The 57,671-nt window shown below is 71.9% G+C and carries 46 protein-coding genes (1 of these 46 running past the window's edge); 16 read left to right on the top strand and 30 right to left on the bottom strand.

Going from position 1 to position 57,671, the window contains the following annotated elements:
- From O3W51_RS04260 to O3W51_RS04245, 4 genes are all read right to left on the bottom strand, one after another.
- Positions 1-1,361, bottom strand: partial view of an IucA/IucC family protein gene (locus O3W51_RS04260; RefSeq protein WP_269284049.1) — the 5' portion only. It extends 430 nt beyond the left edge of the window; only the first 1,361 of its 1,791 coding nucleotides appear in the window; it begins with the start codon at positions 1,359-1,361; the stop codon falls past the left edge of the window.
- A gap of 199 nt (positions 1,362-1,560) precedes the next feature.
- Positions 1,561-2,286, bottom strand: coding sequence for a GNAT family N-acetyltransferase (locus O3W51_RS04255; RefSeq protein ID WP_138357308.1), 726 nt, complete (start codon positions 2,284-2,286; stop codon positions 1,561-1,563).
- Complete coding sequence (locus O3W51_RS04250; RefSeq protein ID WP_198358096.1) at positions 2,283-4,202, bottom strand: IucA/IucC family protein; 1,920 nt, start codon at positions 4,200-4,202, stop codon at positions 2,283-2,285. Before O3W51_RS04250 ends, O3W51_RS04255 begins: the two co-directional genes overlap by 4 nt.
- Positions 4,203-4,276: 74 nt before the next feature.
- On the bottom strand, positions 4,277-5,827 hold the full coding sequence (locus O3W51_RS04245; protein ID WP_138357309.1) for a diaminobutyrate--2-oxoglutarate transaminase family protein: 1,551 nt from the start codon (positions 5,825-5,827) through the stop codon (positions 4,277-4,279).
- 163 nt (positions 5,828-5,990) lie between these two features.
- Here O3W51_RS04245 and O3W51_RS04240 point away from each other — a divergent pair, with 163 nt between their 5' ends.
- Positions 5,991-7,154: a trypsin-like serine peptidase gene (locus O3W51_RS04240; protein WP_138357310.1), complete on the top strand. Its 1,164-nt coding sequence runs from the start codon at positions 5,991-5,993 to the stop codon at positions 7,152-7,154.
- A gap of 86 nt (positions 7,155-7,240) precedes the next feature.
- On the opposite strand, the gene hflX is transcribed toward O3W51_RS04240, so the two are convergent.
- The 6 genes from hflX to miaA form a co-directional block, all read right to left on the bottom strand.
- Positions 7,241-8,746 (bottom strand): GTPase HflX, encoded by a 1,506-nt coding sequence (gene hflX, locus O3W51_RS04235; RefSeq protein ID WP_138357311.1) that lies wholly within the window; start codon positions 8,744-8,746, stop codon positions 7,241-7,243.
- 80 nt (positions 8,747-8,826) lie between these two features.
- On the bottom strand, positions 8,827-10,299 hold the full coding sequence (locus O3W51_RS04230; RefSeq protein WP_138357312.1) for a M1 family metallopeptidase: 1,473 nt from the start codon (positions 10,297-10,299) through the stop codon (positions 8,827-8,829).
- 150 nt (positions 10,300-10,449) lie between these two features.
- The gene (locus O3W51_RS04225) at positions 10,450-12,627 is read right to left on the bottom strand and encodes a RelA/SpoT family protein (protein ID WP_138357313.1); all 2,178 of its coding nucleotides are present in this window, start codon (positions 12,625-12,627) and stop codon (positions 10,450-10,452) included.
- Between the two features lie 230 nt (positions 12,628-12,857).
- On the bottom strand, positions 12,858-13,766 hold the full coding sequence (dapF, locus tag O3W51_RS04220; protein ID WP_138357314.1) for a diaminopimelate epimerase: 909 nt from the start codon (positions 13,764-13,766) through the stop codon (positions 12,858-12,860).
- Positions 13,767-13,826: 60 nt separating this feature from the next.
- Positions 13,827-14,285, bottom strand: coding sequence for a hypothetical protein (locus tag O3W51_RS04215; RefSeq protein ID WP_138357321.1), 459 nt, complete (start codon positions 14,283-14,285; stop codon positions 13,827-13,829).
- 105 nt (positions 14,286-14,390) lie between these two features.
- Positions 14,391-15,341 carry a tRNA (adenosine(37)-N6)-dimethylallyltransferase MiaA gene (gene miaA, locus O3W51_RS04210; protein ID WP_138357322.1) on the bottom strand — a complete coding sequence of 317 codons (951 nt, stop codon included), beginning with the start codon at positions 15,339-15,341 and terminating at the stop codon, positions 14,391-14,393.
- A 195-nt stretch (positions 15,342-15,536) separates the two neighbouring features.
- Here miaA and O3W51_RS04205 point away from each other — a divergent pair, with 195 nt between their 5' ends.
- Positions 15,537-15,773 carry a hypothetical protein gene (locus O3W51_RS04205; protein ID WP_138357315.1) on the top strand — a complete coding sequence of 79 codons (237 nt, stop codon included), beginning with the start codon at positions 15,537-15,539 and terminating at the stop codon, positions 15,771-15,773.
- A 22-nt stretch (positions 15,774-15,795) separates the two neighbouring features.
- Positions 15,796-16,035 carry an antitoxin gene (locus tag O3W51_RS04200; RefSeq protein WP_138357316.1) on the top strand — a complete coding sequence of 80 codons (240 nt, stop codon included), beginning with the start codon at positions 15,796-15,798 and terminating at the stop codon, positions 16,033-16,035.
- Between the two features lie 122 nt (positions 16,036-16,157).
- On the opposite strand, the gene O3W51_RS04195 is transcribed toward O3W51_RS04200, so the two are convergent.
- Together O3W51_RS04195 and miaB are read right to left on the bottom strand one after the other, a co-directional pair.
- On the bottom strand, positions 16,158-16,880 hold the full coding sequence (locus O3W51_RS04195; protein ID WP_164293578.1) for a class III extradiol dioxygenase subunit B-like domain-containing protein: 723 nt from the start codon (positions 16,878-16,880) through the stop codon (positions 16,158-16,160).
- A gap of 211 nt (positions 16,881-17,091) precedes the next feature.
- Positions 17,092-18,579 (bottom strand): tRNA (N6-isopentenyl adenosine(37)-C2)-methylthiotransferase MiaB, encoded by a 1,488-nt coding sequence (miaB, locus tag O3W51_RS04190; protein ID WP_164293692.1) that lies wholly within the window; start codon positions 18,577-18,579, stop codon positions 17,092-17,094.
- A 151-nt stretch (positions 18,580-18,730) separates the two neighbouring features.
- Here miaB and O3W51_RS04185 point away from each other — a divergent pair, with 151 nt between their 5' ends.
- Positions 18,731-19,714 carry a TAXI family TRAP transporter solute-binding subunit gene (locus O3W51_RS04185; RefSeq protein WP_138358549.1) on the top strand — a complete coding sequence of 328 codons (984 nt, stop codon included), beginning with the start codon at positions 18,731-18,733 and terminating at the stop codon, positions 19,712-19,714.
- 45 nt (positions 19,715-19,759) lie between these two features.
- Positions 19,760-21,766 carry a bifunctional serine/threonine-protein kinase/glutamate ABC transporter substrate-binding protein gene (locus O3W51_RS04180; protein ID WP_187145042.1) on the top strand — a complete coding sequence of 669 codons (2,007 nt, stop codon included), beginning with the start codon at positions 19,760-19,762 and terminating at the stop codon, positions 21,764-21,766.
- Positions 21,767-21,858: 92 nt separating this feature from the next.
- Here O3W51_RS04180 and O3W51_RS04175 read toward each other — a convergent pair whose 3' ends face one another.
- Both O3W51_RS04175 and O3W51_RS04170 read right to left on the bottom strand, forming a co-directional pair.
- A complete protein-coding gene (locus O3W51_RS04175) occupies positions 21,859-23,265 on the bottom strand; it encodes a sensor histidine kinase (RefSeq protein WP_138358551.1) in 1,407 nt (468 codons plus the stop codon).
- Positions 23,266-23,282: 17 nt separating this feature from the next.
- Complete coding sequence (locus O3W51_RS04170; RefSeq protein WP_138358553.1) at positions 23,283-24,017, bottom strand: response regulator transcription factor; 735 nt, start codon at positions 24,015-24,017, stop codon at positions 23,283-23,285.
- A 293-nt stretch (positions 24,018-24,310) separates the two neighbouring features.
- Here O3W51_RS04170 and O3W51_RS04165 point away from each other — a divergent pair, with 293 nt between their 5' ends.
- The 5 genes from O3W51_RS04165 (at position 24,311) to O3W51_RS04145 (ending at position 29,853) form a co-directional block, all read left to right on the top strand.
- Complete coding sequence (locus O3W51_RS04165) at positions 24,311-25,087, top strand: amino acid ABC transporter ATP-binding protein (RefSeq protein ID WP_138358555.1); 777 nt, start codon at positions 24,311-24,313, stop codon at positions 25,085-25,087.
- Between the two features lie 154 nt (positions 25,088-25,241).
- On the top strand, positions 25,242-26,165 hold the full coding sequence (locus O3W51_RS04160) for a glutamate ABC transporter substrate-binding protein (protein ID WP_138358557.1): 924 nt from the start codon (positions 25,242-25,244) through the stop codon (positions 26,163-26,165).
- Positions 26,166-26,372: 207 nt separating this feature from the next.
- Positions 26,373-27,020, top strand: coding sequence for an amino acid ABC transporter permease (locus O3W51_RS04155; protein WP_138358559.1), 648 nt, complete (start codon positions 26,373-26,375; stop codon positions 27,018-27,020).
- On the top strand, positions 27,017-27,868 hold the full coding sequence (locus O3W51_RS04150) for an amino acid ABC transporter permease (RefSeq protein ID WP_138358561.1): 852 nt from the start codon (positions 27,017-27,019) through the stop codon (positions 27,866-27,868). The genes O3W51_RS04155 and O3W51_RS04150 overlap by 4 nt, the downstream gene beginning before the upstream one ends.
- A 299-nt stretch (positions 27,869-28,167) precedes the next feature.
- Positions 28,168-29,853, top strand: coding sequence for an FAD-dependent monooxygenase (locus O3W51_RS04145; protein ID WP_269283843.1), 1,686 nt, complete (start codon positions 28,168-28,170; stop codon positions 29,851-29,853).
- A gap of 106 nt (positions 29,854-29,959) precedes the next feature.
- On the opposite strand, the gene recX is transcribed toward O3W51_RS04145, so the two are convergent.
- From recX to O3W51_RS04125, 4 genes are all read right to left on the bottom strand, one after another.
- A complete protein-coding gene (recX, locus tag O3W51_RS04140; RefSeq protein ID WP_138358565.1) occupies positions 29,960-30,529 on the bottom strand; it encodes a recombination regulator RecX in 570 nt (189 codons plus the stop codon).
- Positions 30,530-30,533: 4 nt separating this feature from the next.
- On the bottom strand, positions 30,534-31,652 hold the full coding sequence (gene recA, locus O3W51_RS04135; RefSeq protein WP_138358567.1) for a recombinase RecA: 1,119 nt from the start codon (positions 31,650-31,652) through the stop codon (positions 30,534-30,536).
- Positions 31,653-31,867: 215 nt separating this feature from the next.
- Positions 31,868-32,953 carry an AI-2E family transporter gene (locus tag O3W51_RS04130; protein WP_138358589.1) on the bottom strand — a complete coding sequence of 362 codons (1,086 nt, stop codon included), beginning with the start codon at positions 32,951-32,953 and terminating at the stop codon, positions 31,868-31,870.
- Between the two features lie 114 nt (positions 32,954-33,067).
- Positions 33,068-33,262, bottom strand: coding sequence for a DUF3046 domain-containing protein (locus O3W51_RS04125; protein WP_138358569.1), 195 nt, complete (start codon positions 33,260-33,262; stop codon positions 33,068-33,070).
- Positions 33,263-33,400: 138 nt separating this feature from the next.
- Between O3W51_RS04125 and O3W51_RS04120 the strand changes: the two genes are divergently transcribed.
- The 3 genes from O3W51_RS04120 to O3W51_RS04110 all read left to right on the top strand — a co-directional run bounded on the left by O3W51_RS04120 (position 33,401) and on the right by O3W51_RS04110 (position 36,381).
- Complete coding sequence (locus O3W51_RS04120; protein WP_269283839.1) at positions 33,401-33,964, top strand: potassium channel family protein; 564 nt, start codon at positions 33,401-33,403, stop codon at positions 33,962-33,964.
- Entirely contained in the window at positions 33,961-35,340 is a 1,380-nt protein-coding gene (locus O3W51_RS04115) for a chloride channel protein (RefSeq protein WP_198358078.1), read from the top strand. The genes O3W51_RS04120 and O3W51_RS04115 overlap by 4 nt, the downstream gene beginning before the upstream one ends.
- Before the next feature lie 126 nt (positions 35,341-35,466).
- Positions 35,467-36,381, top strand: a complete 915-nt coding sequence (locus tag O3W51_RS04110) for a hypothetical protein (RefSeq protein ID WP_198358077.1) — start codon at positions 35,467-35,469, stop codon at positions 36,379-36,381.
- Positions 36,382-36,417: 36 nt separating this feature from the next.
- Here the strand turns inward: O3W51_RS04110 and O3W51_RS04105 are convergent, their stop codons facing one another.
- The 3 genes from O3W51_RS04105 to O3W51_RS04095 form a co-directional block, all read right to left on the bottom strand.
- A complete protein-coding gene (locus tag O3W51_RS04105) occupies positions 36,418-36,729 on the bottom strand; it encodes an AzlD domain-containing protein (protein WP_138358577.1) in 312 nt (103 codons plus the stop codon).
- A complete protein-coding gene (locus O3W51_RS04100) occupies positions 36,726-37,478 on the bottom strand; it encodes an AzlC family ABC transporter permease (RefSeq protein WP_198358076.1) in 753 nt (250 codons plus the stop codon). The genes O3W51_RS04105 and O3W51_RS04100 overlap by 4 nt, the downstream gene beginning before the upstream one ends.
- Positions 37,479-37,575: 97 nt before the next feature.
- A complete protein-coding gene (locus O3W51_RS04095; protein ID WP_198358075.1) occupies positions 37,576-38,442 on the bottom strand; it encodes an AraC family transcriptional regulator in 867 nt (288 codons plus the stop codon).
- Between the two features lie 152 nt (positions 38,443-38,594).
- Here O3W51_RS04095 and O3W51_RS04090 point away from each other — a divergent pair, with 152 nt between their 5' ends.
- The 3 genes from O3W51_RS04090 to O3W51_RS04080 are packed head-to-tail and all read left to right on the top strand — an operon-like array spanning position 38,595 to position 44,948.
- Positions 38,595-43,310, top strand: a complete 4,716-nt coding sequence (locus O3W51_RS04090) for an Lhr family ATP-dependent helicase (protein WP_269283829.1) — start codon at positions 38,595-38,597, stop codon at positions 43,308-43,310.
- Positions 43,311-43,317: 7 nt separating this feature from the next.
- On the top strand, positions 43,318-44,118 hold the full coding sequence (locus O3W51_RS04085) for an Fpg/Nei family DNA glycosylase (RefSeq protein WP_198358073.1): 801 nt from the start codon (positions 43,318-43,320) through the stop codon (positions 44,116-44,118).
- Between the two features lie 32 nt (positions 44,119-44,150).
- On the top strand, positions 44,151-44,948 hold the full coding sequence (locus O3W51_RS04080) for an SDR family NAD(P)-dependent oxidoreductase (protein ID WP_138358587.1): 798 nt from the start codon (positions 44,151-44,153) through the stop codon (positions 44,946-44,948).
- A gap of 601 nt (positions 44,949-45,549) precedes the next feature.
- On the opposite strand, the gene O3W51_RS04070 is transcribed toward O3W51_RS04080, so the two are convergent.
- The 9 genes from O3W51_RS04070 to O3W51_RS04030 form a co-directional block, all read right to left on the bottom strand.
- Positions 45,550-46,020, bottom strand: a complete 471-nt coding sequence (locus O3W51_RS04070) for a Dps family protein (protein ID WP_138358950.1) — start codon at positions 46,018-46,020, stop codon at positions 45,550-45,552.
- 166 nt (positions 46,021-46,186) lie between these two features.
- Complete coding sequence (locus tag O3W51_RS04065; RefSeq protein ID WP_138358948.1) at positions 46,187-46,570, bottom strand: helix-turn-helix domain-containing protein; 384 nt, start codon at positions 46,568-46,570, stop codon at positions 46,187-46,189.
- 94 nt (positions 46,571-46,664) lie between these two features.
- Positions 46,665-47,225: a CinA family protein gene (locus O3W51_RS04060; protein WP_138358946.1), complete on the bottom strand. Its 561-nt coding sequence runs from the start codon at positions 47,223-47,225 to the stop codon at positions 46,665-46,667.
- Positions 47,222-48,001: a CDP-diacylglycerol--glycerol-3-phosphate 3-phosphatidyltransferase gene (gene pgsA, locus O3W51_RS04055; protein WP_443048239.1), complete on the bottom strand. Its 780-nt coding sequence runs from the start codon at positions 47,999-48,001 to the stop codon at positions 47,222-47,224. The genes O3W51_RS04060 and pgsA overlap by 4 nt, the downstream gene beginning before the upstream one ends.
- Positions 47,998-49,488, bottom strand: a complete 1,491-nt coding sequence (gene rimO, locus O3W51_RS04050) for a 30S ribosomal protein S12 methylthiotransferase RimO (RefSeq protein ID WP_138358942.1) — start codon at positions 49,486-49,488, stop codon at positions 47,998-48,000. The genes pgsA and rimO overlap by 4 nt, the downstream gene beginning before the upstream one ends.
- 48 nt (positions 49,489-49,536) lie before the next feature.
- Positions 49,537-50,328: a helix-turn-helix domain-containing protein gene (locus O3W51_RS04045; protein ID WP_138358940.1), complete on the bottom strand. Its 792-nt coding sequence runs from the start codon at positions 50,326-50,328 to the stop codon at positions 49,537-49,539.
- Between the two features lie 232 nt (positions 50,329-50,560).
- Positions 50,561-53,314, bottom strand: a complete 2,754-nt coding sequence (locus O3W51_RS04040) for an FtsK/SpoIIIE family DNA translocase (protein WP_269283819.1) — start codon at positions 53,312-53,314, stop codon at positions 50,561-50,563.
- Positions 53,315-53,428: 114 nt separating this feature from the next.
- Positions 53,429-54,109 carry a response regulator gene (locus O3W51_RS04035; RefSeq protein ID WP_138358936.1) on the bottom strand — a complete coding sequence of 227 codons (681 nt, stop codon included), beginning with the start codon at positions 54,107-54,109 and terminating at the stop codon, positions 53,429-53,431.
- 225 nt (positions 54,110-54,334) lie between these two features.
- Positions 54,335-57,671, bottom strand: a 3,337-nt coding sequence (locus O3W51_RS04030; protein WP_269283811.1) for a HAMP domain-containing protein, incomplete at its 5' end; no start/stop codon positions are given.

Below are 57,671 nucleotides of genomic sequence, written 5' to 3'. Positions count from 1 at the left end.
ATGTCGTGCTCGTCGAAGACGACGATGGCGTTCTCGCCGTGCGGGGAGAAGACCGTCCCGTACTGGTACAGGAAGTGCAGCAGCGGGGGCAGCAGGGCCGCGAACAGATGGCGCAGCCAGACGCGCGGCGCCAGCCCGGAGCGTTCGACGAGCTCGGCGGTGAAGGCGCGCCCTTCCGGGTCGGTGTGCAGCAGCGCCGCGAGCGTACGGGCCCGCTCGCCGGGGCCGAGCCGGCCGGTGAGCGGCTCGCGCCAGATACAGCCGAGGAGTTCGCGGTACTGGTAGGGCACGCCCGGGATCCGGTCGTACAGCGGGTGTTCGACGGTGATCGAGGCGACCTCGCCGAGCAGGATCACCCGGGTCTCGTCGCGCAGGAAGGGGTCGGCGTCCCGCAGACCGTGCACCCAGGCGGTGACCGCGGGGGCGGCGAGGGTGCGCTCGGTGGGCAGCCCGCGCCACACGAGGGTGTTGAGGACCGACAGCGGCAGCTTGACCGTGCGGCGGTCCGGGCGGCTGGTGTTGAGGAAGGTCCTGATCGACTGCTGGGGCAGCCGCAGGTCGTTGTCAGTGGCGAGGGGCAGGATGGAACCGTCGGCGAGATGAGCGGCGAAGAGGGGTGCGATCGTCTCCTCCCACTGCCAGGGGTGGACGGGCAGCAGGAGGTAGTCGGCGGGGTCGCGCCCCTGGTCGGTGATGGTGCGGGCGAAGCCGGCGCGTACGTCCGGGGGGAGTTCTTCGGCGTAGAGCCGGTCGGGGGTGTCCAGGGCGGCGACGCCCCGGTACTGGGCGAGGTCGCGGTGGACGGCGATCCAGGGAAGGCGGTGGTGCCGGCGGGCCTCAGGAGCCCATAAGGCGGAGTCGGCGGCGGAGAAGCCGAGCCGGCCCTTGTTGGCGACGAGCCAGGGGTGGCCGGTCTGGTGGCCTTCGAGGTCGGCGTAGTCCAGTGCGGCGAGCTCGGCGGCGGTGACGGCGGAGGCGTCGAGCCGGACATCGGCGGCCAGCGTCGCCAGGAGTTCGCGGATCAGATGCCCCGTGGTGTCGCCCGGCAGGTCCAGCACGGTGTCGTGTCCATGGGCGAGGAAGTGCAGCGGGTCGCCGGTGGGCGTGATGGAGCCGGCGTCCACGGACCAGCTGCCATAGGCACCGCGGCGGGCGCGGAACCGGTAGACGACGTCGTCGCGCAGCACCAGCCGGTAGGGCGACCAGCCGGTCCCGGAACGGGACCCGGTGCCGGTGCCGGTGCCGGTTCCGGTTCCGGTTCCGGTTCCGGTGTCGAGGGCGGCGTCGGCGTCGGCGTCGGGATCCGGCTCCGGGGTGATGACGGCTTCGTACGCGTACTCGGCGAGCATCTTGGCCAGCATGCGGCGGGCGGCGAGCTGCCAGCCGGTGCCTCGGAGCGGTGGCGGGATGGTCAAGGTCGGTGCTCCTCTGCGGGGGACAGCGCGGCGGCGGACAGGGGTCGGCGGAGGTCCCGAAGGGGCCCGGGAGATCAGAAAGGTCAGGGTGCGGTCAGGCGGTCAGGGTGCGGTCGGGCGGTCAGGCGGTCAGGCGGTCAGGCGGTCAGAGGAGATGTCTCACGGCACGGTCGCGGATCATCAGAGCCGCCCGTTTGCCGGGCAGCTCCACCTCGGCGGAGAACCGGAAGCCCCCGGCGAGGAAGGCGGCGACGGAGGGGGTGTTGCGCAGGTCGGGTTCCGCGATGACGCGCGCGCAGGCCGGCCGGTGGTCGAGCACGAGGTCGGCGACGGCTCGCAGCAGGGTGGTTCCCAGGCCGCAGGCCCGGTCGTCGACACCACCGATCAGCAGATGCACCCCGGTGTCATGGGGTCGGGAGGGGTAGTAGCGGGCGACGGAGTCGAGATCGGCCCGGTAGATCTCCCAGTAGCTCATGGGGGTGCCGTCCAGGACGCCGAGGCAGGGGACGCTGCGGCCGTCGCCGTCGAGCTGGCCGCGCAGATGCCGCTCGGTGATCCGCGGTTCTCCGGAGAGCTCCCAGAACTCGGCGACGGCCGGGTCGTTCATCCAGCCGGAGATCATCGGCAGATCGCGTTCGACGGTCGCGGGAACGAGCTGGAAGGTGCCCGCCCGGGTGGCCGTCGGCCCCCAGTCCGCGACCCCGCCGAGCAGACCGCCGTCCGCGCCCGGAGCCCCGGCGGACCGCGCCGGATCCGGCGCGTTGAAGAGGGCGAGGACCTCGTCGGACAGTGTCAGGTCCAGGGTGTCCTCGGTGTTGGAGTCGGCGGGCGGCAGCACGGCTCCCTCCTCTCCTGCGGTCGGACCGCTCAGGCGGCCAGCGGATTGCGGATCGTCACGTAGACGGACTGGGTGTCGACCGGGCCGACGAGTTCATCCATACCGTGCAGCCGGGTCAGCAGATTGGCTTTGCAGCGCAGTGTCGCGGCCCCGAGCAGCTGTTCCGGCAGACGGGAGCGGCCGGTGGCCGCCGCCAGGCCGAGGAACCGGCGGAAGGCGGCGAGGAGCAGGCGTTCGTCGGCCAGCCCCTGGCAGCCGAACGCGCCGATCAGGCCGAGGACGTTGTTGATGCCGAGGTAGTAGGCGAAGCGCTCGTCGGCGATGGCGTCCGCGACGAAGGTGTCGCTCTCCGCGCCGATCCCGGGCAGCCTGCGCTCCAGGGCGGCCCGGTGGGACTCCCGGAAGTAGTAGCCCTGGTTGTCCCGGTAGCGGCCGCCGAACGGCCAGCCGTCGGCGTCCAGCAGGACGAGGGTGTTCTGCTGGTGGGCCTCCAGGGCGATCCCCGCCTCTCCGTCCAGCCAGAGGACGGGACGGACGACGGCGTCCAGATAGCGCAGGAACCACTCGGTGGCGACGGCCGCGGCCGGGCGTCCGGTCCGGGCCGCGAGGCGGCCGGTGAGGTCGGCCAGGCGGGAGCGCAGGGCGGGCGTGGCCTGTCCCGGCCAGGGGCGCGGCGAGGTGAGGCCCGCCAGGCAGTGGGCCTGGTCGCCGGGGCCGAACGGGTTGTGCCGCAGCACCACGTCCAGGCCCTGGAGCGGCTCTCCGCCCGGCGCGTTCACCGCGAGCCACGCGGGGTCGCGGACGATGTCGAAGCCGGGGTGCGCGGCGCGCCACTGCTCGGCGAGTCCGCTGCGCAGCAGCCGGTGGACCTCGGTGCCGCGCCGGAGTTCCTTGCGGAGGTTCTCGCGGCGGGAGTTGGTGATGCGCAGCGCCAGCGAGAGCTTCAGCATCGCGGGGGCGCCGGACCGGTACACGGTCCGCACGGAGGAGGTGGGGTGCCAGGGATCGCCGAGCGGGCCGAGGTCACGCAGCTGACCCGTCTCGAAGAGTTCCCGCACCTCGGGCCGGTGCTGGACCTCGCGGGCCTGCCATGGGTGCAGGGGCAGGGCGGCGGCGCCGTCGGGGAGTTCGAGGCCGGGGCCTGCGAGGTCGGTGAGGAGCTGTTCGGCGGGAATGGCGCGGCCGCGTTCGGTCCAGGCCGAGTCGGTGGCGATCAGGGAGCGGTCGACGGCGAACCAGTGCAGCGGGAAGGAGCCGCGCAGTTCCGGCGAGTAGGCGCGGGACTCCGCCTCGGAGAGCCCCTCCCTGCCCTTGGGCGTGGGGTGCAGCGGGTGGCCGAGGAGGAGCGACTGCTCGGCTTCGAGGAACGGATCCGTGGCGGCGGGCGCCGCGGGCCGCTCCCGCCGGTCGGTGAGGAACAGGGCGGTACGGCGGGCGGAGTCGGCGACCCGGCCGATCAGGTCGCCGCCCTCGGCCGGATCCGTGCCGGCCTCGCGCGCCAGCAGCGCCGCCAGGCAGACGGCGGTCAGCGGCACCTGGTCGGCGAGGGCGAGCCGTACGGTGCCGAACCGGTGGTGCCCGGTCGCTGACCAGTGCCGGACCCGGACGTCGAAGCCGGTGCCGCTGGCGGGGAGCGGTACACGCAGCACGCCGTCCCGCGGCTCGGGGAGCGCGGTCTCGCGCACCCAGCAGCGCAGCAGGCTCTCGATCGACGCCGCGTCGGCCGCCGCGTAGGCGTCGGACGCTTCGAGGGGATCGGGCTCGCCCGGCAGCGGCAGGGCCGCCCGCCGCGACTGCGGCGGTACGAGGGCCGTGCTGTCCTGAACGGCCGTGCCGGTCTGGTGAGCCGGCCCGCCGTGGAGGGTCGGCCTGTCCTGCTGGGCCGCGCCGGCCTGGGCCGGCGTGCTGTCGGCGGCAGGGTCGGCGTTCGTGCCGGGGCATACGCTCATGCCGGTACTCCGTGTGTCGGTGGGGCCCGTCGGCCCGGAGGTCTGGGGGTACTCGGCCGTCGCCTGTGGGCTCGTCATGCGCGCTCCTCCACCGCTCCGGCGCCCGCGGACGCACCGGAGAATCCAGGACCGACGCGAGCGCCGGGAGTTCCCGCAGTCCCGGAACCCCCAGAAGTCCCAGGAGCTCCGGGAGCCCCGGGAGCCCCGGAAACCGCCCGCTCGGCCGCCGCGATCGAGTCCGCGAGCCGGTCGAGCACCGCCTCGGCCTGCTCGTCGGTGATGGTGAGCGGCGGGAGCAGCCGGACGACACTGCTGTGCCGGCCGCCGAGTTCGATGATGAGACCGCGCCGCAGCGCCTCCTGCTGCACGGCGGCGGCGAGCCGGGGCGCGGCGGGCAGCGACCCGTAATCGTCGGGTTCTGCCTCGGTGTCGACGAGTTCGAGGCCGATCATCAGACCGCGGCCCCGCACATCGCCGATGCACGGGTGGTGCGCGGCCAGTCCGCGCAGCCGGGCCGACATCCGGCTGCCGAGGGTGCCGGCCCGCACGTCCAGGCCGTGCTCACGGACGTACTTCAGGGTGACGGCGCCCGCCGCCATGGCGAGCTGGTTGCCCCGGAAGGTGCCCGCGTGGGCGCCGGGCCGCCAGGTGTCCAGCTCCTCCCGGTAGACGATGACGGCGAGCGGGAGGCTGCCGCCGATCGCCTTCGAGAGCACCATCACGTCCGGCACGATCCCGCTCTGCTCGACGGCCCAGAAGGTCCCGGTGCGTCCGACGCCCGTCTGTACCTCGTCGACGATCAACGGGATGCCGCGCCGGGCGGTGATCTCCCGCATCCGGCGCAGCCACGCCTCGGGCGCGGGGATCACCCCGCCCTCGCCCTGCACCACTTCGAGCAGCATCCCGGCGGGCGGCTGGACGCCGCCCTTGGGGTCGTCCAGCAGGCTGGCGGTCCACCGGGCGGACAGCTCCGCCCCGCGGTCGCCGCCGGTGCCGAACGGGCAGCGGTACTCGTACGGGTACGGGAGCCGCGTCACCCGCGCGTCGGCCTCGCCGACCGTGGCGCGCGCCGCGGTGTCCCCGGTCGCGGCCAGCGCGGCCGCGGTCATCCCGTGGTAGGCGCCGGTGAAGGCCAGCAGTCCGGCGTGGCCGGTGGCGTTGCGGACGAGCTTGATGGCCGCCTCGACCGCGTCCGTACCGGCCGGTCCGCAGAACTGCACCCGCCCGTGGGCGGCCAGTTCCGGCGGCAGCGTCTCGAACAGGGCGGTGGTGAAGGCGTCCTTCACCGGCGTGGCCAGATCGAGGACGTGCAGCGGGGCCCCGGAGTCCAGGACCGCGCGGATCGCCTCCAGGACGACCGGGTGGTTGTGCCCGAGCGCCAGCGTCCCCGCGCCGGACAGGCAGTCCAGATAGCGGCGGCCGTCGGCGCCCTCGACCGTCATCCCGCGGGCTCTGACCGGGACGACGGGCAGCGAGCGGGCGTAGGTGCGGGCCGCGGACTCACGCAGCGACTGCCGCCGCAGGATCCCCTCTCCCGCGACGAAGTCGTCTGCCGACGCGGCCAGTTGGTCCGGCCCGCTCTGGATGGCGGCCACGTGCTCACTCCTCCGGTCGACGTCCCCCATCCGCACTAACGACGCGCCCCTGGTCCGATCACGGTCGGCCGGGAGATCTTTCGGGGCGGAACCGCGGACCCAGCGCGAACCGTCCCTCACAGCACCCGGCATAGTGGGGGACCGCCCCTTCGCCGGGGTGAACTGCCGTTAGACGACCAGGGGGACACCACCCATGCCATCCATAAGCCGGCCACTGGCCGCCGCCGCGGTCGCGGCCCTGCTCGCGGTCTCGGCCACCGCCTGCGGGCCGTCCGACGACAAGGCGGATCCCAAGCCGAGCGCCCCGGTCACGAGCGCGGACGGCCCGAAGCTCCCCTCCGCCCTGCCCACCAGCCTCGGGGACCTCGAGAAGTGGAAGAAGGCGTACAAGGACGGAGCCTGGAAGAACTGGGACAAGGACCAGTGGCTGCGCAAGGCCTCCGACTTCATCAACCCGGTCATCGACGGTCTGTGGGACAACGACCGGATGAAGGGCGCGGAGCAGAACGACAAGAAGGTGCCCGACGACGTCGCGGCGGACAAGGGCAAGACGGACGCGGTGCCCGCGGTCAACAAGGCCAAGGCCGTTGACGCGCCGTACCACGAGAACGGCCCCGGCGACGGGAAGATCTTCTTCGACGGCCCCAAGGGCTCGATGGTCTGCTCCGGCACCGTGGTGCAGGACCCGGCGCACCCGGGCAAGTCCAACCTGGTGTGGACCGCGGGCCACTGTGTGCACGCGGGTGGCGCGGGCGGCTGGTACCGCAACGTCATCTTCGTCCCGTCGTACAACGACGCGGGCAGGACCGAGGCGCAGCTGAAGGGCGCCAAGCGCGACGAGCTCGCCCCGCTCGGCGTGTTCTGGGCCGACGGCGCGGCCACCTCCGACCAGTGGATCGCGAACGGCGCGGAGACCGGGGGCAAGGGCTCCCCGTACGACTTCGCGGTGCTGCACGTGACTCCGGACAAGGCGAGCGGCACCAAGTCGCTGGAGGAGAAGGTCGGTTCCGCCCTTCCGGTGTGGTTCAACGCTCCGTCCGTGACGAAGATGGGCAACATCGGCGCCTGGGGCTACCCGGCCGCGCCGCCCTTCGACGGCCAGCGGCTGTTCAACTGCACGGGCAAGGCCGGCCGGCTGTCGCTCTTCGCCGATCAGCCGACCGAGTACCGGCTCGGCTGCACGATGACCGGCGGTTCGTCCGGCGGCGGCTGGTACGCCAAGAACCCGGCGAACAATCAGGTGTCGCTGGTCAGCAACACCTCGATCGGCCCGGTCACGGCTACCTGGCTGGCGGGCCCGCACCTGGGCGCCGAGGCGAAGGCCGTGTACGACAAGGTGAGCAAGCAGTTCAAGTAACACCGGCGTCCAGCCGGTAGCAGGTCACACGGAAGGGCCCGCCCCCATCGGGGACGGGCCCTTCCGTCGGTGCTCCGGCGGACGGGTCAGTGCTTGGCGACGAGCGCGAAGGACGCGAACTCGGCGGCCAGGTCCTCGTGCACCCGTGCCTTGAGCAGCGTGCCCTCGCCGGTGTGCTCCTCGGAGAGCACCTCGCCGTCGGCGTGCGCCCGGGCGATGAGCGCGCCCTGGCTGTACGGCACGAGGACGTCGACCTCGACCTCGGGCCGCGGCAGCTCCTCGTCGAGCAGCGCGAGCAGCTCGTCGATGCCCTGGCCGGTGCGGGCGGACACCGCGATGGCGTGCTTCTCGTTCCGCAGCATGCGCTGCAGGACGAGCGGGTCGGCCAGGTCCGCCTTGTTGATGACGACGATCTCGCGCACCTTGAGCGCCTCGACCTCGCGGAAGACGTCCCGCACGGCGGCGAGCTGCTCCTCCGGGACCGGGTGCGAGCCGTCCACCACGTGCAGGATGAGGTCGGCTTCCGCGACCTCCTCCATGGTGGAGCGGAACGCCTCGACCAGGTGGTGCGGCAGGTGCCGGACGAACCCGACGGTGTCGGTCAGCGTGTACAGCCGGCCGCCGGGGGTCTCCGCCCGGCGCACGGTCGGGTCGAGGGTGGCGAACAGGGTGTTCTCCACCAGCACGCCCGCGCCGGTGAGCCGGTTGAGCAGCGAGGACTTGCCCGCGTTGGTGTAGCCGGCGATCGCGACGGAGGGCACCTTGTTGCGCTTGCGTTCCTGCCGCTTGAGGTCACGGCCGGTCTTCATCTCCGCGATCTCCCGGCGCATCTTCGCCATCTTCTCGCGGATACGGCGCCGGTCGGTCTCGATCTTGGTCTCACCGGGACCGCGGGTGGCCATACCCCCACCACCGCCGGCCCCGCCGCCGCTGGAGCCGCCACCGCCCATCTGGCGGGAGAGCGAGGCACCCCAGCCGCGCAGGCGCGGCAGCATGTACTGCATCTGTGCGAGCGAGACCTGGGCCTTGCCCTCACGGGACTTGGCGTGCTGGGCGAAGATGTCGAGGATCAGGGCGGTGCGGTCGACCACCTTGACCTTGACGACGTCTTCGAGCTGGATGAGCTGTCCGGGGCTGAGTTCACCGTCGCAGACGACCGTGTCGGCGCCTGTCTCCTGCACGATGTCCCGCAGCTCGCGCGCCTTGCCCGAGCCGATGTACGTGGCCGGGTCCGGCTTGTCACGGCGCTGGATCACGCCGTCGAGCACCAGGGCGCCCGCGGTCTCCGCGAGGGCGGCGAGCTCCGCGAGGGAGTTCTCCGCGTCGTGCACGGTTCCGGAGGTCCAGACACCGACGAGTACGACGCGCTCCAGACGGAGCTGCCGGTACTCGACCTCGGTGACGTCCTCCAGCTCGGTCGACAGACCCACGACGCGGCGCAGCGAGGCACGGTCGGAGCGTTCGAGCTGAGCACCGTCCCGCTCTTCGTCGATCTCGTGGCTCCAGGCGACGTCCTCTTCCATCAGGGCGTCTGCGCGAAGGCTCTCGGGGAGGCGCTGGCGGTCGTTTGAAGAGGAGGAAGAGGAGGTCATTGGATCCTTTGGTCGAGCGGCTGGGATGGGGACGGGCGTGTTGTCCGTCATAACGATGGTCGCACGCCCGCCGCCGGGGGTCACGCGGGTTTCGCCGCCGTCGCCGCACGGGCCCTGGCCGCGCCGGCGACCCAGTCGCCGTGACCGGGCATCGGCGGGGTGACGGTCCCGTACAGCCAGGCGTGCAGGAAGCCGCTGAGGTCCCGCTCAGCGACCTCGGAGGCGAGAGCGGTGAAGTCGGCCGTCGAGGCGTTCCCGTCCTGGTGACGGGCCACCCAGGCGCGCTCAAGGCGCTGGAAGGCGGGGGCGCCGATCTCCTGGCGCAGGGCGTACAGGGCGAGCGCCCCGCCGTCGTAGACGTTGTTCCGGAAGATGCCGAGCTTGCCCGGCTCGGGCACCTTCGGTTCGGCGGGCGGGCCGTCCGCCGCCCGTACCCGGTTGTCGCCCTCGTAGGCGGCGCGGACCTGCTGGTCGAGGCCGACGCCGTACTTCTGCGCGTTGTACAGCCACTGGTACCAGGTGGCGTGGCCCTCGTTGAGCCAGAGGTCCGACCAGGCCGCGGGGGTGACGCTGTCGCCGAACCACTGGTGGGCGAGCTCGTGCACCATCAGCGGGGCTGCCAGCGCCTCGGGGGCGAGCAGGACGCGGCGCTCGAAGAGCGAGAGGGTCTGGGTCTCCAGCTCGAAGCCGGTGGTGGTGTCGGCGCTGAGGATCCCGTACGTCTCGAACGGGTAGGGGCCGACCTGCTCCTCCATCCAGGAGATCTGCCCGGGGGTCATCGCGAGCCGGGCCTCCAGCCGGTCGCGGTCGGCGGCTCCGACGACGTCGCGCAGCACCAGCCCGTGCGGACCGGCGCGGTGCAGTACGGCGGAGCGGCCGATGGAGACCTGCGCGAGCTCGGTGGCCATCGGGCTCGCGGGACGGTACGTCCAGGTGAGAGCGGACGCGGGCGCGGCCTCGGGGACGGCGTCCGGGACGCCGTTGGTGATGACGGTGAGGTCCTTGGGGGCCGTGACGTGGAAGGTGAAGGCGGCCTTGTCCGAGGGATGGTCGTTGCACGGGAAGACGCTGTGGGCGGCATCGGCCTGGTTGGCCATCGCCAGTCCGTCGGCGGTCCGCACCCAGCCGGTGTTCGCGGCGCGCGGATCGCTGGTGTGCGTGACGGCGATCAGCAGCTCGCCGCCGTCCGGTACCGGCTCCTCGGGGGTGACGACGAGTTCCTCGCGCTCCCGGGTGTAGACCGCCGGATGCCCGTTGACCTGCACCGATGAGACCGTGCCGGCGGCGAAGTCCAGATGGAACCCGGTCAGTGGCGCCGTCGCGCGGGCCTTGATGCGGGTGACGGCGTCCAGCGGCCGGTCCTGGCCGTGATAGTCGAAGGAGAGGTCGTACGCGGCCACGTCGTAGCCGGGATTGCCGAGGTCGGGATAGAGCCGGTCGCCGAGACCCGACGTCGATACGGCGGGATCGCCGGGCAGGTCCGCCGCGGTCAGGGTCAGTACGGCGGCGAACGCCGCCAGCACGGCGCCGCTGCGCGGCGTGATGGGGATCATGCGCTACCGCTATCAGGGGGCGGCGGCCGGGGACGCGCGACGCGCAGCAGCACACCCGATCGGCCCTGGTCCGCCCGGCCGGTTGTCCGAACCCGACCGGACCCGACCGGCATGGAGCGGATCGGACCGGATCAGAGCGCGTCGCGCCCGTTACCGACGCGCGGCGGCCATCGCCCGCTGGGCCCGGTAGACGTCGTAGACGCCCGGCACCGATCGCATGGCGCGCATCAGGCTCGGCAGGGCTTCCGCGTCGGGCAGCTCGACGGTGTACGTGTGCCGCACCCGGTGTTCCTGCGGGGGTTCCACGGAGGCGGAGACGATGCCCACGCCCTGGCCCGCGATGGCCTCGGTGAGATCCGCGAGCAGCCGCGGCCGGCCGAGCGCCTCGGCCAGCAGGGTGGCGCGGAATCCGGCCCCGGCGGGGCGGCCGCCCCGCCACCGGACGGGAACCGGCTCCCGTCCCGCGCCGATCATCCGAACCGCGGTCGGGCACTCCTCGCGGTGCACGGCGACCGTGCCGCCGCGGATGACGAACCCGGTGACCTCGTCGGGCGGTACCGGCGTACAACAGCGCGCCAGCCGGACGGCCGCGCCCGCCAGGTCGGTGACGGCGACCGGTTCGTCCTCGGCCGCGGTGTCCGCGCTGTACGCGGGGCGTTCCGCGCGGGCGGCGGGCTCCTCGTCGGCGGGCGGCACCGGATGGAGTTCCAGCCAGCGGGTGACGGCGATCCGGGCCGCCGGTGTACGGACGTGCTCCAGCCAGTCGGCGGACGGGCCGGAGGCGCCGGTCTCGTCCAGCAGGATCTGCACGATGTCGCCGTCCCGCAGCTTGCTGCGCAGCGGTGCGAGACGGCCGTTGACGCGGGCGCCGACGCAGGCATGGCCGGCCTCGCCGTGCAGCGCGTAGGCGGCGTCCACACAACTGGCCCCTGCGGGTAGCCGGATGGTGCCGGTGGTGTCCCCGCCGTGCGCGGAGAAGACGGTGACCTCGCGGTCCTGGGCGAGGTCGGCGCGCAGCGCGGTCCAGAAGGTGTCGGGGTCGGGGGCGTCGCGCTGCCACTCCAGCAGGCGCGACAGCCAGCCCGGCTGGGTGGGGTCGACGCGTTCGCCATCGGCGGCCTGCGGGGGCTCGTCGACGGTGTGCGGATTGCCCAGCGCGATGACACCGGCCTCGGCGACCCGGTGCATCTGCCGTGTGCGGACCAGGACTTCGGCGATCCGGCCCTCTTCGTCGGCGACGGCGGTGTGCAGCGACTGGTACAGGTTGAACTTGGGCGCCGCGATGAAGTCCTTGAACTCCGCGATCACCGGGATGAAGCAGGTGTGCAGCTCACCGAGGACGGCGTAGCAGTCGGCGTCCTCCGCGACGAGCACCAGGATCCGGCCGAACTCGCAGCCGCCGAGCTCGTCCGCGCCGCGCTTGAGCAGCACCCGGTGGACGGAGACGGTGTGCCGCGGCCGGATGGCGACCTCGGCGGCGATCCCGGCCTCGCGCAGCACGGCCCGCACGGCGTCGGCGACGGCCGCCAGCGGGTCCGGGCGGACGGAGTTGGCGCGGATCATCGCGCGGGTCCTGGCGTACTCCTCGGGGTGGAGGATGGCGAAGACCAGGTCCTCCAGTTCGCTCTTGAGGGCCTGAACACCCAGCCGTTCGGCGAGCGGGATGAGCACGTCCCGGGTGACCTTCGCGATCCGCGCCTGCTTGTCGGGGCGCATCACCCCGAGGGTGCGCATGTTGTGCAGCCGGTCGGCAAGTTTGATCGACATGACGCGTACGTCGCTTCCGGTGGCGACCAGCATCTTGCGGAAGGTCTCGGGCTCGGCCGCGGCACCGTAGTCGACCCGTTCGAGCTTGGTGACGCCATCGACGAGATAGCAGACCTCCTCGCCGAACTCCTCCCGCACCTGATCGAGTGTCACTTCCGTGTCCTCGACGGTGTCGTGCAGCAGAGAGGCCGTCAGGGTCGTTGTCTCGGCGCCGAGTTCGGCGAGGATCAGCGTCACGGCGAGCGGATGCGTGATGTACGGCTCGCCGCTCTTGCGCATCTGGCCGCGGTGCGAGGACTCGGCGAGCAGATATGCGCGGCGCAGAGTCTCGATGCCGGCCGCGCCGACCCCCGGGTGGCGCAGCCGGTGGACTTTGGCAAGGTGCTCGATGGCGTCCGGCACGCGCTGGCCCCTGCCGCCGGCGGGCAGGCCCCACTCCCGGCCGCCGGGGCCGAGCAGTGCCGCCCGGCCGAGTCTGCGCAGGTCGATGCGGCGAAGTCCGCGCCTGCGGCCCTCATCGTCGGGGGCGGGGGCGGCATCCACTGCGTTGTCCGCGCTCATCGGGCACCTCCGGCAGCGTCAACCGGCGGCGGGCGCTCTCCACGGAGAATGGGGGCCGCGCCGGTGCTTGATGCTACCGAGCCCACCACGTGCGGCAGCCGCGCTCTCGTCCAGAGTGATCGCCATCACCCGTTCGAGGGAACAAGTGCGGGAAGTCAGTACGGGAGGCCAGTTCGGAAAGGGGGCTCAGGAGTCCGATTCCCGGCAGGGTTTCGGGCGGTGGCGGTCCGTCAGGCTGACGGTGCGTCCAGCCACTCCCGGTCGATGGTCCCCTCGGCGACGATGACGGCGGGGCCGGTCATCTCGATCTCGCCGTCGGCGCGCTCGGTGATCACCAGACGGCCGCCGGGGACGTCCACGGTGTAGGTGACGGGGCGTCCGGTGATGGCCGGGTCCGCGCCGTCGCGGCGGGCGGCGGCGACCATGACGGCGCAGGCGCCGGTGCCGCAGGAGCGGGTCTCGCCGGAGCCCCGCTCGTGGACGCGCATCGCCACATGCCGCTCACCGCGGTCGACGACGAATTCCACGTTCACGCCGGTCGGGTACGCGGCGGCGGGCGTGACGGTGGGCGCGGTGTACAGGTTTCCCGCGTCGTCCAGGCTGCCGACGAAGGCGACGGCGTGCGGATTGCCCATGTTGACGTTGCTCGCCAGCCAGCTGCGGCCGTCCACGGTGACGGTCACCTCGCCCGCGGGCAGGGCGGCCGCGCCCATGCCGACGGTGATCCCGCCCAGGGTGCCGTCCGCGTCCGTCTTGGCGATGTGCACCCGGCGGACGCCCGCGCGGGTGGCCACGGCCAGGTCACCGGGCCCGGTCAGCCCGGCGCGCTGCAGATACCGGGCGAAGACCCGGACGCCGTTGCCGCACATCTCGGCGATGCTGCCGTCGCTGTTGCGGTAGTCCATGAACCACTCGGCCTCGCCGGCCATGCCGGCGGCCTCCGGATGGGCCTCCGAGCGCACGACCCGCAGCAGCCCGTCGCCACCGATGCCCGCCCGGCGGTCGCACAGCCGCGCGACGGCCGCCGCGGACAGCTCGATGCGGCCGTCCGCGTCGGGGACGATGACGAAATCGTTCTCGGTGCCGTGGCCCTTGAGGAAGGACAGGCCCTGGTGCGTGGTGGGCTGCGTGGTGGTCACAAGGACAAGCGTAAGGCCACCGGCCCGGCACGCTCCGGTGCGGGGCGCTCGGCGGGCGGCTCAGCGCAGGCGGGCCACGCGCCAGATGGCGAGGACCGCCAGCAGGCCGCTGATCAGGGTGTAGGCGACGATGAAGCGCCAGTCCGCACGGCGGCCGGAGCCACGGGCGGGCAGTCCGGGCCAGGTGTAGCCGACCCGGCGGGCGGCCATGATGCCCCAGCCCGCGGAGCAGCAGCTGAGCAGCAGGCCGAGCATGGCCACGACCGCGCCGCCGTCACCGAACTCGAAGGCGAGCGGGAAGGCGAACATCAGGGAGCCACCGACACCGAGGGCGACGATCGGGGCGAGCTGCCAGATCCGCAGCCGCCGCTGCGGCCGCAGCTCCACCGGAACGAGTTCCGGCTCGATCATCGCCTCCGGGTCGATCAGCGACCCGGGTTCGAGCAGTTCGTCCGTCCCGAGCTGTGCCTCGGTCTCGGCATGACGGTCGGGTGAGGAGTCTCGGGGACCGGCTTCCATCGCCACGCGCCCTCCCCCTTCTCCGACGCCGTAACTCGTTGCTCGATGATGGCACGGCCGCGTGGCCGTCTCCTCACGCTGAGGCGTCCCGATGCCATCACGTGATCAGGCTGTAACCGCAGCTTCGACCAACGTCAGCGCCTGATCGGTGAGTTCCGGGCCCCGGGCGGAGAGCCAGTGAACCCGCTGATCGCGGCGGAACCACGAGTCCTGGCGCCGGGCGAAGCGCTTGGTGGCCCTGACGGTCTCGGCGCGCGCCTCGTCGTCGGTGCACTCCCCCACGAGCGAGGCGAGTACCTGCTGGTAGCCCAGCGCCCGTGAGGCGGTGCGGCCGTCCCGCAGCCCCACCGCGGCCAGCTCCCTTACCTCGTCCACCAGTCCGGCGTCCCACATCCGGTCGACGCGCAGCGCGATGCGCTCGTCGAGCTCGGGCCGCGGCACGTCGACGCCGATCTGGACGGTGCCGTAGATGGAGTCGGGGCCCGGCAGATTGGCCGTGAACGGCCGGCCGGTGATCTCCACCACCTCCAGCGCCCGGACGATCCGCCGGCCGTTGCTGGGCAGGATCGCCCGGCCCGCCTCGGGGTCGACCGCGGCCAGCCGGGCGTGCAGCGCCGCGGAGCCCTGCTCGGCGAGCTCCGCCTCCAGCCTGGCCCGGACGGCGGCGTCGGTGCCGGGGAACTCCAGCGCGTCGATGGCGCCGCGCACGTACAGCCCGGAGCCGCCGACCAGTACGGGGGTCCGCCCGGCCGCGTGCAGCCGGTCGATCTCGGCGCGGGCGAGCCGCTGGTACTCGGCGACGCTCGCGGCCTCGGTGACGTCCCAGATGTCCAGCAGGTGGTGCGGCACGCCGTGGCGCTCGTCGGTGGTGAGCTTGGCGGTGCCGATGTCCATGCCCCGGTAGAGCTGCATGGAGTCGGCGTTGACGACCTCACCGTTCAGGGCCTGGGCCAGGGCTACGCCCAGATCGGACTTGCCGGCCGCGGTGGGGCCGACGACGGCGATGACAAGATCTTTACTCGGAAGTACGGGGGGTCGCTCCCCGGGAGTGTGCAGCACGTGTCCAGTCTCCCAAACCTCCGGGCCCCCTCACGATCGAGGGACGTGACGCAGCGCTGCCGGACTCGTTGCCTCTGGAGAGATTCCGCAGGCCGGATTCCGGGTTCTCCGGACCGGCCGGACCCGAGCGGTGCAACGAGGCGCCCCGGGCAACGCGGATTTTCGACCTCACGAGTATGGTCTGGAGTAGAAATGGGAGTTTTCGGATGGTTTCGGCGTCAGTCGGCCGACCCGTCAACCGAAGCGGCGGAAGCCGTCACTCTGACGGCGGAGCCGGAGGGCGTCGAGGCGGTCGCTGAGCCCGCCGAGGCGGCGGAGCCGGCCGGGGACGCGGAGCCCGCGGGCGCGGCGGAGCCCGTCGGCATCCCGAAGCAGCAGTCCACAGCGGACGCCGCCGACAGCGAGGCCGGTGAGGGCGCCCGCGCGTAGCCGCCCCGAAGGAAGGTGCCGGATGGGCCTGATGGACACGATCAAGGACAGACTCGGACTCGCCAGGAACAAGGCGGGCGACCTCGCGCAGCAGCACGGGGGAAAGATCGAGTCGGGGCTCGAGAAGGCCGCCCGGACGGTGGATTCCAGGACCCACGGCAAGTACACGGACAAGATCGACACGGGTGTGCACAAGGCGAAGGGCGCCTTGGACCACCTGAAGAGCGGCAAGGAGGGAAGCGGGCCGGACACTCCGGCCTGACGCCCCCAGCCACCGCTGGGAGGTACCCCCGGACCCCAGCGCGGGAAGGCCGCGGGTGCTTCGGCCCCGCGGTCTTCCGCCGTCCCGGTCCGCACCAGTCGGCGGCTACGGCCGAGCGGCGGCTACGTCCACGTGGCGACGAAGTAGCCGACACCGTACGGGGCGTCCTCGTAGAGCAGTTGTCCGGCCAGGCCCGCGCCCTGCGCGGCGCCCGCGAGGACCTGCCAGGGGGCGCGTCCCGCGGCCTGGAGCGTCTCCGCCAGTTCCGCGTCCAGTGCGGCCAGCGCCTCGGTGTCGGCGGCGGCCAGCGCGGCGGCGACCGAGGCGTCGAAGGGTGCCGCGCGCTCGTCCAGATACCCGGGAGCCTTGAGGGTGCGGCAGGCGCTGCCGTCGCCCATCACCAGCAGCGCGACCCGGTCCGCCGTTGACGCGATCATGGCGCCGGTGGCGGCGCAGCGGTCCTGTTCGAGCGGCTCGCCCACGCCCAGGCCCTCCAGCGGAGCGGCGGCCCAGCCGCGCAGCAGCCAGGCGGCGACGGCCAGCGAGGGCGGCAGCGCGCGGTCGGCGCCGACGTCCTCGGACGGAATCCCGGGTGCGGTGCCGAGGCGTACGTCCAGGTCCACGCCGAACTCCCGGAACGAGCCCCGCGCGCCCTCGTGGTGCCGCCCCCGGTCGGGCTGCCCGGCCGGGCCGATCACCACCAGCCGGTCCGGCCGGGACGCCGCGAGCACCCCGACCGCGTCGGCGCACGCTGCGCGCAGCGCGTCCAGTTCGAACGCGGCACCGGCCGCGACCTCGGGTACGAGCAGCGGGGCGGACGGGCAGACTGCGGCGGCTACGAGCATGAACGCAGCCTAATGGGGCTGATCACCGTTCCCCAGGACCGTGCACACCGTTCCGACCCCTGTCGCCGAAATCCCCGCCACCGACCTGTGGGCCTTCACCCTCGAGGACGACGGCCGGCCTCGGAAACTGACCAGCCACGGCGTGAGCTGGCGCGGCCGCACCGCCGGACCGTCGGCACCGGTCCGGCGGAACCGTGATCGGACGCTGTCGTCAGCCGAGCCCGCAGCCGCTCTCCACCGCGGGCGACGGCGCCGGAGCGCCGATCGTCGGCAGCCCGAGCATCACTCCGGCCGGCGCCTTGGGCGCGGCGTTGCGCTGCTCCCACGCGTCGCCGGCCCGGGTGCGCCGCACGGAGAGCGCGGGGCGCTCGGCGAGCAGGTGGTGCGGGGCGGCGTAGGTGATCTCCACCGTGGCCATGTCACCGGGGCGCGGGTCGGTGCCCGCCGGCTTCTCGAAGTGCACCAGACGGCTGTCGGGGGCCCGGCCGGACAGCCGGTGCGTCGCCTTGTCCTTGCGGCCCTCGCCCTCGGCGACCAGGACCTCCAGCGTGCGGCCGATCTGCGTCTTGTTCTCCTGCCAGGAGATCTCCTCCTGGAGCGCCGACAGCCGCATGTAGCGCTCCTGGACGACCTCCTTGGGGATCTGCCCGTCCATGTCGGCGGCCGGGGTCCCGGGGCGCTTGGAGTACTGGAAGGTGAAGGCCTGCGCGAAGCGCGCCTCGCGCACCACGTGCATCGTCTGCTCGAAGTCCGCCTCGGTCTCGCCCGGGAAGCCCACGATGATGTCGGTGGAGATGGCGGCGTCCGGCATGGCCGCGCGCACCTTCTCGATGATGCCGAGGTAACGGTCCTGCCGGTACGAGCGGCGCATCGCCTTGAGGACGGTGTCGGAGCCGGACTGCAGCGGCATGTGCAGCTGGTGCATCACGTTCGGCGTCTCGGCCATGGCGGCGATCACGTCGTCGGTGAAGTCCCGCGGGTGCGGGGAGGTGAAGCGCACCCGCTCCAGCCCCTCGATCTGCCCGGTCGCCCGCAGCAGCTTGGAGAACGCCTCGCGGTCGCCCATGCCCGAGCCGTACGCGTTCACGTTCTGCCCGAGCAGGGTGATCTCGACGACGCCCTCGGCGACCAGCGCCTCCACCTCGGCGAGGATGTCGCCGGGCCGCCGGTCCTCCTCCTTGCCGCGCAGCGCGGGCACGATGCAGAAGGTGCAGGTGTTGTTGCAGCCCACCGAGACCGAGACCCACGCGGCGTAGGCGGACTCGCGGCGGGACGGCAGCGTGGAGGGGAACGCCTCCAGCGACTCGGCGATCTCGACCTGCGCCTCTTCGGCGATCCTGGCCCGCTCCAGCAGCACCGGCAGCCGGCCGATGTTGTGGGTGCCGAAGACCACGTCGACCCAGGGGGCCCGCTTCACGATGGTGTCGCGGTCCTTCTGCGCGAGACAGCCGCCGACCGCGATCTGCATACCCGGCCGGGCCGCCTTCTGCGGGGCGAGCTGGCCGAGGTTGCCGTAGAGCCGGTTGTCGGCGTTCTCCCGCACCGCGCAGGTGTTGAAGACGACGACGTCCGCCCCGTCCGCTCCCTTGGGCGCGCGGACATAGCCCGCGCCCTCCAGGAGGCCGGACAGCCGTTCCGAATCGTGCACGTTCATCTGGCACCCGTAGGTGCGGACCTCGTATGTCCTCAAACCAGCCACCTCACCGCTCACCCAACCAGGGTACGGGGGGCGCGGGGGTACGGAGAGCCGCGGGCGGCCCGGCCCCCTCGGCCCCTCCCGCCCCGCTCGTGCGGCAGGCCCCCGGGGCCGGCCCTACCCACGGCGGCGCCCGCCTGGCAGGATCCGGACCATGAACGTCCCCCACATCGGCAGACGCCGCGCGCTGCAGTCGGTCCTCGCGGCCGCCGCCGCACTCGCGCTGCTCCTGTGGTGGCTGCTGCCGTCCCGCGGTCCGTCGTATCCGCACGAACCGGTCTCGTTCTCCACCGGCGTGGCCGCCGGGGTGTACGAGACCTACGGGAAGATGCTCAAGACCGATCTGCGGGACCAGCTGCCAGGGGTGGCGGTGAACCTCGTCCAGTCGCAGGGCTCGGTCGACAACGTGAAACGCGTCGCCTCGGGGCAGGCCGACTTCACGATCGCCGCCGCCGACGCGGTCGCGGACTACCAGGGCCCGGGCAAGGACCGGCTGCGCGCCTGCGCGCGGCTGTACGACGACTACATGCAGCTCATAGTCCCCAGGGACTCGCCGATCAGCTCCGCCCGCGATCTGCGCGGCAAGCGCGTCGGGGTGGGCCAGGCGGCCTCCGGTGTGCACCTCATAGCCCGCCGGCTGCTGGACGCCGCCGGGCTCGACATGGCCAAGGACCTCACCGCGGTGCCGGTCGGCATCGACACGGCACCCGGCCTGCTCAAGGCGGGCAAGCTCGACGCGTTCTTCTGGTCCGGCGGCCTGCCGACGAACACCGTGACGAATCTGGCGGCGTCCAGCAACGTCAAGCTCGTCCAGCTCGGCGACCTCGTGGACAAGCTGCACGCCAAGGGCGACACGATGGGCTACTACCGGCAGGCGGTGATGCCCGCCGACGCCTATCCGACGATGCAGCACGGCACGGCCGTCACGACCATCGCCGTCGCCAACCTGCTCGTGACCACCGACCGGGCGGACACCGGACTCGTCGAACGGCTCACCCGCGCGGTCATCGACAGCCGCGACGAGATCGGCAACAAGGTCCACGCCGCCCAGCTGGTCGACCTGCGCACCGCCGTCTTCACCAACCCCCTTCCACTGCACGAAGGCGCCAGCCGCTACTACCGGTCGGTAAAGCCCTAGGGTGCCCCTCGCGCGACTGCCGGGGATAGGCCCTAATCTCTACGCATGCGAAACGGGGGTACACCAGACGGCGGGCCCCACACTCTTGTCGACGGCCGGTACGAGCTGCAGCGCCCGCTGGGCCGTGGCGGTATGGGCGTGGTGTGGGAGGCGTACGACAACCGGCTGGGGCGCCAGGTCGCCGTGAAGGAACTGCTGTTCCGGGGCGCGGTGGACCCCGACACCCAGGCCCAGTGGGTGGAGCGGGCACGCCGGGAGGCGCGGGCCATCGCCCGGATCGGGCATGAGCACGTGGTGGCGGTGCACGACGTGATCGAGGCCGACGGCCAGGTCTGGATCGTGATGGAGCAGGTCAATCCGCGGTCGCTCGCGGACCAGTTGCAGGAACGCGGCCGGCTGGCCGCGCTGCAGACGGCCAGGATCGGCCTGGAGGTGCTGCGCGGGCTGCGCGCGGTGCACGCGGCAGGCGTGCTGCACCGGGACGTGAAGCCGCACAACATCCTGTTCCGCCGGGACGGGCGCGCGGTGCTGATGGACTTCGGCATCGCGACCTTCGAGGGCGCGGCCCAGGTGACCCGGCTGCACGAACTCGTCGGCACCCCGCGGTACCTGGCACCCGAGCTGTGCACCCCGCACGGCCGGTCACCGCGCGAGGCGACGCCCGCCGCCGACCTGTGGTCGCTCGGGGTGACGCTGTACGAGACGGTCGAGGGACGCGCGCCCTTCCGCGGGCCGACCCCGTACGAGGTCCTGGAGGCGGTGCGTGAGGACGAGCCGCCGCCGATGGAGTACTGCGGCCCGCTGCGGCCGCTGATCGAGGGCCTGCTGGTGAAGGAGCCGCTGGAGCGGCTGACGGCGCAGCGGGCCGAGCAGTTGCTGCAGCATGTGGCGCAGGAGACCCCGCAGTATCCGACGGCGTTCTACCCGGAGGACGGCCACCCGCCGGTCACGGAGTCCCCGTGGACCGCGGGCGGCAGCGTCACGAGCACCGGTGCCGACACGGGCCCGCTGGAACCGCCGGACGTGACGGACCCGCCCGTTCCGACCGCTGCAGCCGGTTCGGCTGCTTCATCCGGTTCAGCTGCTTCATCCGGTTCAGCTGATCCTTCTCATCCTTCTGATCCGTCCGGTTCGGCGGACCCGGGGGCACCCGTCCCGCCCCGCCGCCTCGCCGCCCGCCTCCGCGGTCCCCGCGCGTGGGCGGCCGCCGCAGTGGCGCTGGTCGTGCTCGTGACCGCCGGCTGGTTCACCGTGGACCGGCTCACCGCGGCCGCCGGCCCGTCCCTCGACAGCTCCGCGACCCTGCGGGCGGCCCGGGAACGCGGCTTCCTGCTGGTCGGGGTGAAGGGCGACCAGCCGGGGCTCAGCGAGCGTTCGGCACAGTCCGCCGGCGGCTTCCGCGGGTTCGACATCGACATCGCGCGGGCGGTCGCGAAACATCTGGGCTTCGACACGGTGCGGTTCGAGGTGGTCAACACCCAGAGCCGCGAATACCGGCTCAGCACCGGGCAGGTCGACCTGATAGTGGCCAGCTACTCGATCACCCAGGGGCGCAAGGAGTCGGTGGACTTCGCCGGCCCGTACTACGTGGCAGGACAGGACTTCCTGGTACCGGCCCGGTCGACCGGCGTGAACGGCGTCGCCGACCTGGACGGTCACAAGGTCTGCACCGTGCAGGGCTCCACGCCGGAGGCGCGGCTGCGCACGGAGTATCCGCGGATAGTGCTGGAACCGCGCGCTTCGTACGGGTTGTGCGTCGCCGACCTGCTGGCCGGCACGGTGGACGCGGTCTCCACCGACGATGTCATCCTGGCCGGCTACCGGGCCCAGCACCCCACGGAACTGCGGCTGCTCGGCGCCCCGTTCGGCAGCGAGCAGTACGGCGTGGGCCTGCACCGGGGCGAGCCGGCGCTGCGCGCCGCGGTGTGCGGCGCCATAAGGGACGAGATCTCCTCGGGCCGCTGGAAGTCCTCGTACAACACCTATCTGAAGCCGCTGGCCCCGAAGGAGCTGGCGGACCAGCTGCCGCCCGACCAGACGGAGTGCGGCTGAGGGCCGGGATCGCCTCTCCGGGCCCTTGGAGGGGCCGCTACGTGCTTGCCCTGCGGCTCTGGGCTCTAGGGCTCCTACGGGCTCTCCGGGCTCTACGGCGCCGAGCGCGGCACCGTGAGGGTCACGGCGAGGCCGGTGGGCTCGTTCGCCGCGAAGGAGAGCCGGCCGCCGCTCTGGTTCAGCAGGACGCGGGCGATGGACAGACCGAGTCCGGAGCCGTCGATGTTCTGGTGGCGGGGGCTGCGCCAGAAGCGGTCGCCGATCCGGGCGAGCTCCTCCTCCGTCAGACCGGGTCCGCCGTCGGAGACGGTGACGGCGACCTCGTCGCCCTCCCCCGCGACCAGCACCTGGACCCGCCCGCCGCGCGGTGTGAACTTCAGCGCGTTGTCGATGACGGCGTCCAGCGCGCTGGACAGCGCGACCGGATCGGACCAGCCGGTGACCGCGGTCTTGCCCGCGTACTCCAGGGCGACGCCCTCCCGCGCCCCGACCGGCCGCCACGCGCCGAGGCGCTCGCCGACGAGTGCGGCGATGTCGGTGAGGGCGAGGTCCGCGTCCGCGTGCTCCGCCAGCGCCAGGCCGAGCAGATCGTCCAGGACCTGGGCGAGCCGTCTGCCCTCGTCCTGGACGGAGGCCACCTCCGCGTTGCCCTCGGGGAGTTCGAAGCCGAGCAGCTCGATCCGCAGCATGAGCGCGGCCAGCGGATTGCGCAGCTGGTGGGAGGCGTCGGCGACGAAGGCCCGCTGCTGTTCGAGCACCTGCTCGACGTTGTCGGCCATCTCGTTGAACGACCGGGACAGCCGCCGCAGTTCGGGCGGCCCGCCGGCCGCCGCGACCCGGGACTTCATCCGCCCGGTGGCGATGTCGTGTGTGACGCGGTCGAGGATCGCGACCGGTCGCAGCACCCAGCCGGTGAGCCGGAACGCGAACAGTACGGCGATGGCCATCGCGGCCAGCTCACCGGCGCCGAGCAGCAGCCAGCCGTGCAGGATGCGCGAACGCAGCGCCCCGGTGGGCGATTCGGTGAGGACGACGGCGACGACGTCCCCGTCGCGGATGATCGGTGAGGCGACGGCCAGCGTGCGGCGCTGCCACGGCCAGACCTGCTCCGGGTCATGGCTGCGGCGGCCGGCCAGTGCCGCGCTGTAGGCGCCGTACGCCTCCCCCGCTTCGGGGAGTCTCCAGTCCGCGGGCGCCACACCCATCGCGGTGCCGTCGCGGTAGAAGACACCGACGCGGATGCCGTACAGCTCCTCGTACCGGCTGAGTTCGGAGCGCAGCGCGTGCAGCCGCTCGTCGTCCCCGACGTCGCTCGCGGACTGCGGGGTGCGCGAGGTGACGAACTGGGCGAGCGACGCGAAGCGCGCGGTGTCGTCGATGCGGTCGACGACGACGCGCTGCTGCTGCGCGGCGGCCATGCTCGCGGCCAGCGGAAAGCCCAGGGCCAGCAGGACGCCCGCCATCAACGCGAGCAGCAGGGGGAGAAGACGCGAGCTCAACGGCGGGGTCCTGGATCTCAGGCGGCGGGAACGACGAGCCGGTAACCGACCCCGCGCACCGTTTCGATCATGGACGGCATCCGCAGCTTGGAACGCAGCGAGGCGACGTGCACCTCCAGGGTGCGCCCCGTCCCCTCCCAGCTGGTGCGCCAGACCTCGCTGATGATCTGCTCGCGGCGGAAGACCACCCCGGGCCGCTGGGCGAGCAGGGCCAGCAGGTCGAACTCCTTGCGGGTGAGCGCGATCGGCTCGCCGCTCACCATAACGCGGCGGGTGGGCAGTTCGATGTCGACGGGGCCGAGTTGCAGACTGCCGGCCGGCGGCCGCTCACCGGCAGCGGATCCGTCGGCGGGCGCGGGGGCGGCGGACTCCGTACCGGGCCGCAGCGGGGGCCGGCGGCCGACCGCGTGGATCCGGGCGAGCAGCTCACCGGTGTCGTACGGCTTGACGACGTAGTCGTCCGCGCCGAGGTTCAGGCCATGGATCCGGGACCGCACATCGGCGCGGGCGGTGACCATGATCACGGGGGTGGAGGTGCGCCGGCGGATCCGGCTGCACACCTCGAAACCGTCCTGGTCGGGCAGGCCGAGGTCGAGCAGCACACACCCGTAGGACGGGCCCTGGGCGGGCAGCAGCGCGCGCAGCGCCTCCTCGCCGCTGCGGGCATGGGTGACGTCGAAGCCGTGCTTCGCGAGCACGGCCGACAGTGCGGCGGCGACCCGGTCGTCGTCCTCCACCAACAGCAATCTCATCGGTTCACCCTCCTTTCCCACATCGGCAATCGTTCGGCCACAGGTCGGACACCCGCCGTCGGCCGGCGTCCGGTACCTACCCGGAATACAGACCGACCGGCGAGGGGCGCGTCAAGGGGGCATCGGTACCTGCCGCGGACTGTTATCCAGCCGGTACGCACGACAACACAGGGCACATCACTCGTGGCGGAGAGTATCCGAATCGTGATGCTCAAGTTCAGCTCAGATGTAATGACGCTCGTCATCATGCATCACTAAGGTCTGCCAGACCGACGAAGATGGAGCACAGGCCGATGACCGAAGTCTCAGTGACCAAGGACGCCGCGCCGGCGACCGATGACCTGGTCGTACTGGGAGGCGTGAACAAGCACTTCGGCGCGCTGCACGTGCTCCAGGACATCGACCTGACGATCACCCGCGGTGAGGTCGTGGTCGTCATCGGTCCTTCGGGGTCCGGCAAGTCCACGCTGTGCCGCACCATCAACCGGCTGGAGACGATCGATTCGGGCTCCATCACGGTGGACGGGAAGCCGCTTCCCCAGGAAGGGCGGGAACTGGCCCGGCTGCGTGCCGATGTGGGCATGGTCTTCCAGTCCTTCAATCTCTTCGCGCACAAGACCGTTCTGCAGAACGTGATGCTCGGGCAGGTCAAGGTCCGCAAGACCGACAAGAAGGCGGCCGAGGACCGGTCCCGGCAGCTGCTCGACCGGGTCGGCGTGGGGGTCCAGGCGGACAAGTACCCCGCGCAGCTCTCCGGCGGACAGCAGCAGCGGGTCGCGATCGCCCGCGCGCTGGCGATGGACCCCAAGGTCATGCTCTTCGACGAGCCCACCTCCGCACTCGACCCGGAGATGATCAACGAGGTGCTGGAAGTCATGCAGCAGCTCGCCCGGGACGGCATGACGATGATCGTCGTCACGCACGAGATGGGCTTCGCCCGCTCCGCCGCCAACCGGGTCGTCTTCATGGCCGACGGACGGATCGTCGAGGAAGCGACGCCGGAGCAGTTCTTCAGCAATCCGCGCAGCGACCGCGCCAAGGACTTCCTCTCGAAGATCCTTCACCACTGACGTTGCCTGACGGCCGGCGGGCGCCCCTGCGCGCGGCCGGCCCCGCACCACGGCCGACCGACGGCTGACGTACGACGGCTGACGTACGACGACGCACTGATGACCGATGACTGACGACCGACGACTGACGACTGACGACGCAAGGGATGTCCCCATGAATATCCGTAAATCCGCCGCCGCCGGACTCGTCGTCCTGGCGCTGACCGCCTCCGCGACCGCCTGTGGCGGCAAGGAGGGCACGCCGACCGCGCCCGGCGCCAAGCCCACCACCGGCGCCGACGCCCCGAAGCTGCCGACGTACACGCCGAAGACGGGCGTCACGCTCGACTCCGCCGTACTGAAGAAGGCTCAGCAGCGCGGCAAGCTGGTCATCGGCGTCAAGTCCGACCAGCCGTTCCTCGGTTTCCAGCCGCCCGGCTCCAACGACCGCAACGGCTTCGACATCGAGATCGCCAAGATGGTCGCCGCGGACCTCGGCTTCGGTCCCGACAAGATCGAGTGGAAGACCTTCGACTCCAGCCTGCGCGTGCCGGCGATCAAGAAGGGCGACGCGGACTACTACGTCGGCACCTTCACGATCAACGACGCCCGCAAGAAGGACATCTCCTTCGCCGGCCCGTACTACATCGCCGGCCAGGACCTGCTCGTGGCCAAGAGCAACACCGACATCACCGGCCCGGACAGCCTCAAGGGCAAGAAGGTCTGCAGCATCACCGGCTCCACGCCGCTGGAGCGCATCAAGGACCCGAAGTACGGAGCCGTCGTCAACGCCCTCGGCAAGTACTCGGACTGCGTGCAGCAGCTCCAGACCGGCCAGGTCGACGCGGTCACCACCGACGACGCGATCCTCAAGGGCTACGCGGCGCAGGCCCCCGGCAAGTTCCGGGTGGTCGGCAAGCAGTTCTCCCAGGAGCCGTACGGCGTCGGCCTCGCGCACGACGACAAGGCGCTGCGTGACGCGATCAGCGACGCGCTGAAGGCGCACCAGGACAACGGCGACTACAAGAAGGCCTACGACGCGACGCTGGGCCTGTCCGGCGCCCCGTACACCGCGCCGCCGGCCCTCGACCGCTACTGATCAGCCGACCCGCAGGCCGGCCGCCGCGGCACCGTCGTTCCCGCGACGGCCCGCCGGCCGGCCGGCGGGCCGCAACGCCCTCGTGAGGCCAACCTCGATGCTGCTTCCCTCCGGGGCGCGACCCGTCGTACCCCCCGCACGCCCTGGACCGACGATGCCTTCCTGGCCTTTCCGCCAGACCCCAGCGAACCGGCGAGGTGAGCCACGATGAACGTGCTGGTCGACAACTTCGCCCTGTTCCGCCAGGGGTTCTTCGGCACGCTGTCGCTCACCGGCGCCAGCGCGGTGCTCGCCCTGCTGCTCGGGGTGCTGATAGCCGCGTTCCGGGTCTCGCCGGTGCCTCCGCTGCGGGCCTTCGGCACGCTGTGGGTGACGCTGCTGCGCAACACCCCGCTGACCCTGCTGTTCCTCGTCGCCACCTTCATCGTGCCCGAGGTCCTCACGACCGGCCTCAGCTCGTACCAGCTGGCGGTGCTCGCGCTCGGCTTCTACACCTCGGCGTTCGTCTGCGAGGCGGTGCGCTCCGGCGTCAACACCGTCCCGCTCGGCCAGGCCGAGGCCGCGCGCAGCATCGGGATGACGTTCACCCAGATCCTGCGGCTGATCATCCTTCCGCAGGCGGCCCGTACGGTCATCGCGCCGGTCGGCAGCCTCATGATCGCGCTGACCAAGAACTCGGCGATCGCCGGCGCCTTCAGCGTCACCGAGCTGTTCTCCACCCAGAAGCTCCTGAGCGACCAGGGGCTCAACCTCACCGTGATCTTCATCTGGATCGCCCTCGCGTACCTGATCATCACGTTTGCGATCAGCGGCCTGTTCCGGTTGCTCGAGAACCGGCTGGCGGTGGCCCGATGACGGCGAGTGTTCTGTACGACGCCCCGGGCCCCAGGACCCGGCTGCGCAACCGGATCTACACGGTCGTCGGCAGCCTGGCGCTCGCCGGGCTGCTGGTCTTCTTCGCCATGCGGCTCAACTCCAAGGGCGAGTTCAAGTCCTACATGTGGGACCTGTTCCAGTACGCCGGGGTCCAGCAGCAGATCACGGACGGCGTGGTCGCCACCCTCAAGGCGTTCGCCCTCGCGGCGGTCTTCTCGCTGCTGCTGGCCACCGTGTTCGCCGCCGGACGGCTCTCGGACCACAAGCCGGTGCGGATCGCCGCCTCGGCGGCCGTGGAGTTCTTCCGCGCACTGCCGCTGATCATCATGATCTATCTGCTGTGGGCGACCGTCTTCGAGCCCTTCTGGGCCCTGGTCATCGGTCTGACGCTCTACAACGGCTCGGTCCAGGCGGAGATCTTCCGGGCCGGCATCAACTCCGTGCCCAAGGGCCAGAGCGAGGCCGCCTACGCGCTGGGCATGCGCAAGACCCAGGTCATGCTGACCATTCTGGTCCCGCAGGCCGTTCGGGCCATGCTGCCCAGCATCATCAGCCAGCTCGTGGTGACCCTGAAGGACACCTCGCTCGGCTACCTGATCGCCTACACCGAACTGCTGTACGTCGGCCGGATCCTGGCGGGCAACACGCCGACCCTCGGGAACTACCCCTACTTCCAGGTGCTGCTCGTCATCGGCACGATCTACATCGCGATGTGCATGCTCCTGTCCGCCGTCGCCACCTGGGTCGAGAAGCGCGCCCGCCGCAGCCCGAAGGGCGCGCCGCCGGCCACGCCGGAGGCGGAGGCCCTGGTCGCCACGGCGGAGTGACGGCGGGGTGACGGCGATGCGGCGTCGGTGCGGATGTGCCGTCGTCCGCGCTGGAATTGACGGTGCGTCGGTGACGGATGGGTTCCTGACCGGTGCCTGACCGGTGCCTGACCGGTGCCTGACCGGTGCCTGACCGGTGCCTGATCGGTGCCTGGCCGGTGACGGAAGTGACGGTACGTCGGCTCGCGGAGTGACGGTGTGTCGGTTCGCACCGCGCCGACGTTCCGCCGTCACTTGACGCACGCACCCGCAGTGGATTGCATACGTATCGTGACTGCACATCTTCCGGGGACCGCCCTGTGGACCCGGTGATCGTCGCGGGGGCGGGCCCTGTGGGCCTCGCCCTCGCGCTCGCTCTGGCCAAACGCGGTGTCCCGACCATCGTCCTCGACGAAGCCGAGGGGCCGGCCGACGCCCGTGACGACCTGCGCCATCCACGCACCACCGTCCTGGGTGCGGATACCGCCGCCCTGCTGGAACGGCTCGGCTATCCGCAGGTGTACGCGGACGGCACCACCTGGACCGGATGGCGCACCCTGCGCCGGCGGCAGGAGGTGCTGCGCGTCGACTTCGGCCCCGCGTCGGACGACGAGCCCGCCCAGCCGTCCCCGGTGCACATCTCCCAGCACCGGCTGGAAAGGGGCCTGCGGCAGACCCTGCACGGCCACGGCCTCGTGCGGATCGTGACCGGCTCCCGCGTCGACGCGGTCGACGAGGACGCCACCGGCGTCACCGTGCACACCCGGGGCGCCGACCGCACCTGGTGGCGGGGCAGTTATCTGGTGGGCTGCGACGGGCCGCGTTCGACGGTCCGCAAGCTGCTCGCGGTGCGCTTCCCCGGGAAGACCGCCGTCGACCGGCACGCCGTCGCCGCGCTGCGCGTCGACCTCCCGGAACCCGGTGTGGCCCTGCTGCACCGTGATCCGCCCGGCGCCGGCACCGGCCAGGAGGTGACGGCCCGTCCGCTGCCGGACGGCCTGTGGCGCTTCGACTGGCTGCTGCCCGCCCGGGGCGAACTGCTGACCCCCGACGAACTGGTGACCCGGATCCGCTCCATCCTGACCACGTGGGGCGGCAGCGTCGTACCGTACGAACTGGTCGGCTCCGCCGAGTACCCGGTGCACCAGCGGCTCGCCCGCCGCTGGCGGGTGGGCCGGACGTTCCTCGCCGGCGACGCCGCCCACCTGATGGGCGCCCTGGGCGCCCAGGGCGTGGAGGAGGGCCTGCGGGACGCCGAGAACCTCTCCTGGAAGCTCGCGCTCGCCTGGCACGAGGGCGCGTCCGACACCCTGCTCGACAGCTATCAGGCCGAGCGGCGCGAGGCGGTCGGGGCCCGGCTGCGCGCCACCGACCAGGCGCTGCCGCTGGTACGCGCCGGCGGGACCTGGAACACGGTCCGCCATTCGCTGCTCTCCGGATCCGCCCGCGGGCACGCCGAGCTGCTGACCGACAGCCACCTCGGCCGGGGATCCGCCGCGTCCCCGCCGGTCTACGGCCGGTCGCCGCTCGCCCTGCCCGCGCCGCGGCCGGGCGGGGGCGGCAGCGGCGGCGGCAAGACCGCCGGATCACCGCTGGTCGCCACCTGCGCCACTCCCCCGGGCGGGCTGGTCGTCGATGTGCCGGTGACGGCGCTGGACGGCACGGTCGGCCGGCTGCGGGACCGGCTGGGCCAGAACCTGCTGGTGATGCTGATCGCCCCGGGCACCGGTGTGTGGGACAGCCGGCACTGGCTGACGGCCGGTCTGATGCCACGGCTCGCGTCGGCGGTCGCCGCGCTGCCGATGCGCGCCGAGCTGCTGGTGACCGAGAGCTATCCCGGTGCGACGGCGCACAGCGTGCTGCTGATCCGCCCGGACGGCCATCTGGTGACGGCGATGGTCGGCTGCCGCCCGGCCGAGCTGTACTCCTACGCGGACCTGGCCCGCGGCGGCCCCCCGCACCGGACCGCACCGCAGGACGAACCGGTCAGCGGCCGGACGCCCTGATCCGCCGCCCCAGCGGCAGTCCGTTCCCGGGCGATGAGCGGCCGGGAACGGGCAGGAGTGGGCGTGAGCGGCAGGTGTTCCAGCGGGACGTCATTCCAGCGGGAGGTCATCCCAGCGGGAGGTACTCCAGGACATCCGGCTCGTCCTCGCCCTCCTGCTCCAGGGCCCTGCGGACCACCCGGAGGGCGAGGCCCTCCGGGTAACCCTTGCGGGCGAGCATTCCGGCGAGGCGGCGCAGCCGCTTGTCACGTTCCAGCCCGCGGGTGGTCCGCAACTTGCGGTCCACCAGCTCGCGGGCCCGCTCCTCCTCCTGGTCGGAGTCGAGCTGGCCCACCGCCTCGGTGACCAGCTCCGCGTCCACCCCGCGGGTCTGGAGCTCCCTCGCCAGCGCCCGGCGGGCGAGGCCCCGCCCGCGGTGCCGGGACTCCACCCAGGCGTTGGCGAACGCCTGGTCGTCGATCAGGCCGGCTTCCTGGAACCGCTCCAGCAGCTGCTCCGCCACGTCGTCCGGGATCTCCCGCTTGCGCATCGCGTCGGCGAGCTGTTTACGCGTGCGGGGATTCCCGGTGAGCAGGCGCAGGCACAACGCCCGCGCCTGCTCCTCCGGGCTGAGCGGCGGCTCTTTCGAGGCCCTCGACTCGGAAGAGCCGCCGCGATCGGGGTACCGACTCGCCACGGCCTCAGGCCTTGGCCGCGGTGGCCTTGGTCGCCTTCACCGTCTTGGGCGCCGGAACCTCGGCCTTGGCGGGATCGGCCGCCGGACCCGCCGCGTCCGCGCCCGGCTCCACGCCGGGGGCTACGGTCCGGACACCGATGCCGAGCTTGTCCTTGATCTTCTTCTCGATCTCGTCGGCGAGGTCCGGGTTGTCCTTGAGGAAGTTACGGGCGTTCTCCTTGCCCTGGCCGAGCTGGTCGCCCTCGTACGTGTACCAGGCACCGGCCTTGCGGACGAAGCCGTGCTCGACACCCATGTCGATCAGGCCACCCTCCTTGCTGATGCCGTGGCCGTAGAGGATGTCGAACTCCGCCTGCTTGAAGGGCGGTGCGACCTTGTTCTTGACGACCTTGACGCGGGTCCTGTTGCCGACCGCGTCCGTACCGTCCTTGAGCGTCTCGATACGGCGGATGTCGAGTCGTACGGAGGCGTAGAACTTCAGCGCGCGGCCACCGGTGGTGGTCTCCGGCGAGCCGAACATCACACCGATCTTCTCGCGGAGCTGGTTGATGAAGATCGCCGTGGTGTTGGACTGGTGCAGCGCACCGGTGATCTTGCGCAGCGCCTGGCTCATCAGCCGGGCCTGCAGACCCACGTGCGAGTCACCCATCTCGCCCTCGATCTCGGCCCGCGGCACGAGGGCGGCCACGGAGTCGATCACGATGAGGTCGATCGCGCCGGAGCGGACCAGCATGTCCACGATCTCCAGCGCCTGCTCGCCGGTGTCCGGCTGGGAGAGCAGCAGGTTGTCCGTGTCGACACCGAGCGCCTTGGCGTACTCGGGGTCCAGCGCGTGCTCGGCGTCGACGAACGCCACCGTGCCGCCGGCCTTCTGCGCGTTGGCCACCGCGTGCAGCGTGAGGGTGGTCTTGCCGGAGGACTCCGGCCCGTACACCTCCACCACACGGCCACGCGGGATACCGCCGACGCCGAGTGCCACGTCCAGTGCGGTCGACCCGGTGGGGATGACATCAATGGGGTCGTTCGGCTTGTCGCCGAGGCGCATGACCGCGCCCTTGCCGAACTGCCGTTCAATCTGTGCGAGCGCGGCGTCCAGCGCCTTCTCGCGGTCGTTACCTGCCATGGGCTCCACCCGGGATGTTTGAGTCGATCGCTTCACGTCCATGACGCTAGTCCCTGCCACTGACAATGCGCCCGGCCGTCGCTCCGAGCTGTGGAAAACCTCCGCGGATAACCGGCCCGGACCACCCATGAGAATGGATGTTCGATTTTCGTGTCAAGCGACACGCGGGGCCTCAGGGGCGATGGTGCGATGTCTTCTCTCCCCGGGCGGATGTCTCACGTCCGATGCCTTCTCCGCAGCCAGGGCCGCCGCCGCGGCCCGTGCGCCCTCGGGTCCGTCACCTCGTACCGCTTCACGTACGCCCCGAAGAACCCCTGCAGCGTCGCGGTCACCGGGATCGCGACCAGCGCGCCGACCGCCCCCAGCAGCGCGGTACCGGCGACGACCGACCCGAAGGCGACGGCCGGGTGGATGTCCACGGTCTTCGCCGTGATCCGCGGCTGCAGCACGTAGTTCTCGAACTGCTGGTAGACCACGACGAAGCACAGCACCCACAGCGCGTCCCACGGGTCCTCGGTGAACGCGATCAGCATCGGCAGCGCGCCCGCGAGATACGTCCCGACCGTCGGCACGAACTGCGACACCAGCCCCACCCACACCGCCAGCGCCGGGGCGTACGGCACCCCCAGCACCTGCAGCAGGACGTAGTGCGCGACGCCCGACACCAGCGCCATCAGCGCCCGCGAGTAGATGTACCCGCCCGTCTTGGCGACCGCGATCTCCCAGGCCCGCAGCGCCTCCGCTTGCCGCGCCGGCGGCAGCACCGAGCACAGCGCCCGGCGCAGCCGAGGTCCGTCGGCCGCGAAGTAGAACGCGAACAGCACCACGGTGAAGAGCTGGAAGACGCCCCCGAGGACCGTGGCCGACAGCCCCCACATATTGCCCGCGCTGTTCTGCAGGTAGTTGCGCAGCCAGTCGGAGTGCAGCACGTTGTCCTGCAGCTTCCCGACGTCCAGCTTCGTGTGGAAGTTCTGGTTGAGCCACACCACGACGTCGTTCACGTACTGCGGGAAGTTGTCGGCGATCGTCGTGATCTGGTCCACGAGCAGCGAGCCGAGCGCCACCACGAACACCGCGACCGCGACGATCGCCCCCAGCAGGACCAGCCCCGTGGCCACCCCGCGCCGCATCCCGCGCGCCGCCATCCAGTCCACCGCCGGCTCGACGGCCAGCGCGCCGAAGAACGCGATCAGGATGTTGATCAGCAGCCCGGTCACCTGGTGGAACGCCCAGCCGGCCAGTTGGAAGCAGCCCACCAGCACCAGCGCCAGCATCATCGCGCGCGGCAGCCACCGCGGCATCCCCGCACGCGGAGCCGGTGGCTCCTCTTTCTGAACGGTGCTCTCGCCGGTTCCTGACACGAACCCCAGTCTGAACGCGCGGGGCGGAAAGTCCGGGACCAACCCTCCGCGGTCTCAGCGCCGTCCGGCCGGCACATCCATCGCCGTACAGACCGCCCGCCACACGTCCTTGGCCTCCCACCCCGAGTCCAGCGCCTCCCACACCGTCCGCCCGCCGAGCTCCGCCATCACATGATCCCGGGCAAACGAATCCGCATACCCCTCCCCGAACTGCGCCCGCATCCGCTCCCAGAACACCGTCAACTTCATGCGCCCAGTATCCCGCGCCACGAGCGGTGCGAAGGGGGGCGGGCGGACGGGGGCGGGGGGTGGAGCGCGAGGTGCGGGGGGCTGGGGTGGGTGTTGCAATGGCCGCAGGGCCGCCGAGGCCCATTGTGAGGAGAGGTGATGAGCGGCATCCCCATCACGCGGCAGCGCCGGCGGGTTCTGGTGGGATGTCTGCTCCGCTCTGCGGCCTCGGCCGTACTGCTCACCTGGCTGTACTACCTGGCGCCGCTGGACCGCGCGCTCAACGCGACCACTGCCACTCTGCTCGCTCTGGGCCTGATCGCTTTCGGCTGCCTGATCGCCTGGCAGGTGGTCGCCGTCACTCATGCGGCGTATCCCGGGCTGCGCGCCATCGAGACGCTGGCCACCGCCGTGCCGCTGTTCCTGCTGCTGTTCTCCTCGACGTACTTCCTGGTCGCCAGGGACCGGCCGGCATCGTTCTCGGAGCCACTGAACCGGACCGACGCGCTCTATTTCACCGTCACGGTGTTCGCGACGGTGGGCTTCGGGGACATCTCGCCCGTCACGGAGCTCAGCCGTGTGCTGACCACGGTGCAGATGATCGCCGATCTGATCCTGGTGGGCCTGATCGCGAAAGTTCTCTTCGGCGCGGTCCGGATCGGGCTGCGGCGGCGGGGGACGGCATCGCCCACCCCGTCGGAACTCCCGGAGGACGGCCCATGACGGAACCGAAACCCCGGACGGCGGCAGCCGCGGACGGCGAGGCGCAGCCGGAGGAACCGGACCTGTTGCGGGCCATCCTGCTGACGCCGGGCTACCTCAAGTCGCTCGTCCTCTGCGCCCTCATCGGCATCCCGGTGTCCCTTGCCGCGTTCTGGTTCCTCGTCGGGATGCACCAGCTGGAACACGTGCTGTGGGCCGATATCCCGCATGCCTGGGGCTGGGACACCCCGCCGTGGTGGTGGCCGCTGCCCCTCCTCGCGATCGCCGGTGTCTGTGTCGGCCTGATCGCCACGCGGCTGCCCGGCGGGGGCGGGCACATCCCCGCCTCCGGACTGCACGTCGGAGGCGCGTCGCCCATCGCGCTGCCCGGTGTGCTGCTCGCCGCGATGGCGAGTCTGCCGTTCGGCGCGGTCCTGGGACCCGAGGCGCCGCTGATCGCGCTCGGCAGCGGCCTGGCGCTGCTCTTCAGAAACCTCGCCCGGGGCGCGGCGACCCCGCAGAGCACGGCCCTTCTGGGCGCGGCCGGCGCCGCCGCGGCCATCGCGGCCATCTTCGGCAACCCGCTGATCGCGGCCGTGCTGCTCATCGAGGTGGCGGGGGTCGGTGGTCCACAGCTGTTCGCCGTCATGCTGCCGGCCCTGCTGTCCAGCGGGGTGGGGGCGCTGGTGTTCACCGGCTTCGGACGGTGGACCGGGCTGCAGACCGGCAGCCTGGCGCTGAAGCTGCCCACCCCCTTTCCCCGGCTGGACGCGGGGGACGTCCTCTGGTCGCTGCTCATGGCCGTGGCCATCGGCACCTTCGTGCACCTGGTGCTGGGCGCGGGCCGGCTGACCGCGGCGTTCGTCCCGGTACGGACGTTCCCCCGGACGGTGCTGTGCGCGCTGGGCGCGGCGGGCTGCGCCGCCCTCTACGCGCTGATCACCGACCGCGCGCCCGACGAGGTCGCCTCGTCGGGCCAGAGCACGCTCACCGCGATGGCCGGCGACCCGCACGCCTGGGGGATCGGGGCGCTCGTCGCCGTCCTGCTGTTCAAGGGCACCGCGTACGCGCTCTGTCTCGGCAGCCTGCGAGGCGGCCCCATCTTCCCCGCGCTCTTCCTCGGGGCCGCCGCGGGCGTCCTGTGCGCGCCTCTTCCGGGCCTGGGGCTCATTTCGGCCCTGGCGGCGGGAATGGCGGCCTCGGCGGCCAGCGCCCTGCGGCTGCCGGTCAGCAGTGTGGTGCTCGTGGTCCTGCTGCTCGACAGCTCGGCCATGATGCCGGTCGTGATCCTGGCGGCCGTCGTCGCCTTCGTCACCACGGAGCTGCTGCCGTCCTGGCCCGGGCCGGCACCGCCGACCCCGGTCCCGGCATCGGCTCCCGACCCCGCGAAGGCCTGAGGAGCCCGCCGGAATCGTCAACTTCGGGGCGGGAGGATCCCGCACATGGGGGCTTGGGGTCGCACGGCCGGGTGCTCCCTTGTGCCAGGCGTATGCACTGCGGGGAAGGCGCCCTACTGTGCGGACATGCCAGGAACTCCCCTCGCGCGCGCAGAGCACTTCGTGTGGCAGACCGCGCGCGTGCTCGAGCAGCGCAGGTTCACCTTCCACTTCCTCGACGGGTCGGACGCGGCGGCCGAGGCGGTCGAGACCGCGCTGAACGCCTACCGCAACGACGACGGCGGCTTCGGGCACGCCCTGGAGCCGGATCTGCGGGGGCCGGTGAGCCAGCCGTTGCCCACGGCGCACGCGTTGCGCGTGCTCGACGGGATCGGGCGGTGCGGGGGGCAGCGGGCCGAGCGGGTGTGCCGGTATCTGACGGAGGTGTCGACGGCGGAGGGGGCGCTGCCCGCGGTGCATCCGTCGCTGCGGGGCTATCCGGCGGCACCGTGGATCCCGGTCGTCGAGGCCCCGAAGGGCTCCTTGCTGGCGACGGGTCCTGTGGTGGGAACGCTGCACGACAACGGGGTGTGGCACGCGTGGCTGTTCCGGGCCACGGACTTCTGCTGGGCGGCGATCGAGGCACTGGACGCGACGCATCCGTACGAGGTCGAGGCGGCGGTTGCGTTCCTGGACGCCGTCCCCGACCGGGCGCGGGCACGGGACGCGGCGCACCGGCTGGGGAAGCTGGTGCGCGAGCAGCAGCTGGTGGTGCTGGATCCGGACCGCGCGGACCGGTATCCGCTGCCCGCCGGATACGCGCCGGGCGAGTACCACTTCGCGTACGACTACGCCCGCGGCCCGGATTCGCTGGCCCGGCAGTGGTTCACCGACGCGGAGCTGGAACGGTCGCTGGACTTCCTGACGGCGGAGCAGGGCGAGGACGGCGGCTGGCCGATGCGCTGGCGCGCATGGGCGCCGGGCACCCGGCTGGAGTGGCGGCCGATCATCACCATCGAGGCCCTGCGGACACTGCGCGCCTACGGCCGCCCCATCATCTGAAACGTGGTCGGGCGGTTCGATCGGCCGGTCAGCGGGTCAGCCGGTCAGGGCCCGTACGGCGGCGGTCACCAGGACCGCCGCACCGATCACGACCAGGAACGGTGCGCGCAGCAGCAGCGCCACCGCCGCCGCGGCGAGCCCGGCCGCGCGGGCGTCGACGACGAGTTTCAGCTCGCTGGTGCTGAACGTCTGCAGCGCGGTGAGAGCGGCGAGCAGAGCGAGCGGGACGAGGGCGGCGAGCCGCTTCACCAGCGGCCGCTCCAGGATCCCGGCGGGCACGGAGAGGCCGAGCAGCTTCACCGCGTAGCAGCCGAAGGCGGTCACACCGATCGCGATCCAGGTGGTCATCGGTCCTTCTCCGTCCGCTGTGCGGTGGTGGTGGCATCGGCGGCGTCCTCGCGTGCCGTCCCGCGGCGTGCGGCGATCAGGACGATCGGTGCGGCGAGTGCCGCGACGAGTACCGGCACTCCGGCGGGCAGCAGCGGCACACAGGCCAGGGCGAGGATGACGGCGAGCCCGGCCACTGTGCGCTCTCGGCGGCCCTTCAACATGGGCGCGAGCAGCGCGAGGAAGACGGCGGGACCTGCCGCGTCCAGCCCCCAGCCGGCCGGGTCGCCCAGCGCGGAGGCGCCGAGCGCGCCCAGGAGCGTGGTCAGGTTCCACAGCAGGTAGATGGTGACGCCGGTGACGGTGAAGCCGACCCGCGCGCTGCGCCGGTCGGGCTGCGCCAGGGTGACGGCGGAGGTCTCGTCGATCACCCACTGGGCGGCGAACGGGCGCACCGCCCGGGGAAGGCGCAGCAGCTGCGACAGCCGCAGCCCGTAGAACGCGTTGCGCGCGCCGAGGAAGAACGCACCGGCTGCCGCCGCGAACGGGCTGCCGCCCGCGCCCAGCGCGCCGACCAGGGCGAACTGCGAGGCGCCGCTGAAGACCAGCAAGGAGAGCGCGCAGGTCTGCGCGACGGTCAGACCGGCCCCGGCCGAGGTCACGCCGAAGGCGAACCCGGACAGGCCGACGGCGACACCGACGGCCAGCGCGTCACGGACCACGGCGGACGTCGGCCTCGTCGCAGGTTCCGGCGCCTGCAACGTCTCCAACGCCTCGGACGCGTCCGAAGACTCCGTCGCATCCGAGGACTCCGACGGCTCCGCCTGAGAACTGTGTATGTGTGCTGCTCGTGTCACTCCACGAACGTTAGGGAGCGAGGTCCTCGCCTGTCTTGTACGTTCTTGCGCGTTCGCGCCGGTAGGCGCCCGGGGGTACACCCACGATGCGGGTGAAGTGCCGGTTCAGATGAGGCTGGTCGGTAAACCCCACCGCGAGTGCCGCTTCGGCGGGCGGGGTCCCGGTGTCGAGCATCCGGCGGGCCGCCCGCACCCGCTCGCCGGTCAGCCAGGCGTGCGGCGGCAGCCCGTAGGCGCTCTTGAACGCGCGCAGCAGCGCGAACGGCTTGGTGCCGAGTTCCGCGGCCAGTTGGTCCAGCGTCGGCGGGCACGCGATCCGCTCGACGAGCAGTTCCCTGGCCCGCCCGGCGGCCAGCGCACCGGCGGACGGCAGCGCGCCCGGCGCGACGGGGTCCGCGCCGTAGCGGCGCAGCAGCCCGGCGACGGCGACCCGCAGCAGGGTGTCGGCCGCGAGCGCGTTGTCGCGTTCCGCGGCGGCGTGGATGTCCGCGATCTGCCGGGCGCAGTCCGGGTCGTCGAGGACGGTGTCGGTGAACGCCGGGGTGCCGTTCCGGCCGGTCGTCTCGGCGGCGACGGCCGCCACCACGTCGATGCTCGGGTAGAGGACGCGGTAGCTCCAGCCGTCCTCGGTCCCCGCGTACGCGGAGTGCGGCGTCTCGGGATTGATGAGGACGACCCCGCCCGCGCCCGCGCGGAGGTCGCCGCCGGGCATGCCGATGCCCTCGACGCCCTTGGTGACCGCCGCGATCACATATCCGTCGTGGGAGTGCCGGGAGAAGGTGTGGCTGACGTACCGGGCGCGCAGCAGGTCCACGCCCGGCAGCTGCGGATGCTGCCAGTGCCGTGCCTGCTCGGGTGCCGGTTCGCGTCGTGCCATGAACCCATTCTGCGTCCGGGCCTGGAACCCCGCGGAACGGCCCTGGTGCGGGTCCCGGTGCGGCTCCCGGCCCGGGTCCCTGAGCGGGTACCGGCGCAGGACCCGACGCGGGTCCCGGGGCCGTTGTCAGTGGGGCGGGGCAGGATGGGGACATGTCGCGACGGAGCAGTCAGGGCGAGCCGGAACCGGAAGGGGACCCGGCCGCCGCCCTGGAGGCGTTCTCCCTGGCCACCCGAGCGTGGTTCACGGGAGCCTTTCACGCGCCCACCGCCGCCCAGGCCGGTGCCTGGCGGGCGATCGGCGAGGGTTCCGACGTCCTGGTGGTCGCGCCCACCGGCTCCGGCAAGACGCTGGCCGCGTTCCTGGCCTCGCTGGACCGGCTGGCGAGCGTCCCGCCGCCCGCCGAGACCCAGCGCCGCTGCCGGGTGCTGTACGTGTCCCCGCTCAAGGCCCTCGCGGTCGACGTGGAGCGCAACCTGCGCAGCCCGCTCACGGGCCTGCGCCAGGAGTCCGTCCGGCTCGGCCTGCCCGAGCCCGAGGTCCGGGTCGGGATCCGCTCCGGGGACACCCCCGCCGCCGAACGCCGCACCCTGGTCACCCGCCCGCCGGACATCCTGATCACCACCCCCGAGTCGCTCTTCCTGATGCTCACCTCCGCCGCCCGCGAGGCGCTGCGCGGGGTGGAGACGGTGATCCTCGACGAGGTGCACGCCGTCGCGGGCACGAAGCGCGGGGCGCATCTGGCCCTGTCGCTGGAGCGGCTGGACGAGCTGCTCGACCGGCCCGCCCGGCGGATCGGGCTGTCCGCGACGGTCCGGCCGGTCGAGGAGATCGCCCGCTATCTGTCGCCGCAGCGCAAGGTGACGATCGTCCAGCCGGCGTCGCAGAAGAAGTTCGACCTGTCGGTGGTCGTGCCCGTCGAGGACCTGGGCGAGCTCGGCGGCTCCCCCGTCGCGGATCACAGCGGGCCCGCGGCGGGAGCGGAGCAGCGGGCGTCGATCTGGCCGCATGTGGAGGAGCGGATCGCCGATCTGGTGCAGGCGCACCGCTCGACGATCGTGTTCGCCAACTCCCGTCGGCTGGCCGAGCGGCTGTGCAACCGCCTCAACGAGATCGCCTACGAGCGGGCAACCGGTGAACCGCTGCCCGACACCTCGCTGCCCGCCGAGATCATGGCCCAGTCGGGTGCCGCGCAGGGCGCGCCACCCCTGATGGCCCGCGCGCACCACGGGTCGGTGTCCAAGGAGCAGCGCGCACTCGTCGAGGAGGACCTCAAGGCAGGGCGGCTGCCCGCCGTGGTGGCGACGTCCAGCCTGGAACTGGGCATCGACATGGGCGCGGTCGATCTCGTCATCCAGGTGGAGTCGCCGCCGTCCGTCGCCTCCGGGCTGCAGCGCGTCGGCCGGGCCGGTCACCAGGTGGGTGCCGTGTCGACGGGTGTGGTCTTCCCCAAGTACCGCGGTGACCTCGTACAGGCGGCCGTCGTCACCGAGCGGATGCGGACCGGCTCCATCGAGTCCCTGCGCGTGCCGGCGAATCCGCTGGACGTCCTGGCGCAGCAGATCGTCGCCATGACCGCGCTCGACACGTGGGACGTGGACGAGCTGCTCGCCCTGGTGCGCCGGGCCGCGCCCTTCGCGGCGCTCCCGCACTCCGCGTACACGGCCGTGCTCGACATGCTGGGCGGCCGCTACCCCTCCGACGCCTTCGCCGAGCTGCGGCCGCGCATCGTCTGGGACCGGGTGGCGAACACGGTCGCCGGCCGCCCCGGAGCGCAGCGGCTGGCCGTGACCTCCGGCGGCACCATCCCGGACCGCGGGCTGTTCGGTGTCTTCCTGGCCGGCTCCGACCCGAAGAAGGGCGGCGGCCGGGTCGGCGAGCTGGACGAGGAGATGGTCTACGAGTCGCGGGTCGGCGATGTCTTCACGCTGGGCACCACCTCCTGGCGGATCGAGGACATCACCCGCGACCGGGTGCTCGTCACGCCCGCACCCGGGGTGCCGGGCCGGCTCCCCTTCTGGAAGGGCGACCAGCTGGGCCGCCCGCTGGAGCTCGGCCGGGCGGTGGGCGCCTTCGTCCGGGAGGTCGGGCGGCTGGGGCCCGAGGAGGCCCGCGAACGACTGGCCGCGGCCGGGCTCGACACCTGGGCGACGGACAACGTGCTGGCGTATCTGTCGGAGCAGCGGCAGGCCTGCGGTCACATCCCCGACGACCGGACGATCGTCGTGGAGCGGTTCCGCGACGAGCTGGGCGACTGGCGGGTGGTGGTCCACTCCCCCTTCGGCGCGCAGGTGCACGCACCCTGGGCGCTGGCGCTGGGCGCCCGCCTCATGGAGCGCTACGGGCTGGACGCCCAGGTGATGCACGCCGACGACGGCATCGTGCTGCGACTGCCGGACGCCGACCTCATGGGCCTCGACCTGCTCGACAACGACACGGGCAACGGCACCGGCAGCGACTACACCGGCGCCGACCCGGTCCGGGCGGGCACCGAGTTCGACAGCGACCAGTCGCCGGTCGGCGCCGCGGACGTCGCCTTCGACAAGGGCGAGGTCGAGCAGCTGGTCACCGACCAGGTCGGCGGCTCCGCCCTGTTCGCCTCCCGCTTCCGCGAGTGCGCTGCCCGCGCCCTGCTGCTGCCCCGGCGCTCCCCCGGCAAGCGCACTCCGCTGTGGCAACAGCGCCAGCGCGCCGCCCAGCTCCTCCAGGTCGCCTCGGACTTCGGCTCCTTCCCGATCGTCCTCGAAGCGGTCCGCGAGTGTCTGCAGGACGTCTTCGACGTGCCCGGGCTCGTCGAGCTCATGGGCGACATCGAGGCGCGCCGGGTGCGGTTGGTGGAGGTCACGACACCCGAGCCCTCCCCCTTCGCCCGCTCGCTGCTCTTCGGCTACGTCGCACAGTTCCTCTACGAGGGTGACTCGCCGCTCGCCGAGCGCCGCGCCGCCGCCCTGTCGCTGGACTCCCGGCTGCTGGCGGAGCTGCTGGGCCAGGCCGAGCTGCGCGAGCTGCTGGACGGCGATGTCCTGGCCGAGCTGGAGCAGGAGCTGCAATGGCTGACGGAGGACCGCCGGGTCAAGGACGCCGAAGGCGTCGCCGACCTGCTGCGGCTCCTCGGACCGCTCACCGAGGCCGAGTTGGCGGCGCGCGGTGCCGAGCCGGGCTGGGCGGCGCAGCTGGAGTCGGCGCGCCGCGCGATCCGGGTCCGGATCGCCGGCGGCGAGCACTGGGCGGCGGTCGAGGACGCCGGGCGGCTGCGGGACGCACTGGGCACGGCGCTGCCCGTCGGAGTCCCCGAAGCCTTCACCGAGCCGGTCAAGGACCCGCTCGGCGATCTGCTCGCCCGCTTCGCCCGCACCCACGGCCCGTTCACCTCCGTCGAGGCCGCACGGCGCTTCGGTCTCGGCACGGCCGTGGTGGACGGTCTGCTGCAGCGGCTGGCCGCGGGCGGCCGTGTCGTCCAGGGCGAGTTCCGGCCGGGCGGCGCGGGCCACGAATGGTGCGACGCGGCGGTGCTGCGCCGGCTGCGGCGCCGCTCGCTGGCCGCGCTGCGGCACGAGGTCGAACCGGTGCCGCCCGCCACCCTCGCCACGTTCCTCCCCCAGTGGCAGCACGTCGGCACCCACAGCCTGCGCGGTATCGACGGGCTGGTCCGTGCCGTCGAGCAACTGCAGGGCGCCGAGGTGCCGGCCTCCGCGCTGGAGAAGCTCGTCCTGCCGTCCCGGGTCTCCGGCTACACCCCGGCGATGCTGGACGAGCTGACCGCCTCCGGCGAGGTCCTGTGGTCCGGTGCGGGGGCGCTGCCCGGCAAGGACGGCTGGGTCTCGCTCCATCTCGCCGACACCGCGCCGCTGCTGCTCAAGGAGCCCCAGCCGCTCGAACTCTCCCCGCTGCACCAGGCCGTCCTCGGCGCGCTGTCCGGCGGCTACGGGCTGTTCTTCCGGCAGATCGCCGACCAGGTGCGGGCCGCGGGCGAGGCCCCGTCCGACCCCGAGCTGGCGGACGCCGTCTGGGATCTGGCGTGGTCCGGCCGGCTCACCAACGACACCCTGGCACCGCTGCGCGCCCTGCTCGGTTCCGGGCGCACCGCCGGATCCACCGCGCACCGCGCACCGCGTTCGGTCCCCCGTGGTCGCTACGGCTCCCTCACCGGCCGGGCGCCGCGCGCGACCGCGTCCCGCACCGGGCCCCCGACGACGGCGGGCCGCTGGTCGCTCGTCCCGCCCCCGGAGTCCGACCCGACGCTGCGCGCCCACGCCCTGGTCCACACCCTGCTGGACCGCCATGGTGTGGTCACGCGCGGGGCGGTCGCATCCGAAGGCGTCGAGGGCGGCTTCTCCGCCGCCTACCGGGTGCTGTCGGCCTTCGAGGAGACCGGCCAGACCCGGCGGGGATACGTGGTCGAAGGGCTCGGTGCCGCGCAGTTCGCGATGGACGGCGCGGTGGACCGGCTCCGCGCCATCAACACCGCCCGCGACCGCGAGGAAGGCGCCCGCACCGGACAGCGGGCCGTCGTCCTCGCCGCCGCCGACCCCGCCAACGCGTACGGCGCCGCCCTGCCCTGGCCGGCACAGCCCGACGGCGTCACCCACAAGCCGGGCCGCAAGGCGGGCGCCCTGGTGGTCCTCGTCGACGGTGAGCTGGCCCTGTACGTGGAACGCGGCGGGAAGACGCTGCTCGCCTGGCCCGACGAGGAGGAGCGGCTGCGCGCTGCCGCGGACGCCCTGGCGCTGGCGGTCCGGGAGGGCGCGCTCGGCCGGCTCACCGTGGAGCGCACCAACGGGGAGTCGGCCCTCACCTCACCGCTGGGCCGCGCCCTGGAGACCGCGGGCTTCCACGCCACTCCGCGCGGTCTGCGACTGCGGGGATGATGGGGAGGTGCCCGAAGGAGACACGGTCTGGCTGACCGCACGCCGGCTCGACGAGGCCCTGGCGGGCCGGTCCCTCGTCCGCGCCGACCTGCGCGTGCCGCAGCTCGCCACCACTGACCTCACGGACCGCCGCGTCACCGAGGTGGTCGCGCGCGGCAAGCATCTGATGACGCGCTTCGACGGCGGTCTGACGCTCCACTCCCATCTGCGTATGGACGGCTCCTGGCATCTGTACGGGCCGGGTGACCGGTGGCGCGGCGGCCCCCTCCACCAGGTCCGCGCCGTGCTGGAGACACCCGCGCGGGTGGCGGTCGGCTACCGGCTGCCGGTGCTGGAACTGCTGCCCACCGCCGAGGAGGACAGCGTCGTCGGCCATCTCGGACCCGATCTGCTGGGCCCGGACTGGGATCCGGCCGAGGCCGCGGCGCGGCTGCGCGCCGAGCCCGCCCGGCCGGTCGGCGAGGCCCTCCTGGACCAGCGCAATCTGGCGGGCGTCGGCAACGTCTACGTGTCGGAGCTCTGCTTCCTGCGCGGCATCACCCCCTGGACGCCGGTCGGCGAGGCCGGGCCGGAGAAGCTGGTGGTGCTCGCCAAGAAACTGCTGGAGGCGAACAAGGCCCGCCCCGGCCACATCACCACCGGGGACCTGCGGCGCGGCCGCACCCACTGGGTGTACGGCAGGGAGCACCGGCCGTGCCTGCGCTGCGGCACCGCCGTCCGCGTCGGACAGCACGGACCACCGGAACGGGCCCGCGTCGCGTACTGGTGTCCGCGCTGCCAGCGAGGTCCGCACCCGCACGATAATTGACGGACCGTCAGATACAGTCGTACCGTCGCGTCATGCCCATGAAGGCGTACGACCTCACCGGACGCACCGCACTGGTCACCGGCGCCGCGAGCGGGATCGGCCGCGCGTCCGCCGTTCTGCTGGCCGAGGCCGGCGCCACCGTCGTCTGCGCGGACCGCGACGGCCCCGGCGTGCGGGAGACCGCGGAACTGATCGAGAAGGCCGGCGGCGCCGCCCGCGCCCGGCAGCTGGACGTCACCGACCGGGCCCAGATCGCCGAGACCGTCGCCGAGACGGTCCGCGACCACGGGCGGCTGGACGTCCTGGCGGCCATCGCCGGGATCATGCACAGCAGCAGCGTCCTGGAGACGGACGACGCCGATCTGGACCGCGTCCTCGGCGTCAACTTCAAGGGCGTGCTGCACAGCGCCCAGGAGGCGGCACGCGCCATGACCGCCCAGCGGTCCGGCAGCATCATCACGATGGCCTCCGGCGCGATCGACACCGGCGCCCGCGGACTGCTCTGCTACAGCGTCTCCAAAGCCGCCGTCGTGCAGCTCACCAGAACCCTGGCGACCGAACTCGGTCCGCTCGGCATCCGCGCCAACGCCATCGCCCCGGGGTTCATCCGCACCCCGATGACCTCCCACTACGGGACGGGGTCCGACGGATCCTTCGACGAGGCCGCCCAGGCGCGCGCCGAGGCGTCGCTCGTGCGGATGGCGCCGCTGGGGCGGGTCGGCACCCCCGAGGACGTGGCGGGGTCCGTGCTCTTCCTCGCCTCCGACGCCTCGGCCTTCACCACCGGCCAGATCCTCCGGCCGAACGGCGGAGTGGCGATGCCCTGGTAGCGGCCGCGCCGGGTTCGGGCAGCGGTGCGCGGTACGGCGTGCAGCGGTATCAGGCCCAGCCCCCAGCCGCCCGCTGTCACGGCACTCTCGAAGGGCCCGGCCCGGTCGGGCTGCACGGCGAGCCGCAGCGCGGCCCACCACCACAGGACGCCCAGGCCCAGCGCGACGGTCCAGCGGACCGCCCTGCGGGACCACAGACTCCGGATGACCTGGAGCTGGAGCACGCGCATGGCCGCCTCCTTCGGAACCCCGAGGTTGCGGCGGAGAGCCCCGGGAGGCTCTCCGTACCAGGGTGCGATGCCCGGTTCCCAAGATCGCTAGCCCTCTGCCGCCGCCCCCGCCCGGACGTTCACCCGATGGGAGCAGCGCATCGCCACTGCCTGCGACGATACATCAACGCAACGTGACGAGCCGCCCATCGTAGACCGCTCAGGACCACGGGCACCAGGGCGTACGAGGCGCGCGGGGCGCGCAGCCCGGGGCACGCGGGGCGCAGGAGGCCCCTGGGGCGCCCCGAGCGGCCCGCGCCGCCACCCCCCTAAGCACCCGACCGCCCCCGAGCGCCACAGGCGCCCGCCGAGCGCAGCGCCGGCGCTTCCCGCTACACGTTCTCCGCCTGGAACATCCAGTGGAACTTCTCCAGGTCCGCCGTGAGCCCGATGATGATGTCCTGCGTGACCGGGTCGGCGTCCCCCGTCGTCCCGATGCGCTCCCGCATCCGCTCGATCACCGAGTCGAGTGCCGCGATGAGGATGCCCACCGCCTGCGTGTCCTTGATCCAGCCGTCGGTGACCGTGTCGATCCCGCTGGTCTTCGAGACCGTGTCGGCCCGCCCGTCCGCCGTGACGCCGATCGCGGAGGCCCGCTCCGCCACCGTGTCGGCGTGCAGCCTGGCGGTGTCGACGACCTCGTCGAGCTGCAGATGGACCGAGCGGAAGCGCGGGCCCACCACGGTCCAGTGGACCTGCTTGGACACCAGCGCCAGATCCACGAGATCCACCAGAGCGCCCTGCAGCGCCTCACTGACGATCTTGCGGTGCTTCTCGGACAGCGGGCTCTTGACGACACTCATGCGGAATCCTCCTACTGGCGACGGGCCTGACGAATAGTCCGTTAAGCCCTGTTAACTCCGTATCGCCTACCCTGCCTCGTCCCGCTGTGCCTGGCAAAAGAGCGGGACCCCGGTCGGCAGTGCCGACCGGGGTCCCGGTGCAAGAACTTCTGGAGTGACGGGCGGCTCAGGCCGCGACCACGTCAACGGCCTCAGCGGGCGCCTTCGGCGCCTTGATGGTGACCCGCTCGGTCGTCACGGATGTGACGGAGGTCACCGCACCCAACAGTGGTCGCATCGGCGCCGCAGGAGTCTCGGACGCCGCCGACTGGGCCAGCTCCGCGAGCGACAGATCATCGCTGACCTCGCGCATCACCTCGGACATCGGGACGTCCAGCGCGTCGCAGATCGCGGAGAGCAGCTCGGAGGATGCCTCCTTCTGCCCTCGCTCCACTTCGGACAGATAGCCCAGGGACACCCGGGCGGAAGAGGAGACCTCACGCAGAGTGCGGCCCTGACGTTGGCGCTGCCGACGCAGCACGTCACCCAACAGGCGACGGAGCAGGATCATCGGTGGCTCCCTCCTCGGACCGCGAATCCGGATCCTTCTTGCCCCACCGTACCGCCTCGGGCACCGGCCGTGCGGGGAGCGATGACGTGTTCACTCAGGGCTGCAAACATCCCTTGCCCCCGTCTTCTTCCCTATCCTTCGCCCGCACCCCGGTCGTGAGGGACGGCACCCCTGTCGCGCGGGACGGCACCCCTGTTGTGAGGGACCGCTCCAGCAGAGCGAGTGCGGCGGTCACGCTGGCGGCACGGATCCCGGAGCGGCTGCCCTCCAGCCGCAGCGGGTCGACCGCCGAGCCTCCGGGACCGGCCACCGCCACGTACACCGTGCCGACCGGCTGCCCGTCCTGCGGATCCGGTCCCGCGACACCGGTGGTGGCCACGCCCCAGTCGGCTTCCAGTCTGCTCCGCACACCCTCGGCCATCTCGAGGGCCACCTGAGGGTCGACCGCTCCTCGATCGGCCAGCAGTGCGGCGTCCACGCCGAGCAGTACGTGCTTGAGTTCCGTCGCGTAGGCCGTCACCGAGCCGCGGAAGGTCCGGGAGGCTCCGGGGACGGACGTCAGCTCCGCGGCCAGCAGACCGCCGGTCAGCGACTCGGCGACCGCCAGGGTGAGCCCCCGGCCGTCGAGCAGTCGCAACACCTCGGCAGCTGTCATCCGTTCTGGTGACTCTGCCGCCGCGGGGAGGTCCGCTGTTCGCGCTCCGGATCCTGTCCGTGCTCCGGTTCCGCGTCCACCGTGGCCCGGAGATCAGACGCGGCCCGCAGGCCGGGTTCGGCCGGCGGTTCGGCCTGGGCGGCCGCGCGCTCGCGCTGCGCGGCGAGGCCGGCCCGGCGCAGCACGACGGCCTGCCGGATGTAGTCGAGCCCGGTGAGGACGGTCAGCACGACGGCCGCGGCCATCGCCCAGGCCCGCAGCGTCGCCAGCGGCCCGGTGAGAGCCAGGATGTACATGCCGACCGCGATGCCCTGGGTCAGCGTCTTGAGCTTGCCGCCGCGGCTGGCCGGGATCACTCCGTGCCGGATCACCCAGAAGCGCATCAGCGTGATGCCGATCTCCCGGAAGAGGATCACTCCGGTCACCCACCACGGCAGGTCGCCCAGCGCGGACAGCCCGACGAGCGCGGCGCCCATGATCGCCTTGTCGGCGATGGGGTCGGCGATCTTGCCGAAGTCGGTGACCAGCCCGTAGCGCCGGGCCAGTTCCCCGTCGAAGAGGTCGGTGATCATCGCGATGGCGAACGCCGCCCAGGCGAACGAACGCCAGGCGGGGTCGTGGCCGCCGTCGTGGATCAGCAGCATGACGAAGCCGGGAACCAGCACCAGCCGCATCATCGTGAGCAGGTTGGCGATGTTCCAGAGCCCGGCCTGGCCGACCACAGGATCGCCCATGTGGTCCGGGGTGGCCGCGGCCGGCACGGGGACTCCGGTCATCTGCCCACCTCCTCCACAGAACAGTCGCCCCCGGTCAGGGGTTCCGCGATGAGGTCGACACCTTCGGTGTCGATCACCTTCGCGGTTACCATCATGCCCGGCTTCAGCCCCTCGCAGGAGGTCAGCGTGGTCGATCCGTCCGTTTCCGGCGCCTGGTGGTCGGCGCGGCCGACCGCCTCGCCGGTCTCCTCGTCGATGGATTCGACCAGCACCCGCACGGTGGAGCCGAGCCGCTCCAGGGCGCGCTGCGCGGTCAGCTCCTCGGCGAGACGCGACACGCGCGCCAGCCGCCGGGCGACGGTGTCCTCGTCGAGCTTGTCCCCGTAGCCGGCCGCTTCGGTGCCGTCCTCGTCCGAGTACCCGAAGACCCCGATGGCGTCGAGCCGCGCGGAGCTGAGGAAGCGTTCCAGCTCCTCCAGGTCCGCCTCGGTCTCGCCGGGGAAGCCGACGATGAAGTTGGAGCGGACGCCGGCCTCCGGGGCCTTGCCGCGGATGGTGCCGAGCAGTTCCAGGAAGCTCTCGGTGCTGCCGAAGCGGCGCATCGCGCGCAGCACGCCGGGCGCCGAGTGCTGGAACGAGAGGTCGAAGTACGGCATGACCTTGTCGGTCGAGGTCAGGGCGTCGATCAGGCCGGGGCGCATCTCGGCGGGCTGCAGGTAGCTGACCCGGATCCGCTCGATGCCCGGGACGGCCGCCAGCTCCGGCAGCAGCGTCTCCAGCAGCCGGATGTCGCCGAGGTCCTTGCCGTAAGAGGTGTTGTTCTCGCTGACCAGCATGACCTCGCTGACGCCCTGGTCGGCGAGCCAGCGCGTCTCGCCGAGGACATCGGAGGGGCGGCGGGAGATGAACGAGCCACGGAAGGACGGGATGGCGCAGAACGAGCAGCGGCGGTCGCAGCCGGAGGCCAGCTTCACCGAGGCGACCGGGCTGTTGTCCAGGCGGCGGCGCAGCGGCGCGCGGGGCCCCGAGGCGGGGGCGACGCCCTCGGGGAGGTCGGCCGGCGCGGGGGCCGGGGCCTCCTGCGCGTGGCCGGGCAGCGCCACCGTGGCGCCCTGCCGCTCGGCGGGGCTGATCGGCAGCAGCTTGCGGCGGTCGCGCGGGGTGTGCGAGGCGTGCACGCCACCGGAGAGGATGGTCTGGAGGCGGTCGGAGATGTCCGTGTAGTCGTCGAAGCCGAGCACCGCGTCGGCCTCGGGCAGGGCCTCGGAGAGCTCCTTGCCGTACCGCTCGGCCATGCAGCCGACCGCGACGACCGCCTGGGTGCGGCCATGACCCTTGAGGTCATTGGCCTCCAGGAGGGCGTCCACGGAGTCCTTCTTGGCGGCGTCGACGAAGCCGCAGGTGTTGACCACGGCGACGTCGGCGTCCGCGGCGTCATCCACCAGCTGCCAGCCGTCCGCCGCCAGACGGCCGGCGAGCTCCTCGGAATCCACCTCATTGCGGGCGCAGCCGAGCGTGACAAGGGCGACGGTACGGGGTTCGGGCATAGGCTCAGCCTACTTTGTCCCAGCCGTCCCTCTTACGTTCACCCTCGTTCACCCGGCCTGGGGGTCTCCGGGGGTGAAGGTGAGCCGCACGACCTGGCCGTCCGTGCCCGCCGGACCGAGGTCCTTGCCGTTGACGAAGAGCTTGATCGCGCCCGCGTCGCCGATCACGAGTTTGATCTTCTTGCCGTCGGTGAAGGTCTTGGAGTCGCCCTTCTCCAGGGTGTCGGCGAAGAGCGGCTTGCCGGTGCTGTCCGTCACCTGGATCCAGCTCTTGCCGACGTCCGCGGTCAGCTTCACGGTCACCTTGCCCACCGGAGCGGCGGCGATCGCGCTGTCCGTCGGCTCGGGCTTGGGGTCGGCCGGCTTGGGACTGGGCTTGGCCGTGGTGGCGGTCACCGAGGGCTTCGCGGCGGCCGACGGCGTGTTGCCGCCGGATCCGTTGAACGCGGTGAAGCCCACGAACCCGACGACGGCGACGATCGCCGCGACCATCGCCGCGGTCCAGTTCGGACGGCGGCGGTCCGGGCGGATCCGCTCCGCCTCGTAGAGCGGCGCGACGGGGACCTGGGTGGTGGCGCCACCGTGCTCGTCCGCGTACTGCTGGACCAGCGGCTCGGGGTCGATCCCGACGGCGCGGGCGAGGTTGCGGATGTGACCGCGGGCATAGACGTCGCCACCGCAACGGGAGAAGTCGTCCTGTTCGATGGCGAGCACGATGGGGGCGCGCACCCGCGTCGTGGAGCTGACCTCGTCAATGGTCAGTCCGGCGGCGAGGCGGGCCTGGGCAAGGGCACGACCGACGGAGGGCCGGTCGTCGGAGGGCGGGTTGCCGAGGGACACGAGGAAGCCTTTCAGGCTGCAGCCACCTGCTGGAGATTCAGTCTAGGGGGGTAGCGAAAGAGTGGGGCAAGCGGACAGCCGGTCTTTGTCCGCCATCAGGATTGCCGGACCGTCTCTCACGGATCCGGCGCGCATGGACCTGACAGCCCGAGCGAGCCTGACAGTCGGCCATATGTCGTCCTCCTGCATCAACTTGACGCACGAACAGGAGAAACGGTTGCCCCGCATGCTCTTACGAGTGAGCATCACCGCGGATGACGGCCAGAACCCCATCCAGTTCGTCCGCTTTGACCATGACATCCCGCGCCTTCGAACCTTCGCTCGGCCCGACGATTCCGCGCGATTCCATCAGATCCATGAGCCTGCCCGCCTTGGCGAATCCCACACGCAGCTTTCGCTGCAGCATCGAGGTCGAGCCGAACTGGGTGGAGACGACCAGCTCCGCCGCCTGGCACAACAGGTCCAGATCGTCGCCGATCTCCTCGTCGACCTCCCGCTTGGGCGCCGTGCCGACCGCCACGTCCGTCCGGTACGTCGGCGTCAGCTGCGCCTTGCAGTGCTCGACGATCTTGGCGATCTCCTCCTCGGTGACGAAGGCGCCCTGCATACGGGTCGGCTTGTTCGCGCCCATCGGGAGGAAGAGCCCGTCGCCCCTGCCGATCAGCTTCTCGGCGCCGTTCTGGTCCAGGATGACCCGGCTGTCGGCGAGCGAGGAGGTGGAGAAGGCCAGCCGCGACGGCACGTTCGCCTTGATCAGACCGGTGACGACGTCGACGCTGGGCCGCTGGGTGGCCAGCACCAGGTGGATCCCGGCGGCGCGGGCCAGCTGCGTGATGCGGACGATCGAGTCCTCCACATCGCGCGGCGCGACCATCATCAGGTCGGCCAGCTCGTCCACGATCACCAGCAGGTACGGGTACGGCGACAGCTCGCGCTCGCTGCCCGGCAGCGGCTGGGTCTTGCCGGACCGCACCGCCGCGTTGAAGTCGTCGATGTGCCGGAAGCCGAAGGCCGCCAGGTCGTCGTAGCGCAGGTCCATCTCGCGGACCACCCACTGCAGGGCCTCGGCGGCCCGCTTCGGGTTGGTGATGATCGGCGTGATCAGGTGCGGGATGCCCTCGTACGCGGTCAGCTCGACGCGCTTGGGGTCCACCAGCACCATCCGGACCTCGTCCGGGGTGGCGCGGCACATGATCGAGGTGATGAGGCCGTTGATGCAGGACGACTTTCCCGACCCGGTCGCGCCGGCGACCAGGATGTGCGGCATCTTGGCGAGGTTCGCCATGACGTACCCGCCCTCGACGTCCTTGCCGAGCGCCACCGTCATCGGGTGGTCCTCGCCGGCCGCCGCGGCGGACCGCAGTACGTCGCCGACGTTGACCATCTCGCGGTCGCTGTTCGGGATCTCGATGCCGACCGCCGACTTGCCGGGGATCGGGCTGATGATCCGGACGTCCGGGCTGGCGACGGAGTACGCGATGTTCTTGGCCAGCGCCGTGATCCGCTCGACCTTGACCGCCGAGCCCAGCTCGATCTCGTAGCGGGTGACCGTCGGGCCGCGGGTGAAGCCGGTGACCGTGGCGTCGACCTTGAACTCGGTGAAGACCTGCTGCAGCGAGGCGACCACCGCGTCGTTCGCCGCGCTGCGGGTACGGCCGGGTCCGCCGCGTTCCAGCAGGTCCAGCGAGGGCAGCGAGTAGGTGATGTCGCCGGACAGCTGGAGCTGCTCGGCGCGCGGCGGGAGCGGGTCCACCGGGTCGAGGGTCTTCTTGGTGAGGTCCGGGACGCCGGAGCCGGTCGACGGCTCGTCCTCGGCGCGGGCCGCGGGCACGCCCGATCCGCTGCCGGAACCCGTCTTGACGCTGTTGCTGAGACCGGCGAGCAGCGGTGACGGCTGCACGCCGTGCAGCACGGCGCCGTCCAGCGCCGCGGCCGCGGCGGCCGCCACGTCCACCGCGTCGATGCCGGAGGCGGCCGCGTAGTCCTGCTCGCCGGGCTCGGGCCTGCGCCGCGGGCGGCGGCGCGGCCGGGGCTCGTCGGCCGCCTCGTCGCCGAACTCCCCCAGTGCCGCGAGTTCCTCCATGCCCTGGTCGTGCTTGGTGAAGCGCAGCGGGGACCTGCGGCGCGGGACGTCGTGCTCCTGCTCCTGATCGTCCTCGAACAGCTCCTCCATCGGAACGGCGTCCAGGTCGTCCAGGTCCTCCGGGGCCTCGTACAGGCCGAGCTTGGTGCCGAGCAGCCGCAGCCGCTGCGGAATCGCGTTGACCGGGGTGGCCGTCACGACCAGCAGCCCGAAGACGGTGATGAGCAGCAGCAGCGGTACGGCGAGCGCCGAGCCGACGGTGTAGAGCAGCGGCGACGCGGCCGCCCAGCCGATCAGGCCGCCCGCGTCGCGCAGCGCCTCGGCTCCCGCGTCCCGGCTCGGCGAACCGCAGGCCAGGTGGACCAGGCCGAGGGCGCCGAGGACCAGGGTGGACAGCCCGATGACGATCCGCCCGTTGGCCTCGGGCTGCTCCGGGTGCCGCATCAGCCGGACCGCGACGACGCCGATCAGTATCGGCACCAGCAGATCGAGCCGGCCGAACGCGCCGGTGACGAGCATCTCCACGAGATCGCCGACCGGGCCACGGAGATTGGACCAGGTGCCCGCGGCCACGACCAGCGTCAGACCGAGCAGCAGCAGCACCATGCCGTCCTTGCGGTGCGCGGGGTCGAGGCCGCGTGCGCCGCGCCCTATGCCGCGGAACACCGCGCCGATGCCGTGGGCGACGCCGAGCCACAGGGCACGCGTCATCCGGTACACGCCACCGGTGGGCGACGGGGCCGCTTTGGGAGCGGGCTTGGGAGCGCCCCCCTTCGCCGCACGGGGGGCCGCCGCCTTCTTGGCAGGTGGTTTCTTCGCTGCGGTCTTCTTCGCCGCGGTCTTCTTGGCCGCAGGCTTCGCCGGAGCTTTCTTGGCAGTGCCGCCGGGCGTACGTGAGGCCATGGTGCCGAGATTACCTCCGAAGACCCGGCTGGACACGCGTGCGTCGGATACCCCCGTCCGTGTCGCGCCTCGGGTGGGCCAAGGGTGACGCAGCGTCAACGGCGGGGGTTCCGCTCAGTCCTGTGGGGGATACCTGACGCCGCCGTCGCCGGTGCCGGGCTCCAGAGCGTCCAACGCCCGCCGCAGACCGGTGAGCTTGCGCTCCAGATGCGCGGCGGTCGCCACCGCGGCCGCGTCCGCCGACTCGTCGAGCTGCTTCGACAGCGCCTCGGCCTGCTCCTCGACGGCGGCCAGCCGCGCGGACAGTTCGGCGAGCAGCCCGGCAGGCTCCTTCGCCCCGTTGACGCCCACCGAAGCGCCCTGCTCGAGCTGGAGGCGCAGCAGCGCCGCCTGCTCCCGCAGCTGGCAGTTCTTCATGTAGAGCTCGACGAAGACCGACACCTTGGCGCGCAGCACCCACGGGTCGAAGGGTTTGGAGATGTAGTCGACCGCACCGGCCGCGTAACCGCGGAAGGTGTGGTGCGGGCCGTGGTTGATCGCCGTCAGGAAGATGATCGGGATGTCACGGGTCCGCTCGCGCCGCTTGATGTGGGCGGCGGTCTCGAACCCGTCCATGCCCGGCATCTGCACATCGAGCAGGATCACCGCGAAATCGTCCGTGAGCAGCGCCTTCAGCGCCTCTTCCCCGGATGCCGCCCGTACCAGCGTCTGATCGAGCGCCGAGAGGATCGCCTCCAGCGCCAGCAGATTCTCCGGCCGGTCGTCGACAAGAAGGATCTTGGCCTTCTGCACCATGGCCCGCCCTCCTCGTCCCGACACCACGCTGGTGGCCGCCCCCGGGGACGACTCCCTTGCGCCGCCCGTCCTTGTGCCGGTCATGGTAGCCGCACCTGCCGTTCGCCACACCCTGTCACCGCCATGTCACTGTGCACGAAGCAGAAACGCTAGCGGAGACCAGAAGGTTCCCTGAATCCCGCCCCCTCACACCTGAAGGGACACACCCCGTCAACAGTCCACCTTTCAACGGGGTGTTCCACGGGCGTTCATCCACTGCTCCATGAGTGCCAGCAGGTGATCGGTGTCGACCGGCTTGGTGACATAGTCCGACGCTCCGGACTCGATGCTCTTCTCCCGGTCACCCTTCATCGCCTTCGCCGTCAGCGCCAGGATCGGCAGTCCGGCGAACTGCGGCATCCTGCGGATCGCCGTCGTCGTCGCATAACCGTCCATCTCCGGCATCATGATGTCCATCAGGACGATCGCGACATCGTCGTGCTGCTCCAGGACCTCGATCCCCTCGCGGCCGTTCTCCGCGTAGAGCACCGTCAGCCCGTGCTGTTCCAGCACGCTGGTCAGCGCGAAGACATTGCGGATGTCGTCGTCGACGATGAGCACCTTCTCGCCGTTGAACCCGCCCGCGAAGCGCGCGTACCCGTCGGAGTGTGTGCCGTCCACCCAGGACTCCTCCGCGGGCAGCGCCGTGGGCTGTCCCGGGAGCGACTGCAGCTGCGGCGGCGCCGAGCGGCGGCGCAGCCGGGACAGGCTGCTGCCCGCGAGACGGTTGCGGGCGGGCGCGTGGTGCTCCGACTCGCTGATCACCTCGCCCCCGGGCAGCTGCGGGTAGCCGTGCGGCGGCAGTTCACTGCTGCTGAGCGGCAGGTACAGGGTGAAGGTCGAGCCGCGGCCGGGCTGGCTGTCGGCGTGGATCTCGCCGCCCAGCAGCCGGGCGATCTCCCGGCTGATCGACAGGCCCAGGCCGGTGCCGCCGTACTTGCGGCTGGTGGTGCCGTCGGCCTGCTTGAACGCCTCGAAGATCACCCGCATCTTGCTCGCCGCGATCCCGATCCCGGTGTCGGTGACGGAGAACGCGATCAGCGGCTGGTCCGCGTCGCGCAGCGCCCCGGACTCCAGCAGCTGCTCGCGGATCGACTGCGGGACCTCGGGACCCGCCGGCCGGATGACCAGCTCGACGGAGCCGCTGTCGGTGAACTTCACCGCGTTGGAGAGCAGGTTGCGCAGCACCTGCAGCAGCCGCTGCTCGTCCGTGTGCAGGGTGACCGGGAGCTCCGGCGAGACCCGGACCGAGAAGTCCAGGCCCTTCTCCGCCGTCAGCGGACGGAACGTCGCCTCGACGTAGTCGACGAGCTGCACCAGGGCGATACGGGTCGGACTGACGTCCATCTTGCCCGCCTCGACCTTCGACAGGTCGAGGATGTCGTTGATGAGCTGCAGCAGGTCCGAGCCCGCGCCGTGGATCGTCTCGGAGAACTCGACCTGCTTGGACGACAGGTTTCCGTCGGCGTTGTCGGCGAGCAGCTTGGCCAGGATCAGCAGCGAGTTGAGCGGGGTGCGCAGCTCGTGCGACATGTTGGCCAGGAACTCGGACTTGTAGCGCATCGAGACCGCGAGCTGCTCGGCGCGCTCCTCCAGGACCTGCCGGGCCTCCTCGATCTCGGTGTTCTTCACCTCGATGTCGCGGTTCTGCCGGGCCAGCAGCTCGGCCTTCTCCTCCAGCTCGGCGTTGGACAGCTGCAGCGCCTTCTGCCGGTTCTCCAGCTCGCCCGAACGCTCCTTGAGCTGCTCGGTCAGCTCCTGGGACTGCTCCAGCAGCCCCTCGGTCTTGGTGTTGACGCTGATCGTGTTCACGCTGATCGCGATGATGTCGGTGATCTGGCTGAGGAAGTCCTTCTGGATCTGGGTGAACGGCTGGAACGCGGCCAGTTCGATCACACCCAGGATCCGGTCCTCGAACAGCACCGGAAGGACGATGACATGCGCCGGGGGCGCCTCACCGAGCCCTGACACGATCTTCAGGTACCCCGGCGGCACGTTCTCCACCAGGATCGACCGCTTCTCGATCGCGGCCTGCCCGATCAGCGCCTCACCGGGCAGGAACGTGGTGGGCATCGAGCGCTTGGAGAAGCCGTACGACCCGACGAGCCGCAGCTCGTACGCGTCCTCGTCCTCCCCCGCGCCGATCTCGCTGCCGTCACCGATCTCCTCGGCGAGGAAGAACGCGCCGTGCTGCGCGGAGACCACCGGGGTCAGCTCGCTCATGATCAGCGCGGCCACGTCGCCCAGCTCCCGGCGGCCCTGCATCAGACCGGAGATACGGGCCAGGTTGCCCTTGAGCCAGTCCTGCTCCTTGTTGGCGAGCGTGGTCTCCCGGAGGCGCACGATCATCGTGTTGATGTAGTCCTGGAGCTCCAGGATCTCGCCGGCCGCGTCCACGTCGATCCGGAGATTGAGGTCGCCGCGGGTCACCGCGGTGGCCACCTGCGCGATGTTGCGGACCTGGCTGGTCAGGTTGTTGGCCATCAGGTTCACCGATTCGGTGAGGTCCTTCCAGATGCCGGACACGTCCGGAACCCGGGCCTGGCCGCCCAGCCGGCCCTCGGTACCCACCTCGCGCGCCACCCGGGTGACCTCGTCACCGAAGGCGGACAGCTGGCCGACCATCGTGTTGATGGTCGTCTTCAGCTCCAGGATCTCGCCGCGGGCGTCCACGTCGATCTTCTTGGACAGGTCGCCGCGGGCGACCGCGGTGGTCACCATGGCGATGTTGCGGACCTGGCCGGTGAGGTTGGACGCCATGCCGTTCACCGATTCGGTGAGGTCCTTCCACGTGCCGGCGACGCCGGGAACGCGGGCCTGGCCGCCGAGGATGCCCTCGGTGCCGACCTCGCGGGCGACGCGGGTGACCTCGTCACCGAACGCCGACAGCGTGTCGACCATCGTGTTGATCGTTTCTGCAAGCTGGGCGACCTCGCCGCGCGCCTCGACGGTGATCTTCTTGGTGAGATCGCCGTTGGCGACCGCGGTGGCGACCGCGGCGATCGAACGCACCTGATTGGTCAGGTTGTTGGCCATCAGGTTGACGTTGTCGGTCAGGTCCTTCCAGATGCCCGACACGTCGCGCACCCGGGCCTGCCCGCCCAACTGGCCCTCGGTACCCACCTCACGGGCGACGCGGGTGACCTCGTCACCGAACGCCGACAGCGTGTCCACCATCGTGTTGACGGTGGTGACCAGGGCGAGGATCTCGCCCTTGGCGTCGACGGTGATCTTCTTCGACAGATCGCCGCTGGCGACCGCCGTCGTGACCTCGGCGATGTTGCGGACCTGGCTCGTCAGGTTGTTGGCCATGAAGTTGACGGACTGCGTGAGGTCCTTCCACGTGCCGCTCACTCCCTTGACCTCGGCCTGGCCGCCCAGGATCCCCTCGGTACCCACCTCGCGGGCCACCCGGGTCACCTGGTCGGCGAACGAGGACAGCTGGTCGACCATCCGGTTGATGGTGTTCTTCAGCTCGAGGATCTCGCCCCGGGCGTCCACGTCGATCTTCTGCGACAGGTCC

Origin of the sequence: Streptomyces sp. H39-C1 (assembly GCF_027158125.1) — a bacterium.
GTDB lineage: Bacteria > Actinomycetota > Actinomycetes > Streptomycetales > Streptomycetaceae > Actinacidiphila > Actinacidiphila fildesensis.
The sequence above is the reverse complement of the archived record's forward strand: the minus strand, read 5'-3'. Positions and strand labels throughout refer to the sequence as shown.

Bases quoted from the DNA above. Each gene is read 5' to 3' on its own strand.
- O3W51_RS04250 (WP_198358096.1), bottom strand. From the start codon at position 4,202: ATGAGCGTATGCCCCGGCACGAACGCCGACCCTGCCGCCGACAGCACG.
- O3W51_RS04245 (WP_138357309.1), bottom strand. From the start codon at position 5,827: ATGGGGGACGTCGACCGGAGGAGTGAGCACGTGGCCGCCATCCAGAGC.
- O3W51_RS04240 (WP_138357310.1), top strand. From the start codon at position 5,991: ATGCCATCCATAAGCCGGCCACTGGCCGCCGCCGCGGTCGCGGCCCTG.
- hflX (WP_138357311.1), bottom strand. From the start codon at position 8,746: ATGACCTCCTCTTCCTCCTCTTCAAACGACCGCCAGCGCCTCCCCGAG.
- O3W51_RS04230 (WP_138357312.1), bottom strand. From the start codon at position 10,299: ATGATCCCCATCACGCCGCGCAGCGGCGCCGTGCTGGCGGCGTTCGCC.
- O3W51_RS04225 (WP_138357313.1), bottom strand. From the start codon at position 12,627: ATGAGCGCGGACAACGCAGTGGATGCCGCCCCCGCCCCCGACGATGAG.
- O3W51_RS04215 (WP_138357321.1), bottom strand. From the start codon at position 14,285: ATGGAAGCCGGTCCCCGAGACTCCTCACCCGACCGTCATGCCGAGACC.
- O3W51_RS04205 (WP_138357315.1), top strand. From the start codon at position 15,537: ATGGGAGTTTTCGGATGGTTTCGGCGTCAGTCGGCCGACCCGTCAACC.
- O3W51_RS04200 (WP_138357316.1), top strand. From the start codon at position 15,796: ATGGGCCTGATGGACACGATCAAGGACAGACTCGGACTCGCCAGGAAC.
- O3W51_RS04195 (WP_164293578.1), bottom strand. From the start codon at position 16,880: ATGCTCGTAGCCGCCGCAGTCTGCCCGTCCGCCCCGCTGCTCGTACCC.
- O3W51_RS04185 (WP_138358549.1), top strand. From the start codon at position 18,731: ATGAACGTCCCCCACATCGGCAGACGCCGCGCGCTGCAGTCGGTCCTC.
- O3W51_RS04180 (WP_187145042.1), top strand. From the start codon at position 19,760: ATGCGAAACGGGGGTACACCAGACGGCGGGCCCCACACTCTTGTCGAC.
- O3W51_RS04170 (WP_138358553.1), bottom strand. From the start codon at position 24,017: ATGAGATTGCTGTTGGTGGAGGACGACGACCGGGTCGCCGCCGCACTG.
- O3W51_RS04165 (WP_138358555.1), top strand. From the start codon at position 24,311: ATGACCGAAGTCTCAGTGACCAAGGACGCCGCGCCGGCGACCGATGAC.
- O3W51_RS04160 (WP_138358557.1), top strand. From the start codon at position 25,242: ATGAATATCCGTAAATCCGCCGCCGCCGGACTCGTCGTCCTGGCGCTG.
- O3W51_RS04155 (WP_138358559.1), top strand. From the start codon at position 26,373: ATGAACGTGCTGGTCGACAACTTCGCCCTGTTCCGCCAGGGGTTCTTC.
- O3W51_RS04150 (WP_138358561.1), top strand. From the start codon at position 27,017: ATGACGGCGAGTGTTCTGTACGACGCCCCGGGCCCCAGGACCCGGCTG.
- recA (WP_138358567.1), bottom strand. From the start codon at position 31,652: ATGGCAGGTAACGACCGCGAGAAGGCGCTGGACGCCGCGCTCGCACAG.
- O3W51_RS04130 (WP_138358589.1), bottom strand. From the start codon at position 32,953: ATGCCGCGGTGGCTGCCGCGCGCGATGATGCTGGCGCTGGTGCTGGTG.
- O3W51_RS04125 (WP_138358569.1), bottom strand. From the start codon at position 33,262: ATGAAGTTGACGGTGTTCTGGGAGCGGATGCGGGCGCAGTTCGGGGAG.
- O3W51_RS04120 (WP_269283839.1), top strand. From the start codon at position 33,401: ATGAGCGGCATCCCCATCACGCGGCAGCGCCGGCGGGTTCTGGTGGGA.
- O3W51_RS04115 (WP_198358078.1), top strand. From the start codon at position 33,961: ATGACGGAACCGAAACCCCGGACGGCGGCAGCCGCGGACGGCGAGGCG.
- O3W51_RS04110 (WP_198358077.1), top strand. From the start codon at position 35,467: ATGCCAGGAACTCCCCTCGCGCGCGCAGAGCACTTCGTGTGGCAGACC.
- O3W51_RS04105 (WP_138358577.1), bottom strand. From the start codon at position 36,729: ATGACCACCTGGATCGCGATCGGTGTGACCGCCTTCGGCTGCTACGCG.
- O3W51_RS04095 (WP_198358075.1), bottom strand. From the start codon at position 38,442: ATGGCACGACGCGAACCGGCACCCGAGCAGGCACGGCACTGGCAGCAT.
- O3W51_RS04090 (WP_269283829.1), top strand. From the start codon at position 38,595: ATGTCGCGACGGAGCAGTCAGGGCGAGCCGGAACCGGAAGGGGACCCG.
- O3W51_RS04080 (WP_138358587.1), top strand. From the start codon at position 44,151: ATGCCCATGAAGGCGTACGACCTCACCGGACGCACCGCACTGGTCACC.
- O3W51_RS04070 (WP_138358950.1), bottom strand. From the start codon at position 46,020: ATGAGTGTCGTCAAGAGCCCGCTGTCCGAGAAGCACCGCAAGATCGTC.
- O3W51_RS04065 (WP_138358948.1), bottom strand. From the start codon at position 46,570: ATGATCCTGCTCCGTCGCCTGTTGGGTGACGTGCTGCGTCGGCAGCGC.
- O3W51_RS04060 (WP_138358946.1), bottom strand. From the start codon at position 47,225: ATGACAGCTGCCGAGGTGTTGCGACTGCTCGACGGCCGGGGGCTCACC.
- pgsA (WP_443048239.1), bottom strand. From the start codon at position 48,001: ATGACCGGAGTCCCCGTGCCGGCCGCGGCCACCCCGGACCACATGGGC.
- rimO (WP_138358942.1), bottom strand. From the start codon at position 49,488: ATGCCCGAACCCCGTACCGTCGCCCTTGTCACGCTCGGCTGCGCCCGC.
- O3W51_RS04040 (WP_269283819.1), bottom strand. From the start codon at position 53,314: ATGGCCTCACGTACGCCCGGCGGCACTGCCAAGAAAGCTCCGGCGAAG.
- O3W51_RS04035 (WP_138358936.1), bottom strand. From the start codon at position 54,109: ATGGTGCAGAAGGCCAAGATCCTTCTTGTCGACGACCGGCCGGAGAAT.